This window comes from Mesorhizobium sp. B2-4-13 (assembly GCF_006658535.1).
GTDB lineage: Bacteria > Pseudomonadota > Alphaproteobacteria > Rhizobiales > Rhizobiaceae > Mesorhizobium > Mesorhizobium australicum.
On record NZ_VFVB01000005.1, the window covers coordinates 168074 to 224394 of the forward strand.

At 63.9% G+C, this 56321-nt stretch carries 53 protein-coding genes and 1 tRNA gene (2 of these 54 running past the window's edge); 27 read left to right on the forward strand and 27 right to left on the reverse strand.

Features of this window, described 5'->3' with window-relative positions:
* On the forward strand, window positions 1-321 hold the 3' end of the coding sequence (locus FJ936_RS15960) for an aldo/keto reductase (protein ID WP_140790071.1). The gene continues 714 nt to the left of window position 1, outside the view; 321 of the gene's 1035 nt are visible here — the last part of the coding sequence; the start codon falls outside the window, past its left edge; it ends in the stop codon at window positions 319-321.
* 62 nt (window positions 322-383) lie between these two features.
* On the opposite strand, the gene FJ936_RS15965 is transcribed toward FJ936_RS15960, so the two are convergent.
* Window positions 384-656: an usg protein gene (locus tag FJ936_RS15965; protein ID WP_023784217.1), complete on the reverse strand. Its 273-nt coding sequence runs from the start codon at window positions 654-656 to the stop codon at window positions 384-386.
* A gap of 318 nt (window positions 657-974) precedes the next feature.
* On the opposite strand from FJ936_RS15965, the gene acs reads away from it, so the two are divergent.
* Window positions 975-2930 carry an acetate--CoA ligase gene (gene acs / locus FJ936_RS15970; protein ID WP_140712403.1) on the forward strand — a complete coding sequence of 652 codons (1956 nt, stop codon included), beginning with the start codon at window positions 975-977 and terminating at the stop codon, window positions 2928-2930.
* The gene (locus tag FJ936_RS15975) at window positions 2930-3676 is read left to right on the forward strand and encodes an MOSC domain-containing protein (RefSeq protein ID WP_140790073.1); all 747 of its coding nucleotides are present in this window, start codon (window positions 2930-2932) and stop codon (window positions 3674-3676) included. The genes acs and FJ936_RS15975 overlap by 1 nt, the downstream gene beginning before the upstream one ends.
* A gap of 15 nt (window positions 3677-3691) precedes the next feature.
* Here FJ936_RS15975 and FJ936_RS15980 read toward each other — a convergent pair whose 3' ends face one another.
* From FJ936_RS15980 to FJ936_RS15990, 3 genes are all read right to left on the reverse strand, one after another.
* Window positions 3692-4960 (reverse strand): cyclopropane-fatty-acyl-phospholipid synthase family protein, encoded by a 1269-nt coding sequence (locus FJ936_RS15980; RefSeq protein ID WP_140790075.1) that lies wholly within the window; start codon window positions 4958-4960, stop codon window positions 3692-3694.
* A gap of 334 nt (window positions 4961-5294) precedes the next feature.
* Window positions 5295-6773, reverse strand: coding sequence for a TadE/TadG family type IV pilus assembly protein (locus tag FJ936_RS15985; protein ID WP_141906762.1), 1479 nt, complete (start codon window positions 6771-6773; stop codon window positions 5295-5297).
* A gap of 384 nt (window positions 6774-7157) precedes the next feature.
* Window positions 7158-8027, reverse strand: a complete 870-nt coding sequence (locus FJ936_RS15990; protein WP_015315150.1) for a transglutaminase family protein — start codon at window positions 8025-8027, stop codon at window positions 7158-7160.
* 194 nt (window positions 8028-8221) lie between these two features.
* Here FJ936_RS15990 and FJ936_RS15995 point away from each other — a divergent pair, with 194 nt between their 5' ends.
* Window positions 8222-8887: an HAD-IA family hydrolase gene (locus FJ936_RS15995; RefSeq protein ID WP_140790079.1), complete on the forward strand. Its 666-nt coding sequence runs from the start codon at window positions 8222-8224 to the stop codon at window positions 8885-8887.
* Window positions 8888-8896: 9 nt separating this feature from the next.
* Here the strand turns inward: FJ936_RS15995 and FJ936_RS16000 are convergent, their stop codons facing one another.
* The gene (locus FJ936_RS16000; protein ID WP_015315148.1) at window positions 8897-9118 is read right to left on the reverse strand and encodes a DUF1674 domain-containing protein; all 222 of its coding nucleotides are present in this window, start codon (window positions 9116-9118) and stop codon (window positions 8897-8899) included.
* 105 nt (window positions 9119-9223) lie between these two features.
* Here FJ936_RS16000 and htpX point away from each other — a divergent pair, with 105 nt between their 5' ends.
* The gene (gene htpX / locus FJ936_RS16005; RefSeq protein WP_141906763.1) at window positions 9224-10246 is read left to right on the forward strand and encodes a zinc metalloprotease HtpX; all 1023 of its coding nucleotides are present in this window, start codon (window positions 9224-9226) and stop codon (window positions 10244-10246) included.
* Window positions 10243-11631, forward strand: coding sequence for an RsmB/NOP family class I SAM-dependent RNA methyltransferase (locus FJ936_RS16010; RefSeq protein WP_181763143.1), 1389 nt, complete (start codon window positions 10243-10245; stop codon window positions 11629-11631). Before htpX ends, FJ936_RS16010 begins: the two co-directional genes overlap by 4 nt.
* A 96-nt stretch (window positions 11632-11727) precedes the next feature.
* Here the strand turns inward: FJ936_RS16010 and FJ936_RS16015 are convergent, their stop codons facing one another.
* A complete protein-coding gene (locus tag FJ936_RS16015) occupies window positions 11728-12660 on the reverse strand; it encodes a phytanoyl-CoA dioxygenase family protein (RefSeq protein ID WP_141906814.1) in 933 nt (310 codons plus the stop codon).
* Window positions 12661-13085: 425 nt separating this feature from the next.
* Between FJ936_RS16015 and FJ936_RS16020 the strand changes: the two genes are divergently transcribed.
* Both FJ936_RS16020 and purH read left to right on the forward strand, forming a co-directional pair.
* Window positions 13086-14810 carry a heparinase II/III family protein gene (locus FJ936_RS16020; RefSeq protein ID WP_140719860.1) on the forward strand — a complete coding sequence of 575 codons (1725 nt, stop codon included), beginning with the start codon at window positions 13086-13088 and terminating at the stop codon, window positions 14808-14810.
* Between the two features lie 103 nt (window positions 14811-14913).
* The gene (gene purH / locus FJ936_RS16025; protein WP_141906765.1) at window positions 14914-16530 is read left to right on the forward strand and encodes a bifunctional phosphoribosylaminoimidazolecarboxamide formyltransferase/IMP cyclohydrolase; all 1617 of its coding nucleotides are present in this window, start codon (window positions 14914-14916) and stop codon (window positions 16528-16530) included.
* A 40-nt stretch (window positions 16531-16570) separates the two neighbouring features.
* Here the strand turns inward: purH and FJ936_RS16030 are convergent, their stop codons facing one another.
* A complete protein-coding gene (locus tag FJ936_RS16030) occupies window positions 16571-17944 on the reverse strand; it encodes an MFS transporter (protein ID WP_141906766.1) in 1374 nt (457 codons plus the stop codon).
* 85 nt (window positions 17945-18029) lie between these two features.
* Window positions 18030-22817, reverse strand: coding sequence for an NAD-glutamate dehydrogenase (locus FJ936_RS16035; RefSeq protein ID WP_141906767.1), 4788 nt, complete (start codon window positions 22815-22817; stop codon window positions 18030-18032).
* 138 nt (window positions 22818-22955) lie between these two features.
* Between FJ936_RS16035 and FJ936_RS16040 the strand changes: the two genes are divergently transcribed.
* Window positions 22956-23519 (forward strand): peroxidase-related enzyme, encoded by a 564-nt coding sequence (locus FJ936_RS16040; RefSeq protein WP_140822709.1) that lies wholly within the window; start codon window positions 22956-22958, stop codon window positions 23517-23519.
* Window positions 23520-23660: 141 nt separating this feature from the next.
* Entirely contained in the window at window positions 23661-25481 is a 1821-nt protein-coding gene (locus FJ936_RS16045) for an aromatic amino acid ammonia-lyase (RefSeq protein WP_141906768.1), read from the forward strand.
* A 2-nt stretch (window positions 25482-25483) separates the two neighbouring features.
* On the opposite strand, the gene FJ936_RS16050 is transcribed toward FJ936_RS16045, so the two are convergent.
* The gene (locus FJ936_RS16050) at window positions 25484-26095 is read right to left on the reverse strand and encodes a LysE family translocator (RefSeq protein WP_140616554.1); all 612 of its coding nucleotides are present in this window, start codon (window positions 26093-26095) and stop codon (window positions 25484-25486) included.
* Between the two features lie 432 nt (window positions 26096-26527).
* Here FJ936_RS16050 and FJ936_RS16055 point away from each other — a divergent pair, with 432 nt between their 5' ends.
* On the forward strand, window positions 26528-27154 hold the full coding sequence (locus tag FJ936_RS16055) for a DUF1062 domain-containing protein (protein ID WP_141906769.1): 627 nt from the start codon (window positions 26528-26530) through the stop codon (window positions 27152-27154).
* A 58-nt stretch (window positions 27155-27212) separates the two neighbouring features.
* Here the strand turns inward: FJ936_RS16055 and typA are convergent, their stop codons facing one another.
* Window positions 27213-29042: a translational GTPase TypA gene (typA, locus tag FJ936_RS16060; protein WP_140790097.1), complete on the reverse strand. Its 1830-nt coding sequence runs from the start codon at window positions 29040-29042 to the stop codon at window positions 27213-27215.
* A gap of 198 nt (window positions 29043-29240) precedes the next feature.
* Between typA and FJ936_RS16065 the strand changes: the two genes are divergently transcribed.
* On the forward strand, window positions 29241-29522 hold the full coding sequence (locus tag FJ936_RS16065) for a hypothetical protein (protein WP_141906770.1): 282 nt from the start codon (window positions 29241-29243) through the stop codon (window positions 29520-29522).
* A gap of 193 nt (window positions 29523-29715) precedes the next feature.
* Here the strand turns inward: FJ936_RS16065 and FJ936_RS16070 are convergent, their stop codons facing one another.
* Entirely contained in the window at window positions 29716-30999 is a 1284-nt protein-coding gene (locus FJ936_RS16070; protein ID WP_181171253.1) for an MFS transporter, read from the reverse strand.
* Window positions 31000-31073: 74 nt separating this feature from the next.
* On the opposite strand from FJ936_RS16070, the gene FJ936_RS16075 reads away from it, so the two are divergent.
* Together FJ936_RS16075 and FJ936_RS16080 are read left to right on the forward strand one after the other, a co-directional pair.
* The gene (locus FJ936_RS16075) at window positions 31074-31691 is read left to right on the forward strand and encodes a TetR/AcrR family transcriptional regulator (protein ID WP_140616550.1); all 618 of its coding nucleotides are present in this window, start codon (window positions 31074-31076) and stop codon (window positions 31689-31691) included.
* Window positions 31692-31735: 44 nt separating this feature from the next.
* Window positions 31736-32329 (forward strand): hypothetical protein, encoded by a 594-nt coding sequence (locus FJ936_RS16080; RefSeq protein WP_140790105.1) that lies wholly within the window; start codon window positions 31736-31738, stop codon window positions 32327-32329.
* 9 nt (window positions 32330-32338) lie between these two features.
* Here the strand turns inward: FJ936_RS16080 and ppa are convergent, their stop codons facing one another.
* The 6 genes from ppa to FJ936_RS16110 form a co-directional block, all read right to left on the reverse strand.
* On the reverse strand, window positions 32339-32872 hold the full coding sequence (ppa, locus tag FJ936_RS16085; protein WP_140616548.1) for an inorganic diphosphatase: 534 nt from the start codon (window positions 32870-32872) through the stop codon (window positions 32339-32341).
* Between the two features lie 190 nt (window positions 32873-33062).
* Window positions 33063-33569, reverse strand: a complete 507-nt coding sequence (locus FJ936_RS16090; protein ID WP_015315131.1) for a GNAT family N-acetyltransferase — start codon at window positions 33567-33569, stop codon at window positions 33063-33065.
* A gap of 244 nt (window positions 33570-33813) precedes the next feature.
* Window positions 33814-34452, reverse strand: a complete 639-nt coding sequence (locus tag FJ936_RS16095; protein WP_140790107.1) for a TPM domain-containing protein — start codon at window positions 34450-34452, stop codon at window positions 33814-33816.
* Window positions 34453-34461: 9 nt separating this feature from the next.
* The gene (locus FJ936_RS16100; RefSeq protein WP_140790109.1) at window positions 34462-35328 is read right to left on the reverse strand and encodes a YgcG family protein; all 867 of its coding nucleotides are present in this window, start codon (window positions 35326-35328) and stop codon (window positions 34462-34464) included.
* Window positions 35329-35356: 28 nt separating this feature from the next.
* Window positions 35357-36169: a YgcG family protein gene (locus FJ936_RS16105; RefSeq protein WP_181763145.1), complete on the reverse strand. Its 813-nt coding sequence runs from the start codon at window positions 36167-36169 to the stop codon at window positions 35357-35359.
* A 98-nt stretch (window positions 36170-36267) separates the two neighbouring features.
* Complete coding sequence (locus FJ936_RS16110) at window positions 36268-36906, reverse strand: LemA family protein (protein ID WP_015315127.1); 639 nt, start codon at window positions 36904-36906, stop codon at window positions 36268-36270.
* 163 nt (window positions 36907-37069) lie between these two features.
* Between FJ936_RS16110 and FJ936_RS16115 the strand changes: the two genes are divergently transcribed.
* The 6 genes from FJ936_RS16115 to FJ936_RS16140 all read left to right on the forward strand — a co-directional run bounded on the left by FJ936_RS16115 (window position 37070) and on the right by FJ936_RS16140 (window position 42374).
* Window positions 37070-37321, forward strand: coding sequence for a hypothetical protein (locus FJ936_RS16115; RefSeq protein ID WP_140794006.1), 252 nt, complete (start codon window positions 37070-37072; stop codon window positions 37319-37321).
* Window positions 37322-37333: 12 nt separating this feature from the next.
* Entirely contained in the window at window positions 37334-38218 is an 885-nt protein-coding gene (gene pdxY, locus FJ936_RS16120) for a pyridoxal kinase PdxY (protein ID WP_015315125.1), read from the forward strand.
* Entirely contained in the window at window positions 38215-39006 is a 792-nt protein-coding gene (locus FJ936_RS16125; protein ID WP_140794008.1) for a DUF429 domain-containing protein, read from the forward strand. Before pdxY ends, FJ936_RS16125 begins: the two co-directional genes overlap by 4 nt.
* Before the next feature lie 147 nt (window positions 39007-39153).
* Entirely contained in the window at window positions 39154-39798 is a 645-nt protein-coding gene (locus FJ936_RS16130; protein WP_140616544.1) for a carbonic anhydrase, read from the forward strand.
* Window positions 39795-40229: a nuclear transport factor 2 family protein gene (locus FJ936_RS16135; protein ID WP_140712363.1), complete on the forward strand. Its 435-nt coding sequence runs from the start codon at window positions 39795-39797 to the stop codon at window positions 40227-40229. Before FJ936_RS16130 ends, FJ936_RS16135 begins: the two co-directional genes overlap by 4 nt.
* A 90-nt stretch (window positions 40230-40319) precedes the next feature.
* Window positions 40320-42374: a M3 family metallopeptidase gene (locus tag FJ936_RS16140; RefSeq protein ID WP_140794010.1), complete on the forward strand. Its 2055-nt coding sequence runs from the start codon at window positions 40320-40322 to the stop codon at window positions 42372-42374.
* A gap of 25 nt (window positions 42375-42399) precedes the next feature.
* Here the strand turns inward: FJ936_RS16140 and FJ936_RS16145 are convergent, their stop codons facing one another.
* The 4 genes from FJ936_RS16145 to FJ936_RS16165 all read right to left on the reverse strand — a co-directional run bounded on the left by FJ936_RS16145 (window position 42400) and on the right by FJ936_RS16165 (window position 47321).
* Window positions 42400-43893, reverse strand: coding sequence for a M81 family metallopeptidase (locus FJ936_RS16145; protein ID WP_140794012.1), 1494 nt, complete (start codon window positions 43891-43893; stop codon window positions 42400-42402).
* Between the two features lie 78 nt (window positions 43894-43971).
* The gene (locus FJ936_RS16150; protein WP_015315119.1) at window positions 43972-44796 is read right to left on the reverse strand and encodes a carbohydrate ABC transporter permease; all 825 of its coding nucleotides are present in this window, start codon (window positions 44794-44796) and stop codon (window positions 43972-43974) included.
* Complete coding sequence (locus FJ936_RS16155) at window positions 44793-45662, reverse strand: sugar ABC transporter permease (protein ID WP_015315118.1); 870 nt, start codon at window positions 45660-45662, stop codon at window positions 44793-44795. Before FJ936_RS16155 ends, FJ936_RS16150 begins: the two co-directional genes overlap by 4 nt.
* A 432-nt stretch (window positions 45663-46094) precedes the next feature.
* Window positions 46095-47321, reverse strand: a complete 1227-nt coding sequence (locus FJ936_RS16165) for a sugar ABC transporter substrate-binding protein (protein WP_140662496.1) — start codon at window positions 47319-47321, stop codon at window positions 46095-46097.
* 182 nt (window positions 47322-47503) lie between these two features.
* On the opposite strand from FJ936_RS16165, the gene FJ936_RS16170 reads away from it, so the two are divergent.
* From FJ936_RS16170 to FJ936_RS16180, 3 genes are read left to right on the forward strand one after another with little or no spacing between them, the layout of a single operon-like run.
* Window positions 47504-48274: an SDR family oxidoreductase gene (locus FJ936_RS16170; protein WP_140791456.1), complete on the forward strand. Its 771-nt coding sequence runs from the start codon at window positions 47504-47506 to the stop codon at window positions 48272-48274.
* Between the two features lie 2 nt (window positions 48275-48276).
* Complete coding sequence (locus tag FJ936_RS16175) at window positions 48277-49347, forward strand: ABC transporter ATP-binding protein (protein WP_140616538.1); 1071 nt, start codon at window positions 48277-48279, stop codon at window positions 49345-49347.
* A 16-nt stretch (window positions 49348-49363) separates the two neighbouring features.
* Window positions 49364-50245: a MurR/RpiR family transcriptional regulator gene (locus tag FJ936_RS16180; RefSeq protein WP_015315114.1), complete on the forward strand. Its 882-nt coding sequence runs from the start codon at window positions 49364-49366 to the stop codon at window positions 50243-50245.
* A gap of 163 nt (window positions 50246-50408) precedes the next feature.
* Here the strand turns inward: FJ936_RS16180 and FJ936_RS16185 are convergent, their stop codons facing one another.
* Window positions 50409-50723 (reverse strand): DUF167 domain-containing protein, encoded by a 315-nt coding sequence (locus tag FJ936_RS16185; RefSeq protein ID WP_015315113.1) that lies wholly within the window; start codon window positions 50721-50723, stop codon window positions 50409-50411.
* A gap of 7 nt (window positions 50724-50730) precedes the next feature.
* The gene (locus tag FJ936_RS16190; RefSeq protein ID WP_015315112.1) at window positions 50731-51024 is read right to left on the reverse strand and encodes a YggT family protein; all 294 of its coding nucleotides are present in this window, start codon (window positions 51022-51024) and stop codon (window positions 50731-50733) included.
* A 148-nt stretch (window positions 51025-51172) separates the two neighbouring features.
* Between FJ936_RS16190 and FJ936_RS16195 the strand changes: the two genes are divergently transcribed.
* The 4 genes from FJ936_RS16195 (at window position 51173) to FJ936_RS16210 (ending at window position 53085) form a co-directional block, all read left to right on the forward strand.
* Window positions 51173-51248: transfer RNA gene (locus FJ936_RS16195), tRNA-Ala, on the forward strand.
* 322 nt (window positions 51249-51570) lie between these two features.
* The gene (locus FJ936_RS16200; RefSeq protein ID WP_140791454.1) at window positions 51571-52320 is read left to right on the forward strand and encodes a helix-turn-helix transcriptional regulator; all 750 of its coding nucleotides are present in this window, start codon (window positions 51571-51573) and stop codon (window positions 52318-52320) included.
* A gap of 242 nt (window positions 52321-52562) precedes the next feature.
* A complete protein-coding gene (locus FJ936_RS16205) occupies window positions 52563-52766 on the forward strand; it encodes a nitroreductase family protein (RefSeq protein ID WP_224529567.1) in 204 nt (67 codons plus the stop codon).
* Window positions 52767-52833: 67 nt separating this feature from the next.
* Window positions 52834-53085, forward strand: coding sequence for a hypothetical protein (locus FJ936_RS16210; RefSeq protein WP_015315110.1), 252 nt, complete (start codon window positions 52834-52836; stop codon window positions 53083-53085).
* A gap of 51 nt (window positions 53086-53136) precedes the next feature.
* Here the strand turns inward: FJ936_RS16210 and FJ936_RS16215 are convergent, their stop codons facing one another.
* The 4 genes from FJ936_RS16215 to FJ936_RS16230 form a co-directional block, all read right to left on the reverse strand.
* Window positions 53137-54081 (reverse strand): energy transducer TonB, encoded by a 945-nt coding sequence (locus FJ936_RS16215; RefSeq protein WP_140791452.1) that lies wholly within the window; start codon window positions 54079-54081, stop codon window positions 53137-53139.
* On the reverse strand, window positions 54078-54545 hold the full coding sequence (gene exbD / locus FJ936_RS16220) for a TonB system transport protein ExbD (protein WP_140616534.1): 468 nt from the start codon (window positions 54543-54545) through the stop codon (window positions 54078-54080). The genes FJ936_RS16215 and exbD overlap by 4 nt, the downstream gene beginning before the upstream one ends.
* Before the next feature lie 13 nt (window positions 54546-54558).
* Entirely contained in the window at window positions 54559-55485 is a 927-nt protein-coding gene (exbB, locus tag FJ936_RS16225; protein WP_140791450.1) for a tonB-system energizer ExbB, read from the reverse strand.
* 65 nt (window positions 55486-55550) lie between these two features.
* Window positions 55551-56321, reverse strand: the 3' portion of a protein-coding gene (locus FJ936_RS16230; RefSeq protein WP_181171359.1) for an ATP-binding cassette domain-containing protein. The gene runs 21 nt beyond the window's last position; 771 of the gene's 792 nt are visible here — the last part of the coding sequence; the start codon falls outside the window, past its right edge — the gene reads right to left on this strand; the stop codon is at window positions 55551-55553.

The following is a 56321-nucleotide window of genomic DNA, read 5'->3' on the forward strand; positions in this document are numbered from 1 at the left end:
ACGGCTGATTTCGGGCCGCCGGTCGGGGACGAGCACCTCTATCGGGTCATGGATGAGCTCGACGCGGTGGCGCAGGAAACCGGCAAGACCGTGCCGCAGATCGCCATCAACTGGCTGCTGCGGCGCCCGACCGTTTCCTCCGTTATCATCGGCGCCCGCAACGAGGAGCAGCTGCGCCAAAACCTTGGCGCCGTCGGCTGGGCGCTGACACCGGAGCAGGTGAAGAAGCTCGATGCCGCAAGCGAAGTCACCGCGCCCTACCCGTACTTCCCCTACCGGCGTCAGGAAGGCTTCGCCCGGCTGAACCCGCCGGCGGTGTGAGCCGCGCTGGCGTTGAAGCTGCCAATCTCCCCCCTGGCGGGGGAGATCAGCTGTATCACCGCTCAATGCAGCACGAACTCCCCATCCACCTTGCGCCATTCATTCGGCGCGATCAGCTTCTGGTGCGTGTAGACCACCGAATGCAGTGGCCCGTCGAGCTTGGCTTTCCAGAATTCGATGAACCGGATCAGCACCGGAAACTTCGGAGCGATGTCGTAGTCCTGCCAGACGAAGCTCTGCAAGAGATGCGGGTGGTCGGGAAAATGATAAAGAATCTTGGCCGTGGTCAGACCGTAGCCTTTGAGCATCAGGTCCATTTCAAGATGGTCGCGCATTATGGTCCCCTTGGGTGGTCCCCTGGTTGATTCTCCTTTCCTCCCAGCTGCCAATTGTGCGCGCCGGTACTTAACTGTCTATTGATTTTTGTTGGTCTCAAAGGGAACTTCTCGGGTAAAAACATGCGGTTAGCAGCGAACCACGTCGAGTGCTGACAGTTCCGGAAAGCGCCCCTGCGGCATCCCGCCGCGCGAATCCAACGTCTAATGTTGCCGTCGCGACGGAACTGGTAATAATGCCGCCGAATTCGCGGCTGCGTCGCCGCGATCCCGCGGGCGTTTCAAGCCGGCGGACTGGTTCGGGAGGAAAGCCAAGAAATGTCCGAGGTTCATGTCCATCGCGTCCAGCCGGCGTGGAAGAAGAACGCCCTGATCGACAATGACACCTACCTCAAATGGTATGCCGACAGCGTGAAGAACCCGGACAAGTTCTGGGGCAAGCACGGCAAGCGCATCGATTGGTTCAAGCCCTTCTCCAAGGTCAAGAACACCTCCTTCGACGGCAAGGTCTCGATCAAGTGGTTCGAGGATGGCCAGACCAATGTCTCGTACAATTGCATCGACCGCCACCTGAAGAAGCGCGGCGACCAGACCGCCATCATCTGGGAAGGCGACAACCCCTACGACGACAAGAAAATCACCTACAACGAACTCTACGGGCACGTCTGCCGGCTCGCCAATGTGATGAAGAAGCACGGCGTCAAGAAAGGCGACCGCGTCACCATCTACATGCCGATGATCCCGGAGGCGGCCTACGCGATGCTGGCCTGCACGCGTATCGGCGCTATCCATTCGGTCGTCTTCGGCGGCTTTTCGCCGGACGCCTTGGCCGGTCGCATCGTCGATTGCGAATCGACCTTCGTCATCACCGCCGATGAGGGTCTGCGCGGCGGCAAACCCATTCAGCTCAAGGAAAACACCGACAAGGCGATCGACATCGCCGCCAAGCACCATGTCAAGGTCAAGACCGTTGTGGTCGTGCGCCGCACCGGCGGCAAGATCGGCTGGGCGCCGGGACGCGATGTCTGGTATCACGACGAAGTCGCGACGGTTAAGTCTGATTGCAAGCCGGAGAAGATGAAGGCGGAGGATCCGCTGTTCATCCTCTACACGTCGGGCTCGACCGGCAAGCCGAAAGGCGTGCTGCATACCACCGCCGGCTACCTCGTCTATGTCTCGATGACGCACCAATATGTCTTCGACTATCATGACGGCGACATCTACTGGTGCACCGCAGATGTCGGCTGGGTAACCGGCCACAGCTACATCGTCTACGGGCCGCTCGCCAACGGCGCCACCACGCTGATGTTCGAAGGCGTGCCGAACTACCCCTCTCAGTCGCGCTTCTGGGAAGTCATCGACAAGCACAAGGTCAACATCTTCTACACCGCGCCGACGGCGCTGCGCGCGCTAATGGGTGCCGGCGACGCGCATGTGAAGAAGACCTCTCGCAAGTCGCTGCGCGTGCTGGGCTCGGTCGGCGAGCCGATCAACCCGGAAGCATGGGAGTGGTATTTCAACGTCGTCGGCGACGGCAGGGTCCCGATCGTCGATACATGGTGGCAGACCGAGACCGGCGGCATCCTGATCACGCCGCTGCCTGGCGCCACCGACCTCAAGGCGGGTTCGGCGACACGGCCCTTCTTCGGCATCAAGCCGCAGCTGGTCGATAGCGAGGGCAAGGTGGTGGACGGTGCGGCCGACGGCAACCTCTGCATCACCGATTCCTGGCCCGGCCAGATGCGCACCGTCTATGGCGATCACGACCGTTTCGTGCAGACCTATTTCTCCGCCTACAAAGGAAAATACTTCACCGGTGACGGCTGCCGCCGCGACGCCGATGGCTACTACTGGATCACCGGCCGCGTCGACGACGTCATCAACGTCTCCGGCCACCGCATGGGCACGGCCGAGGTCGAATCGGCCCTGGTCAGCCATGACAAGGTTTCCGAGGCCGCCGTCGTCGGCTATCCCCATGATATCAAGGGCCAAGGCATCTATTGCTACGTCACCCTGATGGCCGGCGGGCAGCCGAGCGAGGATCTGCGCAAGGAGCTTGTCGCCCATGTCCGCAAGGAGATTGGCGCCATCGCCACGCCGGACAAGATCCAGTTCGCGCCCGGCCTGCCCAAGACGCGTTCGGGCAAGATCATGCGCCGCATCCTGCGCAAGATCGCCGAGGATGATTTTTCCGCACTCGGCGACACCTCGACGCTTGCCGATCCGGCCGTGGTCGACGACCTCGTTGCCAACAGGCAGAACAAGAAGGGCTGATGCGGGAAGATGCGGTATTGGGCACCGTCACTCAGTTGTGGCGCTATCCGGCAAGTTCGCTCGCCGGCGAGCGCCGGGACACCATCCTGGTTGGACCGGCTGGGATCGAGGGCGACCGCCTGTTCGGCCTTGTCGATGCTTCGGACAATGAGATCGCCCGGCCGGATCGCGACGTGAAATGGCACAAGGTGCCGCGCATCCGCACCCGGCTGAGCCGCGACAGCGAACTGGAAATCGCCGTCCCCGATGGCGACTGGCTCGCCGCCCCCGGCCCCGAATGCGACCGCGCCGTGTCGGCCTATCTCGGCTTCGGCGCGTCGATCCGACCGTTCCACGGGGAGAGCGCGGCCGGCTACGCCGGGCCGCTGACCGCGGAGCGCTACCGCAAGGCGCCGATCCATCTCCTGACCACGGCCTCGCTGGCACGGCTGAAGGCGCTCCATCCGGAGGGGGCCGCCGATCCGCGCCGTTTCCGTCCCAACATCGTCGTCGACATGGCCTCGGTCGACGGCTCGTTTCCCGAAACCGAATGGATCGGCAAGAAGCTCGCCATCGGCGACCTCGTCCTGACCGTCTCCGAGCCGTGCCGGCGCTGCGGCTTCACCATCATCGCCCAGGATGGTTTCGACGATGATCCGGGCATCCTGCGCAATCTGGTCCGCCACAACGCCCACAATCTCGGCGTCTACTGCACCGTCGACCGGCCCGGCCGGGTCGGGATCGGCGCGCCGATGCGGTTCGTCTGACCTTCCGGCCCAAGCCTATCGATAGAGATCCGCCCGCGTCGGTGGCAGGCCGCTCGGGCCTCGCGCGCGTTTGGTGGCGACAGTCTGGAATATCTGCGCCGAGGCGCGTTCGAAGGTGATGGAGCAGCCGCTCAGATAAAGCAGCCACAGCCGCGCCTTGGCTTCGCCGACCTCGGCGATCGCCTCGTCGAACCGCGCCTGCAGACGCTCGGCCCACAGCCTGCAGGTGCGGGCATAGTGCTCGCGCAAATTCTCGACATCATAGACGAGGAAGCCGTGTGCTTCGAGATTGCTTGATGTCATGCCGATCGTGTCGAGTTCGCCACCCGGGAAGATGTATTTGATCAGCGCCTTGTATTCCGGCCCCTTGCGCAGGGTCTTCTTGACGTCGCCCTTGCTGCGCCTGGTGATGGCGTGATGCAGATAGATGCCGCCCGGTTTCAGCAGCCGGTGGACAGCGGAGAAATAAGCGGCATGGTTTGCCAGGCCCAGATGCTCGAACATGCCGATGGACGATATCTTGTCGAAGGTGCCGGTGAGCTCCGCATAGGACTTTATCTCGATGGTGATCTTGTCCTCCAGACCCTCGGCGCGAATGCGCTCGCGCGCTAGTGAGGTCTGGGCTTGCGACAGCGAGACGCCGTGTCCGACGACACCATAGTTTTTCGCGGCGTGGATCAGCATCGCGCCCCAGCCGCAGCCGATATCGAGCAATCTTTCGCCGGGCTTCAGCCGAAGCTTGCGGCAGATATGGTCGAGCTTGTCGACCTGCGCCTCGTCGATGCCGTTTGCGAAATCCTGGAAATACCCGCAGCTATAGACCATGCGCTCGTCGAGAAAGAGCCCGTAAAAGGCATTCGAGATGTCATAGTGATGCTGGATCGCCTCCTTGCTGGAGCCGCTGACGAACGGGTTGCGCCCCGCGAGATCGACCCGCGACGCCATCTGCTTTCTCGAAAACAGCACCGCCGGCAAGTCACGCAGAAGCGCCCGTTTGGGCAACGCCTTCAGCTTCGACCGCAGCTTGCCCGTCGAAGGCAGGGCATAGAAATCGAACAGCGATCCGTCCTCGATGTCGACTGCCTTGGAAATCCACATCTCGATAAGGGTCGACAGGGACGGTCGGCGAACGATCTGCCAGACAATATCGTGGTCGTTGATGATCAGCACGGGGCCGGTGGCGGGGCCGATCCGCTCGCCGGTCCACAGCCTGACCGCGAAGCCGGGCTTGACCGCCTCGACTACCGTTCGAACGATGCGCGCAGCTCTTTCGGTGGCGTCCATGCTCTTCCTCGCGGTCGATGACGCGATGTTGTCCTTTTGGGCCGCGGATCGCAAGCACGTCACGCTTTTTCCACCCGGCATCTTGTCATTTGCTGCAACGCACCCCATCATGAGTGTGTGTTCAACAAATCGAAAGGAGGTGATCCGATGTCGAGTGATTTCGTTTTCCAGAACGTGGGCTCAGCGGATTGCACTTTCGGGAAGCAGTCTTCCCGTTAAGGCGCGAGATGCGCGGTCGGTGACGTAAGCGTCACCACCATTGAGCCGCGCCATGGACGGAAACACGGAAGGCCGCCGGCTTCGAAAGAAGCGGCGGCCTTTTCCTTTTTACGGTCTATTGGGTCAGTACGACCTTTTCGGTGTTGCGGATGATTTCCTGAAAGGCATTATCCAATTCCAGCCCGGTGGACACCTCGAAATAATGTCTCTCGGCGGCGGAGGCGTCTTTCGAAGAACAATCCTTTAGCACCGCCTTTGCCTGATCCCTCTCGGTTGCCGACATATCCTTATCGTTGAGGTCGAAGCCGATGGTGAAAATCTCGATGTCGTCATTTTTCATATTGTCGCACAGCGTTTCAGCATTGCCGCGCGCAAGATTGCCCTGGCTGTTGTATCTCCCAGCAACACCCGCGAAGGCGGTATTGAACTGGCCATCGGTCATCAGGATCGCAACCTTGGCGACCTTCTTCGCATCGGCGTTCGAAGCGCCGTTGCCGAGACCGGCATTCTCGATCGCAGCGCGCCATTGCGGCGACAGCATATAATAGGTCCACTGAATGGCGATCGCGCCGGCCGTATAACCATCGGCCTGGAAGTCGTCGATCGAATCAAGCAATGCCTCCGAATCCGCGGTCAGCGGGATCACTTGCGCGTCAGGACACTTGTTCATTCCCTGGTCGCTGAGATGATCGTCCCGATTTACCAGGGCATAATATTTCTTGCCGTTCCTGTCTGTGCGAACCGTGTCTGGGCCATCGGCGCTCAAGTCGGCATCGCCGTTCTTATTCTTGCGCTCGGTAGCGCAATTATCCGGGTGTGGCATGGCCGCCCCAACAATGGAGACGTAGTCGCTGAAGGACGGCAGCAGATTTTTGCCCGTCTTGGCAACGAGAAGCGAACTGCCGGCGACGGGTGGTAGTTCAGAACTCCCTTGCTTCTCGGCATAGACGTTTTCGGCCAGTTTTCCAGCGTTCACGCCAGATGCATAGGGCACAATCGCGACACGGACGCGGGGGTTCTTCGGGTCTTGGTTCTCGAGCATCGTCTTGACGGCGTTCGTCGCGGCGACTTTCAGATCGCCGATCTTGTTGACGTTGCCCCGCCTGGCCATCGATCCCGTTATGTCGAGCATCATGGCTACCTCTATCTGCTTGTCGGAATAGAGCGCTGTGGTGGAAGCGCCGACGCGCTGCATGTCACCGGTGCTGAACAACGGGAAATAGAGGCCGACATCGACGTGGGCATCCGCCCGGACCGTGTTGGCGGTCCTGTCGACGATCAGCTTGTCGAGCACGATCTGGCCAGCGTGCAGAATGCCCGCCGCGCCGTTGGCGTCGAGAAAGGCCTGCACGGATTTGTTTGCGTCGGCCTCCTTGCTGGCGCCGGTGGTCAGGTCACGTGCCGTCGATGTCACGGCCGCGTCGAGCACGCCCTGCAGGCTCGATCTGGCGTTGTAGAGTTGCGTGATATTGACCGAGAAGCCTGCGGCCAGCGCCAAGACCGAGGCAGCAAAGCCGAACAGGACCGCGAAATTTCCACTGCGGTCCCTGGCGAAGCCGCCGACCGCGTGAACAAGACCCCCGTAATTCCGCATCCAACAGCCTCCACTTGCCTCGGCCTCGTCGCCGCATCGGGGGCAATGCAGGATTCCAGCCGGAACGGGAGGCTACCCGATCCGCGATCGGGAATTCACCAGCAGAACATTGCTTTTATTGGATTTTCACGGGGTAAGAAGGTGAACGGTCGGTAAACGTCAGCGTGTATCCGCGCGCACCTTTACCGGACGCTTACCATGCCCATAGCGAAGTGCTGGTCCGGTGTCCGGCGACGTCTTGTTGCGGCACAGCATCTCTGTCCCGAAGCGGGCCAACTGTCCCAGGATTGCGAAGCATGTCGAGGCACAAACCCGGCCAGGTGTGTTGAGATTCAGGTCAGGCCAAGCCATTTGCAGCCCGGCCTCACCTGAATATCAACGCAGCTAGGCCAGCATCCGCGCGCTGACCGTCCTGTCGATGCCGTGATAGGGTGGATTGAACAGCCTGCCTTCCTGTTCGTAGGTCCATACCTTGAACAAGCTCAGCCGGTGCGGGCCGAAACTGTGCAGCAAGGGAACGTCGGTGGCGTCGCGGCCGCGCGCAATGACGACGCGACCGGTCCTCGGCCGGTTGTGGCGCGGGTCGAATGTATACCACTTGCCGTCCAGGAAGGCTTCCATCCAGGCCGAGAAATCCATCGGCGCGGGATCCGCCGGCACGCCGATATCGCCGAGGTAGCCGTTCACGTAGCGCGCCGGAATGTTCATGCAGCGGCAGAGCGTGATCGCCAGATGGGCAAAGTCTCGGCACACCCCGACACGTTCCTCGTGCGCTTGCGCGGCGGTGCGGGTCGAACGGGCATAGCCGTAGCCGAAGGACAGGCGGTTATGGACATAGTCGACGATCGCCTGCACCCGCGCCCAGCCGGAAGGAAGATGGCCGAAGAGCTGCCAGGCAAGGTTACTCAGATGATCCGTCTCGCAATAGCGGCTGCCCAGGAGATAGAACAGCACCTCGTCGGGCAGCTCGGCGACGGGCATTTCCCGGGCCAGCGTATTGACCTCATCCGTCTCGCCGCTGTCCTCCACGACCGCGTCATAAAGGATGCGAAAGCCGCCGGCCGGCGCCGTGAAGCGGCGGCAGGCATTGCCGTGCAGGTCATGATAGAGTCTGGTCGGCACCGAAGGCGAGGTCAGGACACGCGTCTGCCGCTTGATGTCGGCCTGCCTGTCCTTGTGAATCTCGAGCAGCGAAATCACCGGAGTGGCCTCGGCGCATTCGATGGCAATCTCATAGCCGAGGCGTATCAGCATGGGCATCGTCCCTTGGTTCGCGGGGTGGGAATTGTACGTTTGAAACGTTGCAAGGTGACGGTGGTTCCCTGGATCGCGTCCCAAATGCGCTCCCGCGCCCTTCCCCAAATGCGCTCGCGCGCCTTTCCATGTCAGCGCCTTGGCGTTACGGTTGCGTCCTCCCTCGACCCCTCCCCCACACTTCAAGGAAAATCATGTTTGCTGGCAGAAAATTCGCCGCCTTCCTCTTCGATATGGACGGCACGCTCATCAATTCCATCGCCTCGGCGGAGCGGGTCTGGGGCGATTGGGCGCGGCGCCACGACCTCGATGTCGCGGCCTTCCTGCCGACGATCCACGGCGTACGGGCGATCGAGACCATCACCGCCCTGGCGCTTCCGGGCGTCGACCCGGGACACGAAGCGGATCTGCTGCTGAAGGCCGAGGCCGACGATCTCGACGGCATCGTCCAGATCGCCGGCGCCGTGGCATTCCTCAATTCCCTGCCGCCGGAGCGCTGGGCGATCGTAACCTCGGCGCCACGCTCGTTGGCGCTTGCACGCATGAAGGTCGCCGGCATTCCCGTCCCCGCGGTCCTCGTCGCGGCGGAGGACGTTTCCCGCGGCAAGCCGGCGCCAGATTGCTTCCAGCTCGGCGCAAGACGCCTTGGCTTCGACGCGCGCGATTGCCTGGTGTTCGAGGACGCCCCGGCCGGCATCGCGGCGGCGGAGGCGGCGGGCGCTTCGGTCATGGTGATCAACGCCACGCACCAGCACCCCCTGGCAACACAGCACGCCGCGATATCAGGTTATGACGCAATCGGCATCACCGTCGACGAGCGAGGCTGGGTTGCGCTCGAGCCGCAGCGCAACGCTGCTTGAGATCAGTCGCTAGAAATCACTGGTCAGGCCTTTGACCTCCCAGTCACCATAGCGGCCGGGCTCCTTGCCGCCACGGCCGCCGATCTCCCGCGGAAGTGCTGCTTCCTTGCGGCGGTAGTCCTGCCGCCTTGCCTCGGCTTCCTGCAGCGCGCGGCGGGCGGCGGGCGTCAGCTCCCGTGGCGGCGTGCCATCGTCCGGGCCGGGCGGCGTTTTACTGGTTTCGTCGTTCATGCGATATTTCCAGTGGATTGAAACGGGAACGGGCGTTTCCCATCATATAGCGATGACCTCACGAGGATCGAGCCTTTTTCACCACCATCCGGACAGGAGCAGACGATGAACACCATTCGCACCGCCATGCTTCTCGCCGCCATGACGGCGCTGTTCATGGGCGTCGGTTTTTTGATCGGCGGTTCGGGCGGCATGATGATCGCGTTGGTCATTGCCGCCGGCACCAATTTGTTCAGCTACTGGAACGCCGACAAGATGGTGCTGTCGATGAATCGCGCCGTCGAGGTCGACGAGAAAAACGCGCCGGAATATTACGCCATCGTCCAGGCGCTGGCCAAACAGGCCGGCCTGCCGATGCCCAGGACCTATCTGATCGACAATCCGCAACCGAATGCCTTTGCCACCGGCCGCAATCCGCAGAACGCGGCGGTCGCCGCCTCCACCGGCCTGCTGCAGCGGCTGACCCATGAGGAGGTCGCCGCCGTGATGGCGCATGAGCTCGCCCACGTCCAGCACCGCGACACGCTGACCATGACCATCGTCGCCACCTTTGCCGGCGCCATCTCGATGCTCGGCAATTTCGCCTTTTTCCTCGGCGGCAGCCGCGAAAACAACAATCCGTTCGGCTTTGTCGGCGTGCTGGCGGCGATGATCGTGGCGCCCTTCGCCGCCATGATCGTGCAGATGGCGGTCAGCCGTACTCGCGAGTACGAGGCCGACCGGCGCGGCGCCGAAATCTGTGGACACCCGCTGTGGCTGGCCTCCGCGCTTGACAAGATCGCCCGCGGGGCCGAACGCATTCCCAATCCCGATGCCGAGCGCAATCCGGCGATGGCGCATCTCTTCATCATCAACCCCCTGCATGGCGAGCGCATGGACAGTCTGTTCTCCACCCATCCGAGCACCGACAACCGCATCGCCGCGCTGCAGGCGATGGCACAGCGGATGGGCGAAGGCACTCCGCCAGCCACGCAGCGCCAAGCGCCGATGTCAACGCAGGCTGACGAGCCGGAGATGACCGGACCGTGGGGCAAGCCAACCGCGCCGGAACGGGCGGCCGAGCCGGCCAGCCCAAAATCCAATCCGTGGGGTCGCAATCCGACCGGGCCCAAGGGCCGGTGGTCGTGAGCGTCGCGGGCAGGGCACCTCGACGCACGGTTCCAGGCGATCAGGATCACAATGCCGGCAGCGAATTCGTTGCCGGCCTCGCCGCGCGCAAGGCGGCGGCGCGGCTGATGGCCGCCGTCATCGACGCCCGCACGCCGCTCGACGGCCTGACCGATCACGAGAACGGCCATCCGCAATACAAGGCGCTCGATCTGCGCGACCGTGGCCTGGTACGCGCCATACTGGTCACCGCGCTGCGCTACCGCATGACCATAGCGGGACTCCTGGCGCGGCGCCTGGAAAAGCCGCTGCCGCCCAACGCGACCGCCTTGTCGCATATCCTGCATGTGGCGGCGGCGCAGATCCTGTTCCTCGATATTCCCGACAGCGCCGCCGTCGACCTCGCGGTGACCCACGCCAAGTCCGATCCCCGCACGCAGCGCTTTTCCGGCCTGGTCAACGGTGTGCTGCGCACGCTCGCGCGGGCCAAGGAGTCCGAGCTTCCGGCCGCGCTTGCCGCCACCGACGAAGCGCCGAAATGGTTTTCCGACCGGCTGAAGGCCGCCTACGGCGCCGAGAAGGCCCGGCAGATCCTGGCTGCCCACCGCCACGAGGCGCCGGTCGATTTCTCGGTCAAGGCCGATCCCGAACCCTGGGCCGAAAAGCTTGGCGGCATTGTCCTGCCGACGGGAACGGTTCGGGTGGAGAAGCTTGCCGGCGCCGTCACCGAATTGCCGGGCTTCGCGGAGGGTGCATGGTGGGTCCAGGACGCGGCGGCCAGCTTGCCGGCAAGACTGTTCGGCGATGTCAGCGGATTGCGCGTCGCCGATCTCTGCGCCGCGCCCGGCGGCAAGACCGCGCAGCTCATTCTCGCCGGTGCCAAGGTCACCGCCGTCGACACTTCGAAGAACCGGCTGGCGCGGTTGACGCAGAACCTTGCCCGCCTCGGCCTCCCCGCCGAAATCGTCCAGGCCGACCTGCTCAAATACGAGCCGGCGGAGTTGTTCGACGCCGTGCTTCTCGACGCGCCATGTTCCTCGACCGGCACCGTTCGGCGACATCCCGACGTGCCCTGGACCAAGACGGCGGCGGACGTCGAAAAACTCGCCGACCTGCAACGCAGGTTGCTCGCCCGCGCCGTGATGCTGGTCAGGCCCGGCGGCCGGATCGTCTTTTCCAATTGTTCGCTCGATCCGCGGGAAGGCGAGGAACTCTACCGCGCCTTCCTGGTCGACAATCCGGGGGTGACCACCGATCCGATCCGGCCGGGTGAATTTGCCTGTCTCGACCCGTTCCTCACATCGGATGGCGCGCTGCGCACCACGCCCGCCGACATGGTGCTGGGCGCACCCGCGATTTCCGGCCTCGACGGCTTCTACGCGGCCCGCATGCGGCGTGCCGGCTAAAGCAATCCCAGGAAAAGCGTGTAACGGTTTCCGTCCGGAATTGCGTGAAGACAAAGAGTTAGAGCGGGCGGCGATCCCATCAAACGCTGTACCACTCTAAAGCATGTCATCAAGGCTCCAATGATTGCCCCAGCGGGCATCGATTTCGTCGTCGACATTCTGGTAGCGGATATCCGTCGACAGCCGGATCAGCCCATCGAGGCTCTGGTTGGTCGTCGAGGCATGGATCATGTAGGGCGAGTGAAGGACGATGTCGCCCGCTTCGAAATCCGCCATCAGCCAGCGCGTGTCGAACCGCTCCGCCATATCGGGCAGGTCCTTCGACACCCAGCCGCCCTCACTCATGTTGCGATTATAGGCACTGATGCGCTCCTGCGGACTGAGAGCGGAATTGTCCTTGTTGAACTGTCTCTCCAGGGCGGCGCCGACGGCGTGTGATCCCTCCAGGTAGACCAGGCCGCCCATGTCGATGGTCGCGTCGCCGATCGGTATCCAGGTCGTCACCACCCGGTTGGTGCCTCCGCGCAGATAAACGAGATCGTAATGCGCCGGCGTCGCGGTGGCCGTTCCAGGCAAGGTGAAGCGCATGATCTTGCGTTTGTGCAGATAGGATAGGCCGCCCACGAAACCATCCATCAAGCGCGACAGGCGCGGCTGCGCGCAAAAGCCTTCATAACCGGTTGACCGGACCACCGACATCAGCCGGCGCTCGGCGAGCTGACGGTCGATGGCACGATCCGAAGCGATGCCGAGCGAGGGATCCGTCCCGGGTTCCAAAAGCCCGCTCTCGGCAAGATGGGAAAGCACCCAGCCACGAAAATCGATCACTTCCCTGCGGGGCAAAAGGCCCTTCAGCCAGACATAGCCTTGGGTCGCATAAAGATGCCGGATGGCTTCAATGCCGACGGACGGGTCGGTCGCGGAAAGGTATCCGAGCCTGTTCGGCATTGTCGACAGCAGCTTGCCGTCAGCAGTGAGGGCAACCGGTGGGGTGTCCGGAAATGCCTGCTCATCCGTTGATACCGACATTTCAATCACCTGGATCGTTTCGACCTTGGCCGGAGAGTACCTTATCATTCGGAGCGCTCCTATGGATAGGAAACCGACCTCCATTTGCTCATGCCGTTTCAGCCGCGCATCCTGTTCGCCAGGCAATTGCTGGCGGCGACCGATTCGATCGAACGGTCGCGACGAGGGTCGGTATCGGCGATGCCCTCCGCGTCCCGCGGCCCTTTCTGGACCACGAAAACTGCTGGCCCAGCGCGTTTGGCCGCCACCGCAAGAAGACATAAGTCGCAGGAAAACCGGCTGTATGGCCCGGAAAAGACGTGACTTTTTTTAGGGCGACCCGGCCACGGCCCCGTTGCGCGCCTTACCGAGGCGAAATCCGCCTTCGCATAAGTTCTTGAATCATATAAGCTTGTGCTTGGGATAGAGGACGACCAGGAGGGGTTTTGGCACTTGCTGCCGGCAACACGACGCGTCTGTGGACGCTGGTCGCGAAGGAGTTCTGGCGCAAGACGCGCCGGCGCCTGCGCGCCGGGCCGATCTATCGCTGGCGCTATTCGGGCCGCACGCCCGAACGTGTCCTGATCGCACCGCCGGACCTGCGCCTCGCCGATCCGCAGATCGCGCTCGAGATCTACTACGGCCGTTATCCCCTGTCCGGCCACCTGGTCGAGACCGGCGGCAAATCCCCTTTCCAGATCAATGTCCCCAATCACGGTTGGCAGAAAACGCTGCATGGCTTCCGCTGGCTGCGCCATATGCGCGCCGCCGGCACCGAGCTTGCCGCCGCCAACGCCCGTGCCCTGGTTTCGGACTGGATCGCCATGCATGGCAATCATATTTCGGGCGTTGCCTGGGAGCCAGGCACGACCGCCAAACGCATCATTGCCTGGCTGCAGCACTCCTCCATCGTGCTGCAGGGTGCCGAGTTCCCCTTCTACCGCGCTTTCCTGAAATCGCTGGCCATGCAAATCCGCTATCTCAGGTCGATGGCGCGCGAAATGCCCGACGGCAAGGACCGGCTGCGCGCCCGCATCGCGCTGGCCTTCGCGGCGCTGTCCCTCCCGGCGCCGGCCTCGGCGCTGCGCGGCGCCACCCGCAACCTCGCCGGGGAACTCAATCGCCAGATCCTTGCCGACGGCGGTCACATCTCGCGCAATCCAATGGCGGTGCTGGAAATCCTCGCCGACCTCCTGCCGCTGCGCCAGACCTATGCCAACCAGGCCGAAGCGCCGCCGCAGGCGCTGATCGGTGCCATAGACCGCATGTTGCCGGCACTGCGTTTCTTCCGCCACCAGGACGGCAGCCTCGCCCGCTTCAACGGCATGGGCGCCACCATCCATGACCGCATCGCCACCATCCTGCGCCATGACGACACCGCCGGCGCACCGCTGCTGCATGCGCCGCATTCGGGCTATGAGCGGCTGGCGATGGGCGGCACCACCGTCATAGCCGATACCGGCCTGCCGCCACCGGTCGACGTGTCCAATGCAGCGCATGCCGGCTGCCTTGCCTTTGAACTGTCGTCGGGCCGCCAGCACTACATCGTCAATGCCGGCATCGACACCTACGGCGCCGCCGAGTTCCGGCCGCTGGCCCGCGCCACCGCCGCGCATTCGACGGCCACCATCAACGACACGTCTTCGGCGCGTTTCACCCACGCGCTGCGGGTAAACGATCAGTTGGGTTCACCGTTGATCGGCGGCCCGCAGCAAGTGCAGTGCAAGCGCATCGACCAGAAAGGCGTCCACGGCTTCGTTGCCCGCCATGACGGCTATCTCCAGCGTTTCGGCTTCCTGCATGAGCGCGAGTTGAAACTCTCCTCGGACGGCAATGTGCTGGCGGGCCGGGACCGGTTCCAGCGGCCGGGCAGCACAGCGATCCGCAACAATGGCCGCGATTTCATCACCGTGCGCTTTCACATCCACCCCGACATCAATCTGCTGCAGGACGAGCAGGAGCGGCTGGTCCTGACCGGCGATCAGGCCGATACCTGGGTGTTCACCTCCAGCGAAGTGGTGCCCGAAGTTGAGGAATCGATCTATTTCGCCGGTCTTGGCGGTCCGCGCCGCAGCCGCCAGATCGTGCTCGCCTTCAAGGCGTCCGAAATTGCCGACGTCCACTGGCAGCTGACCCGCACAAAGATCGCCGGTTATTCCGAAAACAATTGAGCTTGCGGCGGCAATGGCATGCCGCGAAAAGCCAACGCTTGATTTCCGAGCCTCATGTGCTACGGCGCGGGCACGCTCCTCCAGACAAGAAAGGCCGCCAGCCATGGCCGTTCCTGCCAAGAACATTCCTGCCCCGGACCTCGTTCCGGTCCGCCGTGCGCTGCTCTCCGTCTTCGACAAGACGGGCTTGATCGACTTTGCCAGGGCACTGGCCGCGGCCGGCGTCGAGCTGGTCTCCACCGGCGGCACGGCAAAAGCGATCGCCGAGGCCGGCATGGCGGTGCGCGACGTCTCCGAGCTCACCGGCTTCCCCGAGATCATGGATGGCCGCGTCAAGACGCTGCACCCGTCCGTGCATGGCGCGCTGCTTGGTGTGCGCGACGACCCCGAGCACGCATTGGCGATGCGCAAATACGGCATCGAGCCGATCGATCTCGTCGTCTCCAATCTTTACCCGTTCGAGGAAGTTCGCCGCTCCGGCGCCGACTACGCGGCGATCGTCGAGAACATCGACATTGGCGGCCCGGCGATGATCCGCGCGTCGGCCAAGAACCACGCCTATGTCGCCATCGTCACCGACCCCGGCGATTACGCCGCTGTGCTCAACGCGCTGGAGATGAACATCGGCTCTCTGTCGTTGGATTTCCGCAAGAAGCTGGCGGCGAAGGCCTTCGCCCGCACCGCCACCTACGATGCGGCGATCTCGGGCTGGTTCGCCGAGGCGCTGGAGATCGAGCATCCAACCTGGCGCGCTTTTGGCGGCAGGCTGGCCGAGGTGATGCGCTACGGCGAGAACCCGCACCAGGGCGCCGGCTTCTACGTCAATGGCGACAAACGGCCGGGCGTCGCCACGGCGCGGCAGCTGCAGGGCAAGCAGCTATCCTACAACAACATCAACGATACCGACGCCGCTTTCGAATTGGCCGGCGAATTCGATCCCAATCGCTCGGCCGCCGTCGCCATCATCAAGCACGCCAATCCGTGCGGCGTGGCCGAAGGCACATCGCTGAAAGCGGCCTACGCCAAGGCGCTCGCCTGCGACCCGGTCTCGGCCTTCGGCGGCATCGTCGCCTTGAACCGCACCCTTGACGCCGAGGCGGCCGAGGAAATCGTGAAAACCTTCACCGAGGTGATCATCGCGCCGGAAGCTACCGACGAGGCCGCTGCAATCATAGCTGCCAAGAAGAATTTGCGCCTGCTGGTCACCAGCGGCCTGCCGGACCCGCGCACGGCCGGCACGACGGTCAAGTCGGTTTCAGGCGGCCTGCTGGTCCAAGGCCGCGACAATGCCGTGGTCGACGACCTCGACCTGAAGGTGGTGACGAAGCGCGCACCGACGCTAGCTGAAATGGCCGATCTTAAATTCGCCTTCCGCGTCGCCAAGCACGTCAAGTCGAACGCCATCGTCTACGCCAAGGACGGCGCCACGGTCGGCATCGGCGCCGGCCAGATGAGCCGGGTCGATTCCTCGCGCATCGCCGTGCGCAAGGCGATCGACGCGGCGGAGGCGGCGGGCATGGCCGAGCCGTTGACCAAGGGCTCGGTGGTCGCTTCGGACGCCTTCTTCCCCTTCGCCGACGGCCTGCTGTCGGCCATCGAAGCCGGTGCCACCGCCGTGATCCAGCCGGGCGGTTCGATGCGCGACGACGATGTCATCGCCGCCGCCGACGAACATGGCATCGCCATGGTGTTCACCGGCGTACGGCATTTCCGGCACTAACCTGCCGCTCGGCGGCCAGTGGGGTGAATTATCGAAGCATCTACTCCGGCCGATCCGCCGGATATGGCGTGCGAACCAGGATCGCCATGCCGATGGCCAGGAACAAAATAATCGCCGCCATGCCAAGCCGGGCCGAGCCGCTGGTGGCGGTAATCGTCGCCACCATGAACGGCGCCAGGAAACTGGTCGCCCGACCGGCCAGCGCATAGATGCCGAAATAGCGACCGGATTCGGCTGCGGTCACGCTGCGCGCCATGTAGGAGCGCGACGAGGCCTGCACCGGCCCGAAAGCCAGGCCGATCAGCAGGCCGTACATGATGTAGGCCTTTTCGGCCGCCGTACCGAACAGGCCGCCTGAGTCGGCGGTCGAAAGCTGGATCAGGCCGAGCAGCGTGAATCCAGGCCCGGTCGAGACCACGCCGATAGTGGCGATGGACAGCATGACCAGCGAAATCATCACCACCGCCTTGGAGCCCAGCGCGGTGTCCAGGCGGGCGGCGACCCAGCAGCCGAAGATGGCGACGATATTGAGGATGATGCCGAACATCCCGATCTCGGTGATCGACCAGTGGAACATGCCCGCCGCGAAGGTGCCGCCCAGCGCCAGCAAGGCATTGACGCCATCCTGGTAGATCATGCGGGCGACGAGAAAGCGGAAGATGCCGCCGCGCTTGCGCACCTCGGCCAGCGTCGATTTCAGCTCCGACAGGCCCTCGCGCACCGCCGGCCCGATCGGGATGCCCTTGATGGCGTCGGGCGTAAAGAAAAACATCGGCAGGATGAACAGGAAATACCAGCCGGCCGACAGCGGCCCTGTGGCGCGAGCATCCTCGCCCAGCTGCGGATCGAGCCCGAACAGCGGGGTGATGCCGATGATCGTCTTGCCGGTCTCCGGCGAGCCGGCCAGGCAGGTGACGACGAAGATCAGTGCGATCATGCCGCCGAGATAACCGAGGCCCCAGGCCACGTTGGAGATGCGGCCGATCTCGCTCTTCGGGACCAGCCGCGGCATCATGGAATCGTTGAAGACAGTGGAGAACTCCGCTGCCACCGAGGCCAGCGAGAACAGCGCCACGACCAGGAACAGGTTGGAACCCGGCGCGGCGAACCAGAGCAAGGTGAGACTGGTGATCTTGATCGCCGCGAAAAACGCGATCCACGGCTTGCGCGGCCCGGTCTGGTCGGCGATCGATCCGAGGATCGGCGATAGCACCGCGATGACCAGCCCGGCTGCGGCGATGCCATAACCCCAGACGGCCTGGCCAGTGGTTGGATCGCCCGCCATGCGCGAAACGAAATAGGGGCCGAAGATGAAGGTGGTGACGACCGTGAAGAACGGCTGCGCCGCCCAGTCGAAGAACATCCAACCCCAGATGCCGCGCCCGGATGCCCGCTGCACTGTCTCTACCGCCATAGTGATTCCCCCGGCGTCCGCTCCGCCCATTTCGGGCGCCATGTCTGCATGTTTCGAATGATCATGCAAACGGACAACCGCTGGCTCACATGCCCGTCAGATCGCTCATCAGCCCCGACGCAACCGACAGCCGCGACACGGTGATGTCGCCGCCCTCCGTCAACGCCTGCAGCCGTTCGCGGATGCGCGCCACCCGCTCGCCACCAGCTTCGAGCCAGGCCGCCACCGGATCGGCCGCCTCGGCATGGCCGGTAAGCGCGGCGATAGCGATGCCGCGCCGCGCCGCGCCGATCGTGTCGGTGGCGCGGGACAGAGCGAGCTGGTCATAATAGTCCGATGGCGTGATCGAGCGCGCCGCATCCTCGACGCGCGGGATGCGGAAGGCATCGCTGACGGCGAAGAACGCCTTGGCCGCCGCGACGATATCGGCACCGGCGGTGCGGGCCGTCAGCGCGACGTCGGGGATGAGCTCCGCCGCCTCGCTCATCGCCAGCTGCTCGGCCAGCTTTTCCGGTGCGCCCGCCTTGAACAGCGCGTGCCGCTTCTCCTCGATCCGCTCGCGCGAAAAAGCCGGCAGCAGCGAAACGAGCTTGGGCTCCAGCGCCTTGCGCGCATCCTGCAGTTCGGCGATGCGCTGGCCGAGCGGTGCCGTGCCGGCATCGTTCTTCAGGTACCAGCCGCTGCTCATGTAGATAAGCCGGCTCACCATCTGATAGAGATCGAGTTGCACCTGGCCGTCGACCTGGTTGTCGAGCGCGTCGATCTCGCGATAGAGCGCAGGCAGCGCAAAGCCATCGCGCACCACGGCGAAGGTGCGCACTACATCTGCTGCGGTGCGCCCCGTCGCCTCCTGAAGCCGGTTGACGAAGGATGGCCCACCGCGATTGACCAGATCGTTGGTCACGACACGCGCGATGATCTCGCGGCGCAGCCGGTGGCCATGGATCTCGGAAGCGTATTTCTTCGCCATCCGGTCCGGGAAATAGCCCATCAGGTCGCGGTCGAAATGCGCATCGTCAGGCACGTCGCTGGCGACGATGTCGGAAAACAGCACGATTTTGGCATAGGCGAGCAGCACGCCGAGCTCGGCCCGGGTCAACGGCTCGCCGCGCGCCTCGCGCTCGGCAAGCGCTGCCGGCGACGGCAGTGTTTCCACGACACGATCGAGCAGGCCGCGTGCCTCCAGCGCCGTCATGAAGCGGCTCTGATGCGCGATGTCGGCGAGGCCGCGCTTGCGGGCAATCGAAAGCGCCAGCGTCTGCTGGTAGTTGTTGGACAGCACCAGCCCGCCGACCTCGTCGGTCATCTCGGCCAGCAGCTTGTTGCGCGCCGGCCGCGTCAGCGATCCCTTGCGCATTGCCGACGCCAGAGCGATCTTGATGTTGACCTCGACGTCGGAGCAGTTGACGCCGCCCGAATTGTCGATCGCGTCGGAGTTGCAGCGGCCGCCATTCATGCCGAACTCGATGCGCGCCCGCTGCGTCACACCCAGGTTGGCGCCCTCGCCGATCACCTTGGCGCGCACGTCGAGCGCCGTGATGCGGATGGCGTCGTTGGCACGGTCGCCGACCTCGGCATTGGTCTCGGTCGATGCCCTGAGATACGTGCCGATGCCGCCGAACCACAAGAGGTCGACCGGCGCCTTGAGAATGGCGGTCATGATCTCGACCGGCGCGGCGGTCGTCTTGGCAAGTCCGATCGCCGCCGCCGCGGCAGCCGGCAAGGTGATCGATTTCTGGCTGCGCGAAACGATGACGCCGCCATCCGACAGCTTGGTCTTGTCATAGTCCTGCCAGCTCGAACGCGGCAGCGCGAACATGCGCTCGCGCTCTGCCATCGAGGCCGCCATGTCGGGATCGGGATCGATGAAGATGTCGCGATGGTCGAAAGCGGCGATCAGCCGCGTTTTCGGCGACAACAGCATGCCATTGCCGAACACGTCGCCCGACATGTCGCCGACGCCCACGACAGAGAAGGGCGAGGTCTGGATGTCGCGGTTCATCTCGCGGAAATGCCGCTTGACCGCTTCCCAGGCGCCCTTGGCGGTGATGCCCATCTTCTTGTGGTCGTAGCCGGCCGAACCGCCGCTGGCGAAGGCATCGTCGAGCCAGAAGCCGTGCTTTTTGGAGATGGCGTTGGCGGTGTCGGAGAAGGTTGCCGTGCCCTTGTCGGCGGCGACGACGAAATAAGGATCGTCCTGGTCGCGGCGCACGACACCTGCCGGTGGAATGACGCCGTCCAGGCCGATATTGTCCGTGATCGAGAGCAGGCTGGAAACGAAGTTCTTGTAAGCCGATGTGCCGGCCTCGAAGATCGCGTCGCGTCCGGCGCTCATCGGCAGTTTCTTGGGATAGAAGCCACCCTTGGCGCCGACCGGCACGATGACGGCGTTCTTGACCTGTTGCGCCTTGACCAGGCCGAGCACCTCGGTGCGATAGTCCTGGGCGCGGTCGGACCAGCGCAAGCCGCCACGCGCAACCGGGCCGAAGCGCAGGTGCAGGCCTTCGACCTCCGAGCCGTAGACGAAAATTTCGCGCCATGGCCGCGGCGCCGGCAATCCCTCGACCGCCTGCGACTCGAGCTTGATCGCCAGCGACTGGCCTTTCTCTTTCGTATCGGCAACGAAATGATTGGTGCGCAGCGAGGCTTCGATCAAATTGAGGTAGCGGCGGATGATGGTGTCGTCGTCAATGTTAGGCACATCCTCCAGCGCATCCTTGATCTTGGCCTTGAGGTGCTTTGCCGCCACCACGCCTTCGGTTTCGGCCGTCGGGCCGAGCCGGGCGATGAACAGCGCGTGCAGGCCGCGCGCGATCTCGGGATAGCGGTTGAGTGCGGCGGCGATGAAATCCTGGCTCTGCGGGATGCCGACCTGCTGCAGGTAACGGCCATAGGCACGCAGGATGGTGATCTCGCCCGACCACAGGCCGGCGGTCTGGGCGAGGCCGTTATAGCCGTCATTGTCGACGTCGCCCCGCCACACCGACAGGAAAGCGTCCTCGAACAGCGCGCCGCCGTCGGCGAGGTCGATCGGCTTGCCGTAGCTGTTCTCCAGTTCCATGTCGTGGATGAAGACTAGGCCCGACTGGTCGTCGCCGACTTCGAAAGTCCGCTCGCTGATGACCCGGAAGCCGATGTTCTCCAGCACCGGAACGCGCCGCGACAGTGCCACCGGGCTGCCATGGTGATAGATCTTCAGCGCCGCCTGGTGCGGCTTCTGCTCGGCATGGCGGTAATAATCGATGGCGATCGGATTGCCTGCGCTGATCTTGGCGATTCGTCCGGCATCGGCCAGCGCCACGCCAGCGCTGAACGTATCCCGGTAGCTCTCTGGCAGCCGCGCGGCGATGGCTTTCAACGCCGGGTCGCTGCCGCTGGCTTCGGCCGCATCGGCAAGCGCATCTTCCCAGGTGCGCACGATGTCGCGGATCGCCGCCTCTATCGTCGCCTGCTCGACCTTCGGCGTCTTGCCGCCGGAGCGGCCGATGATGAAGTGCACGCGCGCCAGCCCGCCTTCCGGGAAAGCCGGGTAATAGGCCGACAGCCGGCCCTCGAACGCGGTTTTCAGATAGGTGCCGATCTTCTCGCGCACGACGCTGTCGTAGCGGTCGCGCGGCACGAAGACGAGGATCGAGACGAAACGGTCGAACTGGTCGACGCGCACCAGCGCCCGCACGCGCGGCCGCTCGACCAGGCCCAGAATGGCAGCGGCATGCTTGCGCAGGATCGGCACCGGAACCTGGAACAGCTCGTCGCGCGGATAGCTTTCCAGCACGTTGATCAGCGCCTTGCCGGAGTGGTCGTGGCGGTCGAACCCCGACTTGGCGATGATGGTTTCGGCCTTGGACCTGAGATACGGGATCTTCATCACCGAGCGCGTGTATGCGGTCGAGGTGAACAGGCCGACGATGCGCAGTTCGCCCGCCAACGTGCCTTTGGCGCTGTAGGTCTTGACGCCGATGTAATCGAGATAGATGCGCCGGTGCACCAGCGACTTGGCATTGGCCTTGGTGACGATCAGCGGCTCCGGTCCGTGCAGGAAAGCGCGGATTTCCGGCGTCGTCGTCACCGCTTCGGTGCCGCGTCTCAGCACCAGCACGTCCGGGTCGGTCAGGATGCCGAGGCCGGGTTTTTCGGCCCGCTCCAGATTGCCGCTTTCCTCGCCGCCGGTGTACTTGAATTCACGCATGCCAAGGAAAGTGAAATTGTCGTCGCGCAGCCACTCCAGGAAGGCGATCGCCTCGGCGACGCTCTTCTTGTCGAGCGGCACCGCCGAATAGCGGAATTCGGAGATGGCCTGATCGAGCCGGGCCAGCATCGGCCGCCAGTCGTTGACGGCGGCATGGACCTGGCCGAGCATCTTGCGCAGCCGCTCGGCCAGGCCATTTGCTTGTTCGGGCGTCAGCCGGGGAATATGGACATGGATCACGCTGAGCCGGTCGTGGCTGCCGTCATCCCTGGCGAAATTGCCATCGCCGAGGATTTCGTCGACACCCGTCTTGCCATGGCGGACCGTAATCACCGGATGGGTGACCAGGGTCGGTTCGCCGGCGGTTTCTGTAACCTCGCCGAGGATGGAATCGAACAGGAATGGCATGTTGTCGTTGACCACCGTGATGACGGTCACCGGACGGCCTTCGCGAACCACGCCCGAATCGGCGTCGACGGCGACGACGCACTCACCCTTTTTGTGGGCGGCGACCGCCTGGCCGGCGAGATCGGCGGCACGCTCGAGGTCGGCCACGTCATAGGCGGCGATATCCTCCGCCGGCGCGCGGGCGAGCAGGTAATCGGCGAGCCTGGCCGGTCTGTCATCGGCCTTTGCCGCAGGTGCCTTCTTCTTCGACTTAGCTGCGGATTTTACGCTGGCCATGACGCTTCTTCCCTCCCGTCGCATGCTTTTGCGACTATGGTAGCAGATGACCGCTGTTTGGCGACAAAGGTTTGACGGCTTGCCAAGAATTCTCGGAATTCGGCGGCAAGGCTTCGCATGACGAGGAGAAATGACACGATGAACGGCAAAATCACCGCGCTAGACCTGGCCGCCGGAGAGCTGAGCGAGCCGACAAAAGCCTATTTCGCCAAATGCGAGGAAAAGCTCGGCCTCGTCCCCAACGTGCTCAAGGCCTATGCCTTCGACGACAAGAAGCTGCGCGCCTTCACCGACATGTACAATGATTTGATGCTGGGCGAGTCCGGCCTGTCGAAGCTGGAACGCGAGATGATCGCGGTCGCCGTCTCCTCCGTCAACCACTGCTACTATTGCCTGACCGCGCATGGCGCGGCGGTGCGCCAGCTCTCGGGCGATCCTTTGCTTGGTGAGATGATGGTGATGAATTTCCGTGTCGCCGATCTTTCGCCGAAGCAAACGGCAATGCTCGACTTCGCCGTCAAGCTGACCGAGGAGCCGGCCAGGATCGTCGAGGCCGATCGCGCGGCCCTGCGCCAGGCCGGCTTCAGCGATCGCGACATCTGGGATATCGCCTCGACCGCGGCCTTCTTCAACATGTCGAACCGTGTCGCGGCCGCGATCGACATGCGGCCGAACGACGAATACCATGCCATGGCGCGATAGGGCCACGCGCGTTCCACCATCGGTCCTACTTCGCATCAAGCGTTGACAGGCGAATGCCGCCGGCTAGTTTTCCGGGAAACAAAATTTCCGAGGGGTGAACTTGATGCCCGAGGCCAACGCTTCGTGAATGGGAGTCCCCCTATGCTTGATGCAATTGCCAAACCCGGGGTTTTTCTCCGCGCCCTGACCATGACGCTGGCGCTTGCCACTCCACCCGCCCACGCCTTCGAGGCGGTGACAGCCTACCAGCCCATTTTCGAGACAGCCGCGGCCAAGACGATAACGCTGACTGGCCATGACCTGACCGTCGAACAGGTCATCGACATCGCTCGCAACGGCGCCAAGGTCGAGCTCAGCCCCGAGGCGCTGCAACGTTCGGCGGACGCTTATGGCCTGCTGCTCGAAGGTGCTGCCGAAGGTGTCACCATCTACTGGTTCAACCGTGGCGCCGGCGACCAGCGCGAGACGGTGATCTTCTCGGGCGATCCGACGACACCGGAAAACAGCAAGCTGCTCAAGGATCAGCAGCTCGCCCGCTTCAAGGGCGGCGTCAACAGAGGCTACGGGCCGGAGCTGCAGGAAGAAGCGCTGGTACGCGCCATCATGGCGATCCGCGCCAACACCATGTCCTACGAGGCTGCCAGCCCGCAGCTGACGCATATGCTGGTCGACATGCTGAACAAGCGGATGACGCCGGTCGTGCAATCGCGCGGCACGCTAGGCGAAGGCGACCTCGCGACGCTGGGCAATATCGGCGCGGCCATGGTCGGCGAAGGCGAAGCCTATCTCGATGGCGTCCGCATGCCGGCCACACAGGCCCTTTCGCAGGCCGGTCTGAAGCCTCTCGAGCCTTTCGCCGCCGACCAGGCCGCGCTGATCAGCACCAACGCCTACGCACAGGCACAGGCCGTGCTTTTGCTGGAGGACGCGCGAAAACTGCTGGAGTGGACCGACCTCAGCTACGCCATGGGGCTGAACGGCATGAATTCCAGCGTGACGCCGATTTCCGCACCCGTGCAATCCATGCGGCCTTACCCATGGCTGACATGGGATGCCGCGCGGGTCATGGACATGATCAAGGGCAGCTATCTCTTCGACGAGGATCAGGCCCGCATCATCCAGGATCCGGAAAGCATGCGCGCCTCCAGCCAGCGTCAGGGCTCGGCCTGGCAGGCCTGGGCGGATCTGCGCCAATCCGTGCTGCTCTCCATCAATTCGTCGGATCACAATCCGGCCGTGCTGCCGGGCCTGACGCCGCAGAGCTCGCCTGAGCTGAGCACGCCGCAATTCATGAAATATTATATCAAGGGCGGGCCGCTGAGCGGCGGCAAGTCCGGCTATATCTTCTCCAACGCCAACTGGGATCCCTATCCCATGGCCAATCAGGTCGAGGCTTTCACCATCTCTCTCACCAATCTCGGTGTCGCGGTGGCGCAGCGCATCGAGCGCTTCCGCAATCCCTTCTTTACCGTGATCAAGCCGATCGATGTGCTGAAGCCCGACGAGCGCAAGGACATCCCGACCTTCGATGGCTATCTGCCGACCGATCTCTGGCAGGAACTGGCCGACCTCGGCACGCCGGTGACGCCGAATGGCCAGGCGATCGTCGCCACCGTCGAGGATCTGGAAGGGCAGACCCGCATCAAGACGCAACGCGCCCGCGAGGCGGTCGACATATCCTTCCATCTCTTGGCGCAGGACCTGTTGACGGCAAGCTATTGGATGGAAATCCGCAAGGCGCAGAACCCGCAGCGGAAATTCGGCGAGGCGCCAACCGCGGCGCTCGAGGCGCTGCGCCAGGTGATCCCCTGGCACCAGGCGGCATCGGAACGGCAAAAACGGCCGCTCGGCATGGTCGCCTACGATTTCATGCAGGAGAACCCGGCCTCGAAATTCTATTCCGGCGGACCGCAGGCGCCGAAGGCGGCCGCCATGCCTGCGGCCGGCGTCTTGCCCAGATAGCCTTACCGCGCCGCGATGGCCGCCGCCGCACCGGCCATCGTCGTGGCGCTGACGCGGTTGGCGATCTTCATGGCGCGCTTGCTCCTGAGGAGCTTACGCGCCTGCGAGGCGGCGAGCACCCAGGCGAGATCGATGGCGATCAGCACCACCGCCATGGTCGCCGTCAGTTCGACCCAGCCGACGAGACTGACCGAAGCGAGGTCGATGATGGTCGGCAACAGCGCCAGGTAAAACATCATGATCTTGGGATTGCCGAGCGTGACGGCCATGCCGGCGAAAAAAAGCTTGCCGGCCGAATCCTCACGCGGCATCTCGCCCTCCTTGGCGTCGACAGGCGCCGTCCACATCTTCCAGGCGAGATAGGCCAGGTAGAGAACGCCGATCCATTTCACAACGACGAAAGCGAAATGGAAGGTCTGCGCCACCACGGCCAGCCCAAACACCGCCAGCGACAGCCAGATGCCTTCGCCGATCCACATGGCAAGCAGGAACGGAAACACATCGCGAAACCCCTTCGAGATAACGCGCGCGACAAGCGCCGCGATCGATGGGCCAGGCGAACCGGCGGCCACGAACAAGGCGGCGGCGAAAATCAGCAGCGAGGCGAGGTGCATGGCGAGGGTCTCCGCGTCAGGGCTTCACCAACCACAATAACCCGACAGCTGCGTCTCTGGCAAAGGCAAGACAATATGGGCCATGGGCGCTGACTCCTACGGCGTGACTTGCGGAGCCCCTTGCAGCCCCAGCGTCACGCCGCTAGAAGGGCCGCCGCGACACAATTTCGAGCTTCACTTTGCCCCAGTAACCAGCGGTCTCGTCAACTCCCCCGGCACACTTGCACCGCATCAGCGGTGCCTGTTTGTATTTCATGTGTTCCTTTGGGCGGCGGTTCGAGACCGGTTTGGCACTGCTGAACCGCTGTCGCTCGGCTTCCCGCCAGCGACACCTGACGTCACAATCTCCGCAGCCGCCCGCCACGCCGCGCCCGCATGGGCATCTCGATAGCGCCGACCGGATGAACTTCCCAACGGGAAGGACTTACCGGCATGTCTTGCGCCCTGCGCGTCCACTGGGCGATCGCGCCAGAAATCGCACCACGACCCCTGATCAACTGCAATCACTGTGGCTTCGTGAAAGCCTACCGCTGCAGCGAGAAATTCCGCGTCAACGCCAACGGCAAGCGCATCGACGTGTGGCTGATCTATCGCTGCGTCGACTGCGACAATTCCTGGAATTTCGGCATTTTCGAGCGCTGCAACCGGCGCGATATCGCGCCGGCACTGCTGGCGGCGCTCGAAAGCAATGATCCGGCACTGGTCCGGAGCCATGCCTTCGACATCGTCGCCCTGCGCAACCAGGTGGGACGCGTCGAAGAGTTCCCTGACGCCATCGTGCGCAAGCAGGTGATCGGCGGGATTAAGCAAGGCGCGACGGTGCTGGAGCTCCGACTTGGTCTGGAAATACCGGTATCGTTGAGGCTTGACCGGCTGCTCGCCAACGAACTCGGCATCTCGCGGTCGCGCCTTCACGCACTGGACGAGCGGAGGCTGCTGACCATCGAGCCGGATGGAGCAAAGGCCCTGCGCAAACCGGTCCGAGAGGGAGCGACAATCCGCATCGATCTCGCCAGCGAGCCCGACCGGCGGACCATCATCTCGGCCGCTGGTGGATGAACGAAAGAGGGCGGAGAACAAGTGCTCCGCCCCCTCAAACTCTCGGAAAAGGGAAACTTTACGCCGCGCCGACCGCCTTCGACGACTTCTCGAAACGCTTGCGCTCGTTCGGGTCGAGATAGAGTTTGCGCAGGCGAATGGTCTTCGGCGTCACCTCGACCAGTTCGTCGTCCTGGATCCAGGCCAGCGCGCGCTCCAGCGTCATGCGGATCGGCGGGGTGAGCTTGACCGCCTCGTCCTTGCCGGCGGCGCGGATGTTGGTCAGCTTCTTGCCCTTCAGCACGTTCACTTCGAGATCGTTGTCCCGGCTGTGGATGCCGATGATCATCCCCTGATAGACCTTGACGCCGGGATCGATGACCATCGGACCGCGATCTTCAAGGTTCCACATGGCGTAAGCCACCGACTCGCCCTGTTCGTTGGAGATCAGCACGCCGTTGGTGCGGCCAGGCAACTCGCCCTTGTAGGGCTCGTAGGCATGGAACAGCCGGTTCATCACGGCGGTGCCGCGCGTATCGGTCAACAGTTCCGACTGGTAGCCGATCAGGCCGCGCGTCGGCGCGCGGAAGACGATGCGCTGGCGGTTGCCGCCCGAGGGACGCAGCTCGACCATTTCGGCCTTGCGCTCCGACATCTTCTGCACGACGACGCCGGCATGCTCCTCGTCGACGTCGATGACGACTTCCTCGACCGGCTCCAGCAATTCGCCATTCTCGCCCTTCTGCATGACGACGCGCGGACGCGAGACGGCGATCTCGAAACCTTCGCGGCGCATGGTCTCGATCAGGACGGCGAGCTGCAATTCGCCGCGGCCGGAAACGAAGAACGAATCCTTGTCGGGCGATTCCTCGATTTTCAGCGCGACATTGCCTTCGGCCTCGCGCAGCAGACGGTCACGGATGACGCGACTGGTCACCTTGTCGCCTTCGGTGCCAGCCAACGGGCTGTCGTTGACGAGGAAGGACATGGTCACGGTCGGCGGATCGATCGGCTGTGCATGCAGCGCCTCGGTCACCGCCAGGTCGCAGAACGTGTCGGCGACGGTGCCCTTGGACAGGCCGGCGATGGCGACGATGTCACCCGCCTGCGCTTCTTCGATCGGCTGACGCTCAAGGCCGCGGAAAGCGAGAATCTTTGAAATGCGGCCGGTCTCGATCTGGGTGCCGTCATTGTGCAGCACCTTGACCGCCTGGTTGGACTTCAGCGTGCCGCTCTCGATGCGGCCGGTGATGATGCGGCCGAGGAACGGGTTTGCTTCCAGGATGGTGCCGATCATGCGGAACGGGCCGGGATGAACGGTTGGCGCCGGCACATGCTTGATGACGAGGTCGAACAGCGGCGCAAGCTGCTGGTCCTTCGGGCCTTCCGGATTTTCCGACACCCAGCCGTCGCGGCCCGAACCATAGAGGATCGGGAAGTCGAGCTGCTCGTCGGTGGCGTCGAGCGCGGCGAACAGGTCGAACACCTCGTTGACCACCTCGACATGGCGCGCGTCCGGCCGGTCGATCTTGTTGATGACGACGATCGGCCTCAAGCCGACCTTGAGCGCCTTGCCGACGACGAACTTGGTCTGCGGCATCGGCCCTTCGGCGGCGTCGACCAGCACGATGGCGGAATCCACCATCGACAGGATGCGCTCGACCTCACCACCGAAATCGGCGTGGCCGGGCGTGTCGACGATGTTGATGCGCGTGTCCTTCCAGTCGACCGAGGTCGCCTTGGCCAGGATGGTGATGCCGCGTTCCTTTTCGAGATCGTTGGAATCCATGGCGCGCTCGGCGACGCGCTGGTTGTCGCGGAAGGAGCCGGACTGTTTCAAAAGCTGGTCGACCAGGGTGGTCTTTCCATGGTCGACGTGCGCGATGATCGCGATATTACGGAGGTTCATGATTCTGGTCTCGGAAGCGTTGCAGGCAGCAGGCCAAAGGCGCTGCCTCTTTCGGTTGCGCGGCTCATACAGGGTTTTTCGCAGTTGCGAAAGGGGACGCGCGATACCAAATACTCATCAAATCTTAAGCATCTGCGTGTGAAATGATTTTGTTAACCAAGGCGGGAACCTTTTCAGGGCCCGGACAGTTCGAACGTCATGACCGATAGACTCAACCGATTTTGGCCGCTTATCGCGTCCGCCGCCTTTGCGATGCTGCTGGCGGCCAACGCCGCGCAGTCGGCGGCGACGCTGAAGGAAACGCGGCCGGCCATGCCGGCCGATGCGCCTTCCGCGCAGCAGGCCTTTGCCGACGCGCCCGACGGCGTCGACCCCGTGGTGACCGGGCCGGTCAGTGCCGCCTTCAAGCAGAGACAGGCGAGCGCCAACTGCGACACGGCGGTCTGGCCCAACATTCCAATGGTCTGCTACCCCGACTGATCGTTCGCGCCCGTTCTTACACGCTGAGGTGTGTTGAGATTCAGGTCAGGCCGGGCCGAAAATAGTGGCTTTCGAGAATCCGAGCGGAGCGTACATTTTGTACGTGAGCTCAATTCTACTGCGACGCAGTAGAACTGAGAAGCGCAGGAATCCGCCGTTTGCAGGCCGGCCTCACCTGAATTATCGACGCGCCTCAAGCCGCCTGCGGTTCGGGATCGAAGGCCGGCCGGCTGGTGTTGATCAGGAGCGAAATACAAGCCGCCGCGATCGCCGTCATGCCGGCAATCAGGAACGCCAGTTCGTAGTTGCCCTGCAGTTCGCGCATGGTGCCGCCGAAGGCAGCGGCGGTGGCGGCACCCACCTGATGGCCGGCCACGATCCAGCCGAACACGATCGGCCCGCTGCGGTCGCCGAAGGCTTCGTTGGCGAGCCTTAAAGTCGGCGGCACGGTGGCGATCCAGTCGAGGCCATAGAGCACCGCGAAGATGATCAGGCTGGTTGCCGAGAAGCCGGAATAGGGCAAATAGATCAGCGACAGGCCACGGATGGCATAGTAGACGCCGAGCAGCTTGCGCGGATCGTAGCGGTCGGTGAGCCAGCCGGACAGCGTGGTGCCGATCAGGTCGAAAATGCCCATCATCGACAACAGGCCGGCGGCCTGCACCTCGCCGATGCCCATGTCGCCGCAGAAGGCGATCAGATGGGTGCCGACCAGCCCGTTGGTGGTGAAGCCACAGACGAAGAAAGTGGCGAACAGGTACCAGAAAACCCGCGTGCCGGCGGCGCGGCGCAGCGTGCTGAGCGTATGCGCCAGGAAATTGCCTTGTGATGCGGGCGAAGTCGGCGGCACTTCATCCGCCTGGGCGCCATAACGCACCATTCCGATCGAGGCAGGGCGCTCCGGCACCAGCAACCAGACCAGAGGGATCAACGCCGCGGTGGCGATCGCGACAGCGATGACGACAGGCTGCCAGCCGCCTGACTGGGCGAGCGAGGCGATGAGCGGCAGGAAAATCAGCATGCCGGTGGCGCTGGAGGCCGACATCAGCCCCATGACAAGACCGCGATTGGTCTTGAACCAGCGGTTGACGATGGTGGCGCCAAGGACGCTGGCGACAGCGCCGGATCCGATGCCGGAAAAAACGCCCCAGGTGATGAACAGATGCCATGGCTTGGTCATCAGCAGGCTGAGCGTGGTCGAAGCCGACATCACCACCAGCGACGCCAGCAGCGTGCGGCGCAGCCCGATGCGCTCCATGAGCGCGGCGGCGAACGGACCGGTCAGCCCATAGAGCAGGATGCCGACGCCCGCGGCCAGCGAAATGACGTCGCGCCGCCAGCCGAAGCTGTTTTCGAGCGGCAGCATCATGACGGAAGGCGCCGAGCGCAGGCCGGCCGCGATCAGCAGGCAGAGGAAGATGACGCCCACCACCACGAAAGCGTAGCGCTGGCCAAAGGGACGGGATTGAGCTATCATGTTACTGACCGGTACGTTGCAAGATGGGAGCATGTATACGTACCGATCGGTAACATTGTCAATCGAGTCCCATGATGCCAAGCGACAAAAATATTGAACTGACCATCAGCGACGGTCATGCGTCGGCGCCACCGAAGGCCGCCAAGAAGATCCTCGACGTGGCCTATGACCTGTTCTACCGGCGCGGTATCCGGGCGATCGGCGTCGACGAAATCGTCAAGCGTGCCGGCGTCACCAAGCCCAGCCTCTATCGCAGCTTTCCCTCCAAGGACGAGCTGGCCGCCTCCTACCTCAGGCAATACGATCTTGAATATTGGGAGCGTTTCGACGAGGCCGTCGCCGCCAACCCCGGCGACCCGCGCGCTCAGATCAAGGCTTTCCTGACCCGCATCGGCAAGCGAACGCAAGTGGCGGGCTATCGCGGCTGCGGCATGACCAATGCGGCGGTCGAATATCCCGATCACAGCCATCCGGCTCGCGTCGTCAGCGAGGCCAACAAGCAGGAATTGCGCCGCCGCTTGCGCGCCATGGCGGCTGCGATGGGCGCGCAAGACCCCGACACGCTGGGCGACGGGTTGCTGCTGCTTATCGAAGGCGCCTATATCAGCGGCCAACTGTTCGGCCTCGGCGGACCCGCGCAGTCGGTTGCCCGCAACGCCGACCTGCTGATCGAAGCCAGCTTGAAGAAATAGCGATTGGCGATACGCTGGGACGACCTCCAACTGAGATCTCCGCCATGCGCAGCCTGTTGATCCCGCTCACCTTCGCCGGCCTTTGCCAGGCGGCACAGGCCGGCGACATATCCAGCACCTACACCGACCTCGACTGGAAGAAGGACTGCGTGACCTATGCGCAGGCCGGGCAGGGCGACGGCGACTGGGCCGACCTCGCCTGCTCCGGCTATCGCGGCTATCCCGTGCTGGTCGGATATGACGACGCCCGCGAATCGCTGTTCTATGGTTTTCCGCCCGGCGGCGACATGACGTCCAGCTGGGAAAGTTTTTCCGCCTTGAATTCGTCCGGAGCCAAGGTCGAGTGGCGCGTCGAAACCAATGGCGACAAAGCCGTGCCGTTCGCGGTCATCCACCGCCGCTCGATCAGCAATGGCGAGGACGAGACCAAGAAGACCGAGGTGCTGCTCGTCGCCAAGGTCGCCCAGATGGACGCCCGGGACGGCTGCACCGTCGGCCTGGTGTTGGCCACCGGTAACCCCGCCGCCAACGACCAGGCGCGCAAGATCGCCGACGAGAAGGCGAAAGGCTTCGCCTGCGGCAAGGACAAGCGCGTGGTGATTGGCGACGTGCCGGCTTTCGGCCGGGTCGATAACTGACCGCTCGAGCTACTTGCTCGCCTTCGCCCGGTCGATCGCGTCCATGATCATCTTCTTGGCGTATTTGGAATCATGCCAGCCCTCGATCTTGACCCATTTGCCGGGTTCCAGATCCTTGTAGTGCTCGAAGAAGTGCTGCACCTGCTGGCGCGTGATGTCGGGCAGCTGCGTGTATTCGGTGACGTTCTCGTAGCGCAGTGTCAGCTTCGGTGACGGCACCGCGATGATCTTTTCGTCCTGGCCGGCATTGTCTTCCATGATCAGCACGCCGATCGGCCGCACGTTGATCACGCAGCCCGGCACCAAAGCGCGGGTGTTGCAGATCAGCACGTCAATCGGGTCGCCGTCGCCCGACAGCGTGTGCGGCACGAAACCGTAATTGCCGGGGTAGCGCATCGAGGTGTGCAGGAAGCGGTCGACGAACAGCGTGCCGGCCTCCTTGTCCATCTCGTACTTGATCGGCTCGCCGCCGATCGGCACCTCGATGATGACATTGACGTCCTCAGGCGGATTCTTTCCGGTGGCTATGGCTTCGATGCGCATGTCTTTTGTCCCTCTCTCGGTCGGCAGGAGATAGCGGGCGGCGCAAAATGGTGCAATGCGGCGAATGGTGCTTACAGGCGTCCGGCGAGACGCGATGGCGGTCGACCCGTTCAATCATCGGCACAAGATGTTTCAAGGTCGTGATGTGCGTGAGCCCGGGACCACGCGTTCCGCGATTATCCCCAGGCGGTCACTCCCAGACGAAGGCGACCTTCTTCAGCGCCTTCTGCTCGAAAATCTCGACCCCTTCGGCGATGTCGCGGCCGCCGGCCCCGGCATAGAAGGCAAGTGCGTTCTGATTGTCTTCCAGCGCCCACACCACCATGCCTTTCAGCCCATGGTCGGCGAGACGTGCCCTGGCCGCCGAAAACAGCCGCCTGCCGAGCCCGATGCCCTGATATTCCGGGCGCAGGTACAATTCGTAGATCTCGCCCTGCTGCTTGAGTTCCTTGGCGCGGTTCTTGCCGATCGTCGCGTAGCCGGCGATCGTGCCGCCGATCTCGACGACCAGGACGGTGGCGGCGCGGCGGATAGCGTTGGCCCACCAGTCGCTTCCGCGACGGTTGATCATAGATGTCAGCGTGCGGTGCGGAATGATTCCGCTATACGCGCCGCGCCAAGCCTCGAGGTGCACTTCGGCGATGGCGCCGGCATCGCGCGGGTCTGCCTTCCGAATGTCGATCGTCAGCGTATTCATGATTTGTTAACCATAAACCCGCATCGCCCGATTGCAAGAGTCCCGGCGGCCGATGGTCCGCTTTCGCACAGACGATCATGACACTGCCGACATTGGCCAAAGCCTGCCTGAAAACGCGCTCAGCCGAGGCGGATGGCGCGGCTTTCGAGTACCGAAGCGCAGCGGACTTTTAGGTCCGTAGGCATCGGAAGCGCAGAAAGCCGCGTCAGGCGTCCGGCTGAGTAGCGTTTGCAGGTAGGGCTTTTCAGATTTCGACCAGATGGTCGTCGAGCTCGTTGATATCGCCCGAAGTGACCGGGAAGTGCTCGGCCAGCACGGCCCCGACCCCCTCGATCGCCTTGACGAAACCGTCGGCAAGCCGATCGTGGCCGGCATGCGCGGTCAGATCGCGCACCACGCCGTCCCAGACATGCTGGCCGACCTTGGCAGCGATGCCCGAATCGGCGAGCACTTCGGCGTAGCGCTCGGCGATCGAGACGAAGATCAGCACGCCGGTGCGCGCCGTGGTGCGGTGGACGTTGCGGGCGAGGAACTGCTTGAGCGCATTGGCGTGCGCAGCCTGATAGCGCAGCCGACGCGGCACCATATGGATGCGCAGGCCGGGCAGCGTCCACAACAGGGCCAGCACGCAGGCCATGGCCAGCAACTGAGCGATGACGAAATGTGGCAGGCGGATGGTGAGCCACCAGGCCTCCAGCCCATAGGCGACCGCGAGGCTGACGACCAGCATGCCGAGGGTCGCCATCAAGGCTGCGGGAGCTAAGTAGCCATCGCTGGCATGCGCCACGACGCAGTAGATCTCGCCGTCGGTTTGCGCTTCGGCGGCGCGGATCGCAGCGGCGATGCGCTCATGATCCTGCGGGCTGATCGGTCGTGTCGCCATGATCTTGTCTCACCAGCTTCCTGAAGAACCGCCACCGCCGGACGAGCCGCCGCCACCGGAAAACCCGCCGCCACTGCTTGATCCCGACGACCAGCCACTGCCGGAACCACCCGAGGACCAGCCGCCGCCCGACGACCTTGTCGTCCAGCCGCTGGTTCCGGATGATCCGCCCGCACCCTGGCCATAACGAAACGTCATGCCCAGCCATCGATACACGCCCGGCGACAGCTTTGTGCCGAACATCGGCGGCAGGAAGGCCATTGCCAGGCCACCGAAGAACATCGTCGCCCACAGGATCAGGAACACCGCGACGACCGGATCCATGGGGGTGCTGCTGTCGGCGGGATTGCGCCGGCCGCGCGCCTCCAACTCCTCCGGATTGCCGTTCAGCACCATGATCATGTCGTCGACGGCCTTGGAGATGCCACCCGGGAAATCGCCGGCGCGGAAGGCCGGCACCATGTCGTTCTCGATGATCAACTTGGTGTGCAGGTCGGTCAGCGTGCCTTCCAACCCGTACCCGACCTCGATGCGCATCTTGCGGTCGTTTGGCGCGACCAAAAGCAGGACGCCGTTGTTCTCCTTGGCCTGGCCGAGCTTCCAGAAGCGGAACAGCCGGTTGGCGTAGGGCTCGATCTCCTCGCCGCCGAGGCTGGGAATGGTGGCGACGACGATCTGGTCCGAGCCCTTGGTTTCGAAGTCGGCGAGTTTTTGGGTCAGCGCCGCACGTGTGCCGGCATCGATGATGCCGGCATTGTCGACCACGCGGCCGGTGAGAGCCGGAAGGTCGGCGGCCACGGCGGTGACCGAGGCAAGCAGCAGAGACGCCAGGATGATCAAGGCCAGGCGCAGCCGCGCCGCGCATTGGCCAGGCATTGAAGGGACGGCAGCCCTTACCATGGCCTTACCAGCTTCCCGAGGAGCCGCCGCCGCCGGACGAACCGCCGCCGCCGGAAAAACCGCCACCGGAGGACCAACCGCCGGAGGACCAACCGCCGCCGCCGGACGACCAGCCGCCGGACGATGATCGCCGGTGCGGCTCGAAGGTCATGCCGAGCCAGCGATAGCGTCCGGGCCCGAGTTTCTGGCCGAAGATCGGCGGCAGGACCGAGGCCGCGATGCTGCCGAAGAAAATGATCGCCCAGATGCCGATAAAAATGGCGAAGAACAGGTCGTCGGAATTGAATGGTGCCTGCTCGTTGCGCTTGCCGCGCGCTTCCAGTTCTTCCGGATTGCCCTCCAGCACCATGATCATGTCGTCGACGGCCTTGGAGATGCCGCCCGGGAAATCGCCGGCGCGGAAGGCCGGCACCATGTCGTTCTCGATGATCAGTTTGGTGTGCAGGTCGGTCAGCGTGCCTTCCAACCCGTACCCGACCTCGATGCGCATCTTGCGGTCGTTTGGCGCGACCAAAAGCAGGACGCCGTTGTTCTCCTTGGCCTGGCCGAGCTTCCAGAAGCGGAACAGCCGGTTGGCGTAGGGCTCGATCTCCTCGCCGCCGAGGCTGGGAACGGTGGCGACGACGATCTGGTCCGAGCCCTTGGTTTCGAAGTCGGCGAGTTTTTGGGTCAGCGCCGCACGTGTGCCGGCATCGATGATGCCGGCATTGTCGACGACGCGGCCGGTCAGCGCCGGAAGATCGGCGGCGAAGGCGGCGAACGGGAGGAAGAGGATGCCGGCAAGAAGGCCAAGAAAGGAAAGGTGGGCGTTCCGCAGCGCCCCCCTTGAGGAGGAGATGTCCGGCAGGACAGAGGGGGGTGTTTGCACGCCGGCGGTCCGTCTTTTCGGGAATTCGTTCCGAGGACAGTCGCCGTTCACCCGCCCTGCTTCGTGCCGAAATCGACCTTCGGCGGCTGCATCTTGTCTTCGTCGACGGTGAAGTTGGCGAAGGGCTCGTTGCCGCGGAACCAGAATGTCGCCCACAGTACCGACGGGAAGGTCTTCAGCGTCAAATTGTAGTCCCTGACCGCCTGGATGTAGTCGCGCCGCGCCACCGCGATGCGGTTCTCCGTGCCTTCGAGCTGCGCCTGCAGCGCCAGGAAATTCTGGTTGGCCTTGAGGTCGGGATAGGCTTCCGACACCGCGATCAGCCGCGACAGCGCGCTGGTCAGCCCGGCCTGGGCATCCTGAAACTTCTTGAGGGCTTCCGGATCCTTCAGCGTTTCGGGCGTCACCGTGATCTGCGTCGCCTTGGCGCGCGCTTGGACAACCGCGTCGAGCGTGTCCTTTTCATGCGAGGCATAGCCCTTGACCGTCTCGACCAGATTGGGAATGAGGTCGGCGCGGCGCTGATACTGGTTCAACACCTCGCTCCATGCCGCCCTGGCGTTTTCTTCCGCCGTCGGGATCGTGTTGTAGCCGCAGCCGGCAAGCAGCGGCAGCACGATTGCCATCATCAGGAAGGCGGGCAACGTGCGAAATGTCGATGGTCGAGCAAGGCGCTGGGCAAGCATGAAGGGATCCCTCGATAGAAGTTGCATCCGAAGCATTACCACAATCGGCGCGCAAGAAAACGGCCTCGGCCTCTGAAGCAGGCTCGGCATGAATTGTGCCCGCCCAAGGCCCTGTGATTGGCCTGGTGAACGCGATAAGGTTCGATCAGAACGGGATATCATCATGGCGAAACGCCAGGACAGCGACAGCGAATCGCGCCGTATCCTCCAGCGCGTCGCGCAGGAGACCGATCCGGGCGGCAATTCTTTCGTGGCACGGACGACGAAAGGCATGCGCGACCACGTCTCCGCGGCCGATGCCGATCGCACGGATCCGATCGAAGTCTGGGGCACGCGTGTTGGCAGGATACTCGGCCTGCTTCTGGCGCTGGGCCTGATGGTCTGGCTCGTGCTTTTCCTCACCCGGGGCAGCTAGGAATAAAAAACAATGAGCGCCGAAAAAGCCGACGCGCCGCGCGCGGTCATCGTCATATCCAGCCATGTCGCCCGCGGCTCCGTCGGCAACCGCGCGGCCGTCTTCGCGCTGGAGACACTGGGCTTTCCGGTCTGGGCCGTACCTACGGTCACCCTGCCCTGGCATCCCGGCCATGGCCGCGCGACCCGCATCGTGCCGCCGCTCGACCAGTTCAAGGCTCTGATGGCCGATCTGGAGCGCGCGCCGTGGCTGGGTGAGGTCGGGGCCGTGCTGTCGGGCTATCTCGGCGAGGCCGGCCAGGCCGAGGCGGTCGCCTCGCTGGTCGCCGCGGTCAAGGCGAGGACGCCCGATGCCGTCTATATCTGCGATCCGGTGATGGGTGATTCCGGCGGCCTCTACGTGCCCGAGCCCACCGCCGCCGCCATGCGCGACCGGCTGATGCCGATCGCCGACATCGCCACCCCCAACCGCTATGAGCTGGAATGGATGGCCGGCGCGCCGCTGCCCGATCTGAAATCGGTGATCTCGGCCGCACTCCACGCCGGACCATCGACCATGCTGGTCACCTCGGCACCGTCGATGATGTCAGGCGGAACAGGCAATCTGCTGCTCGACGGCACCCAGGCGCTGCTGGCCGAACACCGCCTGATCGACAAGCCGCCGAACGGCCTTGGCGACTTGACGGCAGCGGTCTACCTGGCGCGCATCCTGTCCGGCCAGCCGGCGATCAAGGCGCTGCAGTCGACGACGGCGGCGGTCTACGAAATCCTGGCGCGCACCGCAAAACGCGGCGGCGACGAGTTGCAGCTCGAAACCGACGCGCAGAGCCTGTCGCACCCGATGGCCATGGTCCAGCTTCGCCACCTCACGCATCCGGGGCGGGATCGCCGGGCGTGACCCCGGCCAAGGTCGTGCTCGTCGGCGCCGATGGCTGCAAGGCCGGCTGGATCGCCGTGCGGAGCGAACCCGGTTCGACACGTCGTGACCCGGATACGGCGCCTTCGGTCGATGTCTTCCCTTCGTTCGCCGCCCTGCTGGCGGCGATCCCCGATGACGCGATCGTCGCCGTCGACATGCCGATCGGTCTACCGGAATTTTCGCAAAAGGGCGGACGCGGGCCGGAAGCGCTGGTGCGGCCGCTGCTTGGCGCTCGCCAGTCCAGCGTCTTCTCGATTCCGTCCCGTGCCGCGCTCTATGCCGACACCAGCGACTTCACCACGATCGAAGCCTGGTACGCGGCGCATATCAGGGCAAGCGAAGCGGCCAAGGCCACATCCAACCCGCCGCGCGGCGTTTCCATCCAGGCCTTCGGCATCTTTTCGAAAATCCGCGAGATCGACACATTGCTGATCGCGCGGCCCGAACTGCGCGGCCGCATCTTCGAATCGCATCCGGAAGTCGCCTTCTGTCGCCTGAACGGCGATCAGGCCATGCGGTTGCCGAAGAAGATCAAGGGCAGCGTCAATCTGGCCGGCATGGCGGAGCGCAAGGCGCTGCTTTGCCGGCACGGCTATGACATGGATTTCCTCGACCAGCTGCCGCCACGTGGTGCGGCCGCCGACGATTTCCTCGATGCGGCGGCCATGATGCTGATTGCCGGCCGCATCGCCAGCGGCGACGCGAAGCCGTTTCCCGACCCGCCTCGCGCTGACGGTTTTGGCATACCGGTCGCCATTTGGGCGTGACAATGTCGGCGGGCGTCCCGCTCTGGCGCATGGCATTTATAGCTAGCCCCTACAATTCTGCATTGCTCGTAACGGGTTTTTGCCGTTAGAGGCTTTCCTCGACCGCAACGAGCTGCCGCCTCCAACCCGGAAAGGCCTTAGCCGCCCATGCCTCATCTTCCCGAACACCTCCTCGCCGGCTACCGCAATTTCATGAACGGCCGCTACCTCACCGAGAGCGGCCGCTATCGCGAGCTCGCCCGCGAAGGCCAGGCGCCCGAGACCATGATCGTCGCCTGTTGCGACTCGCGATCCGCGCCCGAGGCGATCTTCGACGCCGGCCCCGGCGAACTCTTCGTGCTGCGCAATGTCGGCAATCTGGTGCCGCCTTACGAGCCGGACGGCGAGTTCCATTCGACCTCGGCCGCGCTCGAATTCGCGGTGCAGAGCCTCAAGGTCAAGAACATCGTGGTCATGGGCCACGGCCGCTGCGGCGGCATCCGGGCCGCGCTCGACACCAACTCCGCGCCGCTATCTCCCGGCGACTTCATCGGCAAGTGGATGAGCCTGATCGCGCCGGCCGCCGAGACGGTGTCGGCCAGCACCTTCATGACGGCGACGGAACGCCAGACGGCCCTGGAGCGCATCTCGATCCGCTACTCCCTCGCCAATCTCAGGACCTTTCCCTGCGTCTCGATCCTCGAGGGCAAGGGGCGGCTGTCATTGCACGGAGCCTGGTTCGACATTTCGACCGGCGAGCTCTGGGTGATGAACAAGGAGACCGGCGATTTCGAGCGGCCGGTGCTGGAATGAAGGGTAGGGCGCGCCAGGCGATGAGCGTCCGGCCGGTCGTTTTCTCGGCGGCCGCGCTGATGATAGCGATCGTTGCCGCTCGCGCCGATGACCGCGCCATCATAAGCCGCTGGTATTCGGCGCTGCTGGTCGCCGATCGCACCGAGCTGGCGGACCTGCTCGCCGACGACGTCCGCATCAAGCTCGACGACCTCGGCGTTGTCCAGAGCAAGCAGGAATTCATCGCCTCGCTCGACGAATGGAAAGGTGCGGTTGCGGGAGCTGCGATCCGCCACCGCATCGAGAAGACCGAAGGTGGGGTCACCACCGTGATCGCCTGCTACGACTTCCCCGACAATGATATGTTGATGCAGGAGACCTTCGCGGTGAGCGACAACCGCATCACCGCCAGTTCGCAGGCGGCAATCGCTGAAAACTGCGAGGGCTACTGAGGCGGAGCGGCCAACTGGCATATTGCGGGCCCGCGGACCGCGCCCTACATCGGTGACACCCTCCTTCCTGACGCCAGCGAAAGACCCTCCATGCCCTCTCCGAAAGCCGTCGATCTCGCCGCCCATCCGTTGACCGCGTGGCGAGGGCCGCTCGGCCTGCCCGATTTCGCCCATATTGGCGACGGTGATTTTTCTCCCGTCTTCGACGCCGCGCTGAAGGCGCATGAGGCCGAGATCGATGCGATATCAAGCAACAAGGATACGCCGAGCGTCGAGAACACGCTTGCCGCGCTTGAACTCGGCGGCGAGGCGCTGGATCATGTCTCGTCGATCTTCTGGTGCCGCGCCGGCGCCCACACCAACGAGACCATCCAGGCCCTGGAGCGTGATATTTCGCCGAAGATGTCGCGGCACTTCTCGGCCATCTCGATGAACGAGAAGCTGTTTGCCCGCATCGACGATCTCTACCGGCGCCGCGAGAGCCTTGACCTCGATCCCGAGACGCTGCGCGTCCTGGAGAAGACCTGGAAAGGCTTCGTCCGTTCCGGCGCCAAGCTCGACGCGGACGGCAAGACGCGGCTGGCCAAAATCAACGAGGAGCTGTCGTCGCTCGGCACGACTTTCGGTCAGAACGTGCTGGCCGACGAGCGCGACTGGGCGCTGTTCCTCGACGAGGCCGATCTCGCCGGCCTGCCGGATTTCGTGAAAAGCTCGATGGCCGAGGCCGCCGAGATGCGCGGCCAGAAGGGCCGCTACGCCGTCACCCTGTCGCGCTCGATCTATGAGCCGTTCACAACCTTCTCCGAACGCCGCGACCTGCGCGAGATCGCCTATCGCGCCTTCACCATGCGCGGCCAGAACGGCGGTGCGTCCGACAACACGTCCGTGGTGCGCGACATGCTGAAGCTGCGCGCCGAAAAGGCGAAGCTGCTCGGCTACGCCTCCTTCGCCGCGCTCAAGCTCGACGACACCATGGCCAAGACACCGAAGGCGGTGCACGCACTGCTCGACCCGGTTTGGGAAAAGGCATTGGAAAAAGCCGCCGCCGACCAGAAGGAGCTGGAGCGTCTGGCAGCCGAGGCCGGCAGCAACGAAAAATTCGCCGCCTGGGACTGGCGCTTCTACCAGGAGAAGCTGCGCGCCGAGAAGTTCGCTTTCGACGAAGCGGAGCTGAAACCCTATCTGCAGCTCGACCGCGTCATTGACGCCTGCTTCGACGTCGCGACACGGTTGTTCGGCGTCACGTTCGAGGAGAAGAAAGGCATCGCCGCCTGGCATCCGGACGCGCGCGTCTTCGTGGTCAAAAATGCCGACGGCAGTGAGCGCGGCCTGTTCCTCGCCGACTATTTCGCGCGGCCGTCAAAACGCTCCGGCGCCTGGATGAGCGCGCTGAAGTCCGGTTACAAGCTTGGCCATGGCTCGAAGCCGGTGATCTACAACATCATGAACTTCGCCAAGCCGCCAGCGGGCGAACCGGCTTTGCTGTCGGTCGACGAAGCGAAGACCTTATTCCACGAATTCGGCCATGCGCTGCATGGCATGCTGACCGACGTCACCTGGCCGTCGGTGTCAGGCACCTCGGTCAGCCGCGACTTTGTCGAACTGCCCTCGCAGCTCTACGAGCACTGGCTGACGGTGCCGGCGGTTCTGGAAAAGCACGCGCTGCATGTCAAGACCGGCAAGCCGATGCCGAAGGCGCTGCTCGACAAGATGCTGGCCACGCGCACCTTCGGCGCCGGCTTCGCCACCGTCGAGTTCACCGCCTCTGCCTTGATGGACATGGCCTACCATGCACGGCCCGACGCGCCGGAAGAGCCGCTTCGTTTCGAAGCCGAAACGCTTGCGACGCTGCATATGCCGGATACGATCGCCATGCGCCATCGCACCCCGCATTTTGGCCATGTCTTCGCCGGCGAGGGCTATTCGGCCGGCTACTATTCCTACATGTGGTCGGAGGTGCTGGACGCCGATGCTTTCGCCGCCTTCGAGGAAACCGGAGACCCCTTCAACCCGGCGCTGGCCGAGCGGCTGAGGAAGAACATCTACGCCGCCGGCGGCTCGAAGGATCCGGAAGAGCTCTACACGGCGTTTCGCGGCAAAATGCCGTCGCCGGAAGCGATGATGGTCAAGCGCGGATTGGTGTAGGCAATCGCCGAAGTCGGCGCCGACGTTAACCTCGTTGTCCTTGGCTGCCGACCCAAGGATCCTTTACCCTTGGCCACACCGGCCGCGTCAGCTTCGTGTAATTCGTCGCCGCCGGATTGCTGGGATAGGAACTCGGCGCCGCGACATAGATGATCTCGGCGGCGATCGGCTCGAAGCCGGCGTAGAAATGGTTTGTCGACTTGATCAGCAAAATGTCTTTCGACAGCGGATCGACGCCGATGTTGGAGAAGACATCCGGCTCGAAGGTCTGGGTGCGGTTGGTGTTCAGGATCACATCGACTTCGGTGCCCTCGATGCGCACCACCGCTGATGGTCCCAATGTCACCCGGCTCGGGCCAAAACTCTGCCAGCCCTCGGCAACCGCTTTCAGTACCTTGACGCGTGCATCGATCGGTTCGCCCGCCTGCGGGCCGGCTTTGCCGCCGAAACGCAGGTCGATGACGGCACCCTCGCCGGCAGCCTGGCAGAAAGTCACCGCGATCGGATCCCAGATCGTCGCCACGCCGAACTTGTCCAGGCCCCGCGCCAGCATCTGGCGCAGCACGAAGGTGCCGTCGCCGGGAACGCCGCCGCCGGGATTGTCCCAGATATCGGCAATGACCACCGGCTTGCCCGGTCTTTCCTTGCGCACGGCCAGCGCCCGATCGATGCCGTCGGCCGTACTCAGCATCGTCATCGCGGTCGTTTCGCGCATGGCATAGAGCTCGCGTCCAAGCCGCTCCGCCAGCGCATCGCCCTTGGCCTTGTCATTGTCGGTAACGACAAGGATGCGCGTGCCCATTTCGGGCACGTCGGCGGCCATGAAGCCGTGGATGACCGAGACCGACAGCACGCCGTCCTTGCCGTGCAGCGCCTTGATGCGGTCAACGAAGGAGCGCATCGGTTCGCGGCTGGTCGGCAGCACCTGGATCATGCGGCAGTCGAAGGTTGAGATGACCGGCTTGATCTCGCCGCGCGCCGCGGCCAGGCCAAGCGCGACCACATGCTCGCCGCGCTCGTAGAAATCGGTGTGCGGGAATTCGAGGAAATAGGCCATGATGTCGGACGCCGCCACGCGCTTCGGCGTCAGATGGCTGTGCGGATCGAACTCGCAGGCAATCACCACCTCAGGCCCGACAATGCCACGCACGCGCTCCAGCAGGTCGCCCTCGCAGTCGTCATAGCCTTGCGCCACCATGGCACCGTGCAGGCCCAGAATGACGGCATCGACCGGCAAGGCGGCCTTGAGCTGGCCGAGGATTTCGTCGCGGAGCGCCTCATAGGTCTGCCGCTGCACGAGGCCGCCGGGCTCTGCCCAGGTGGCGGTGCCTTCGATCACGGTCAGGCCTTCGGCGGCCGCGCGGCGGCGCAGCGCCACGATCGGCGAGGAGCACAGGGTCGGCGTTTCCGGATGCTTGCCCGGCCCGGCATAGAACGCCATCTCGAAAGAGGCCCGGTCGGTTGGCACCGGCGAGAAGGTGTTGGTTTCCGTCGCCAGCGAGGCGGTGAAGATACGCATGAAAACTCCGTGGACTTCTTGTTTTCGCAATTCCGGACGGATAACCGCTGGGCACTTTTCCTGGAACTGCTGGGATTGCTATTTGACAGCCCCGAGCGCCAAGCCCCGGACAAGATAGCGCTGCAGCCAGATGAACAGGATCGCCACCGGCAGCGTCGCCAGCAGCGTCGCCGCCATCACATGGTGCCATTCGATCGTGTAGCGCCCGGCAACCAGCGAGAACACCTGGATCGGCAGCGTATAGCTCTCCTGGCTGCGCAGCATGGTGAGCGCCACGACGAATTCGTTCCAGGCGTTGATGAAGGTGAAGATCGCCGTCACCGCGATCGCCGGCAGGCAGAGCGGCAGGAACACTTTTCGCAGCGTCAGCCAGCGGCCGGCGCCTTCCATCCAGGCCGCCTCCTCGAGGTCGCGCGGAATGGTGTCGAAATAGCTCTGCAGCATCCACACGGTGAAGGCGACGTTGAAGGCCATGTAGATGAAGCCGAGCGCGGTGGTCGATTCGACCAGTCCCCAGGCAGCCATCAGCCGGAACAGGCCGAGCACCAGCACGATCGGCGAGATCATCTGTGAGATCAGCAGGAACTGGCGGAACGCTCCATAGCCGGCAAAGCGGAAGCGCGACATGGCATAGGCCGCCGGGACGGATATGAGGATGGCGCCAACGGTGGCGATGACAGACACATAGAGCGAATTGGCCAGCGCCCGGCCGAAGCCTGTCGCCACCCACATGTCGGCAAAATTCGACCACCGGAACTCGCTCGGCCACCAGGTCGGCGTCAGCACTTCGGTACGCGGCTTGACCGCTGTCAGGAACATCACCGCGAAGGGAAAGATCGTCACCACGATCAAGGGCGCCAGCAGCAGCCAGGCGATGATGGTGCGCTTCAGCTTGGCCTTCATGCGCGCTGCTCCCGCATCGCAAGGCGCACATAGATCATGGTGAAGATCAGCAATATGGCGAACATCACCAGCGAGACCGCCGACGCCTCGCCGAGTTTGCCGATACGGAATGCCAGCTTGTAGAGGTGGGTGACCAGTATGTCGGTCGAGTTGGCCGGCCCGCCCTGCGTCATCACCCAGATGATCGGGAACGAGTTGAAGACGTAGATGGTGTTGAGCACAATGGCGATGTTGATGAAGGGTTTCAGGAGCGGAAAGGTGATCTCGCGGAACTGCTGCAGCGGCGTTGCCCCTTCGAGCGCCGCCGCCTCGTAGAGATCGTCCGGGATCGACGACAGGCCGCCGAGAAAGATCGTCGTGGTGAACGGCACCGTCACCAATATGCCGATCAGCACCTGCATCGGAAACGCCGTCTCGGCGCTCGCAAGCCACTGGATGTTGTGGTCGATCAGGCCAAGTCCGATCAGCGCCGAATTCAGCATGCCGCTTTCACCGCTCAGCGCCCAGCGCCAGACCACGGCCGTCATGGTCAGCGACACTGCCCAGGGCAGCATGATGATGACGCGGGCAAGGCCACGCCCATAGAAATCGGTGTTGAGGATCATCGCCACCGGGACCGAGAGCAGCAGCGCGCCGCCGACCACCAGCACCGTCCACAGCCCCGTGCGCCAGAGCGCGGCGACGAAGTCGGGATCCGCGGCCAGCGCGGCGAAATTGGCCAGACCGCTGAACTCGCGCAGCTGACCAAAGCGATTGACGTCATGCGTGGCGATCTGGATCAGGTCCCAGACCGGCCAGAAGATGACCACCGCCGCCAGGAACAGACTGGGCAAGGTCAGGAGGTAGGGCAGGAAGCGATTTTGCATCGGCTGATTTTACACCGCGTTGCGAGGCATCAGTAGCGCTGGTTGGCCAGTTGACCTGTTCTTCCCAGGCGCTCGGTTTCGAACTCTTCCCCGGCGTCGGCGCCGCCCTCACCTGCCTGCCGGCATCCTCTCCCCGTATAGAGACGGAGAGAGGGGAGCTTTCATCACCGCTTTCGCCAGTCACCAGCGTCCAGAAAGGGCTCCGAGATGCCGGCCGCCCTTTCTCCCCGTCTCTATACGGGGAGAAATGCCCGGCAGGGCAATGAGGGGCGGCGCTGACGTCGACAATTCGTCCAAAGTGGTTGCTTGTCAGTCTTCGTTATTTACGTGGAGCGCAGCCAAATGTCTGTTTTGGAAATGTGGCGCGCCCCACCTGAGTCGGGGGCGCGCCACGGGCGCAGGGAGATACGCCCTATTTGTGGGGCGCGGCCCCTACTTCTTCAGCACTGCGTTGGCCTTCGCCGCCGCTTCCTTCAAGCCTGCCTCGGGATCGCCGCCGAGATAGATCTTTTGCATGGCATCCGACGTGATCTGGGCAACTTCTTCCCAGCCTGGGATGACCGGCGCGAAACGGGCATCCGGCAGCAGGGCGGTAAAGGCGGCCAGGTCGGCGTTGTTGACGTAATAGTCCATCTTGGCCTCTTCCTTGTTCACCGGCAGGAAGCCTTCGCCCTGCGTGAACTTGGCGCGCTGTTCCGTGGTGAACAGGAAGTCCATCAGCTTCCAGGCCTCGTCCTTGTTCTTGGAGTTCTTGAACATGATCATGGAGTCTGTGACGCCATAGGTGCCGCGCGCACCGGTCGGACCGGCCGGAATGGCGGCAACGCCATATTTGAGGCTCGGCGCCTCGTCCTTGATCTGGTTGGACAGGAAGGGCGCCGTGATCATCATGCCGACCTTGCCCTGCTTGAACAGGTTCTGCACGTCCTCGCGATTGTTGGAGGTGACGCCGGGCTCCGTCAGCCCCTCGTCGATCATCGACTTGTAGAGCTTGGCCGCTTCGAGCGCGCCCGGCGTGCTCAGGCCCGACGTGCCGTCCTTGTTGAGGATCTCGGTGCCCTGCGACCACATCGCGTAGTAGTAATAGACGTCGGTCTCGATCTCCTTGCCCTGAAGGCCGAAACCGAAGGCACCCTGCGCCTTGATCTTGCGAGCATCCTCCTGCAATTCGGTCCAGGTTGCCGGTGGCTTGGCGATGCCGGCCTTCTCGAACAGCTCCTTGTTGTAATACATGGCGCGCGCCGAGGCGGCGATCGGCAGGCCGTAGGTCTTGCCGCCCATGATCGAGGGCGACAGGAAGGTGTCGATGAAGCGACCCTTGAATTCGGGCGTGATGTAGCTGTCGAGCGGCTCGGCGACGTCCTGCTGGACGAAGTCGATCAGCCAGCGCGTGCCTATGATGGAGAGATCGGCGTTGGTGCCGGCGGTGATGTCGGTGGTCAGCTTCTGCAAGAGCACATCCCACGGCACCACCTCGAACTTGACCGTGATGCCAGGGTTCTTCGCCTCGAACTCCTTCTTGACCTGCTCGAAATACGGACCGGTCTTGGCGCTGTATTCGGCGACGGTAACCCGCACTTCGCCGGCCTCTGCCTGCGCCGCGAAGGCCAGAATGCCCATTCCGGCCATTAGGCCGGCAGTCCATTTCGCAAGGTTCATCCGATCTCTCCCATTTGTTTCGCGCATTCGCGCTCCTTGTGCCGGTGCCGGCACAAGATTTATGTGACTTTCCTACATTATCGATGAATTCGCCGCACGCAAGCGGATTAATATGTTGCTTAATTACATCCTGTTCTTTAGCCTCTCCGGCATCTGCCTGACCTGCGGGAGGAGCAAACGCCGTGGTTTCGAGAGCCGAATTCGAAGGCAGGACCGCCGTCGTCACCGGCGCCGGTGGCGGCCTTGGCTCGGCGATCGTCGCACTGCTGGCCGCCAGGGGCGCGCGGGTGGTCGGCTGCGACCAATCAGAGGAGGCGCTGGCGAGCCCGCACCTTGCCTCGCGGCATGTCTTCGACCTTCTCGACCGGGCTTCCATCGAGGCGGGGGTCGCCGCCGTTCTCGACCGGGACGGCGTGCCAGATATCCTGGTCAACAATGCCGGCTGGACGCGCGCCGAAACGCTCGATGCGCTGACGGCGGACACGATCGAACATGAGCTCGACCTCAACCTGACCGGTGTGATGACTTTCGCCGACCCGCTGGTTAAGGCGATGGCTGCACGCGGTTCGGGCAGCGTCGTCTTCATTTCTTCCGTCAACGCCATCGCGCATTTCGGCAATCCGGCCTACGCCGCCGCCAAGGCCGGCATCAACGCCTATGCCAAGTCGATCGCCGTCGAGCTCGGCCGTAGCGGCGTGCGCGCCAATGTCGTCTGCCCCGGATCGATTCGCACCGCCGCCTGGGACCATCGCCTTGCCAAGAACCCTGACATAATCGGCAAGCTGCAGCGGCTCTATCCGCTCGGCCGCATCGTCAACGCCTCGGAAGTCGCCGAAGCGGTGGCTTTCCTTGCCTCGGACCGCGCCTCGGGCGTAACAGGCGTGGTGATGCCCGTGGATGCGGGACTGACCGCCGGCTGCCTGCCGTTCATCGACGACATACTGGGAGCGTGACCATGACCGACGTCGAGTTTCGCAACCTCTCGAAATCCTTCGGCCAGCACAAGATCCTCGAGGAGATCAGCCTCGACATCAAGAGCGGCGAGTTCGTCGTGCTCGTCGGTCCGTCCGGCTGCGGCAAGTCGACCTTGCTGCGCATGCTGGCGGGCCTGGAGACCATCAGTTCCGGCGACCTCCTGATCGGTGGCACGCGCGCCAACGACCTGCCGCCACAGCAGCGCAACATCGCCATGGTGTTCCAATCCTACGCGCTGTTCCCGCACCTGAAGGCTTCCGACAATATCGGCTTCGGTCCGAAAATCCGGGGCGAGAGCCGCGCCGCCATCGACCAGAAGGTCAAGAAGGCGTCCGGCGTCCTCAACCTGTTCTCCTATCTCGACCGGTATCCCCGCCAACTCTCGGGCGGCCAGCGCCAGCGTGTCGCCATGGGCCGCGCCATCGTTCGCGAACCCTCGGTGTTCCTGTTCGACGAGCCGCTCAGCAATCTCGACGCGCAGTTGCGCGTGCAGATGCGCACCGAGATCAAGGCGCTGCACCAGCGGCTGAAATCCACCATAGTCTACGTCACCCACGACCAGATCGAGGCCATGACCATGGCCGACCGCATCGTCGTGATGGACCGCGGCAGGATCCAGCAGGTCGGGCCGCCGCTGGAGCTCTATGACAGGCCGGCCAACAAGTTCGTCGCCGGCTTCCTCGGCTCGCCGTCCATGAGTTTTGTATCCGGGGCACTGAAGACGACGCCCGGGACGACCTGGTTCGAGTCGGTCGGCGGCGGCCGGCTTGCGCTTGCCGGCGACCCGGTGCCGGCAGGCAGTGCCGTTGAGGCGGGGATCCGGCCGGAGCATTTCATCGTCGGTGAAGCCACCGACGCCATGACGCTCAAGGTTGATGTGGTCGAGCCGACCGGCTCCGAAACCCATGTCTACGGCGCCATTGGCACCGATACGGTGCGCGCCGTGTTCCGCGACCGGGTGCCGGTGCGGCCGGGCGACCTGCTGCCGGTCTCGGTCGACCCCGGCAACATCCATCTGTTCGACACGGCGACGGGCCTGCCGCTGAGATGACGACGGAAACGCGGATATGAAGACGCCGGCCGATATCATCACGCGGCTGCAGCTGATGTCGCAGGACGGCACCAAGTCGGATCGCCGGCTGGCGAGCCTCGTCCTGTCCGACCTCGACTTCGCCTCCAAGGCCGCGATCTCCGAGATCGCCGCGCGGGTCGGCGTCAGCGAACCGACGGTCACCCGCTTCTGCCGCAATCTCGGCTGCGAGGGGTTGCGCGACTTCAAGTTCTACCTGGCCCAGGCCATCGCCATCGGCGGCCAGTATCTGTCGCCGGAGCCACTGAGCCGCGACGCCCGCGAACAGCGCATTGCCTCGGCCATCACCGAAGCGGCTGTTACAGCCATCCAGCGCGCCAGCGAGAACCTCGACATGACGACGCTGGTCGACGTCGCCGCGCGGCTTGCGGCATCAGGCAATGTGCTGTGCATAGGTTCGGGTGGCATTTCCTCGATGATGGCGACCGAAATGCAGAACCGGCTGTTCAGGCTCGGCCTGCCGGTTCTGGCACAGATCGACGGACAGTTGCAGCGCATGTATGCCGCCGTTGCCACGCCAGACACCACGGTGGTCGCCTTCTCGGTCTCCGGCTATGCGCGCTCGGTCATCGAGGCGGTGCAGGTCGCCCAACAATATGGCGCCGCCACGGTGGCGGTCACCGCGCCCGACTCCGCACTGGCCAAGGTCGCCGACACTGTCATCCACCTGCAGCCGTTCGAGGACGGCAACATCTACAAGCCGACATCGTCACGTTACGCGTTGCTGGCGATCGTCGACATGATCGTGACCTCGGTCGCCGAGACACGCGGACCGAAGGTGCTGGAGAACCTGCGCCGCATCAAGCAGAGCGTGAACACGCTGAAGGTCGACGACCCCCGTTTGCCGCTGGGCGATTGACGAGCCGGCGCCGAAACCGCCAATTTCTCCCCAAGCGGGGATAAGGAGTGGTCCGCGCAGCGGACGGAAAGCCAACTGATTGGCTTCCGAACGACCAATGCCCGGAGCGACGGCGCAGGACCGGGTCCGGCAGGACAGAGGGGAGCGCTGTCCTGCCTGCATCTCAATTTTGGAAAAGCGCTTCGACACCTGTTACCAGCGCCTCCGGATCACCCAATATTCGCAACGTCTTGAGGCGGGCTGTACCGCCGGCGACGACCGAAACGGCCGATGCCGGAACACCCAGCGCCTTGGCGACCAGCCTCTCCAGCGCTTGATTGGCGGCGCCATTTTCCGGCACGGCGCGGACCCGCGCCTTCACGTGACTGCGTCCGTCCGCCAATGTTTCGACAACGTCGAGCCGGTCCACGGAAGACTTCGGCGTCAGCCGCACGAACAGATCGACGCCGTTCTCGCGCATGCGGAACGGCGCGCTCATGCGATCGTCAGGCCAGCAGCAGCGGTGCGACCGTGGTGAGAATGAACTGCCTGAGGAAGAACAGGATCAGCAACAGGATGATCGGCGAGATGTCGATACCGCCAAGATCGGGCATGAAGCGGCGGATCGGCCGCAGCGCCGGCTCGGTCAGGCGGTAGAGCATGTTCCCGATGCTGCCGACGAACTGGTTGCGCGAGTTGACGACATTGAAGGCATAGAGCCAGGAAAAGATCGCCGAGGCGATGATCACCCACCAATAGAGGTCGAGCGCCATGACGATGGTTTGTATGAGGGCGAGCATGCCGGACTCCAATTGTTGCCGACATGTAGCCATTACGCGCCAAACCGGCAAGGGCAGGGTTCCGCCACGCGACCGGCAGCCGGTTTTTCGGTGAAGCGCCGCCTTGACAGGAAACCGCGGCGCCCGATAAATGCGCCATCCGCTGGACGGGGCTGTAGCTCAGCTGGGAGAGCGCGTCGTTCGCAATGACGAGGTCAGGAGTTCGATCCTCCTCAGCTCCACCAGCGGAATAATCGTCCGGCTTTTGACCGTCCCGGCAAGGCGCGGCCGGCATCCGCCACGGCGCGATGCAAGGCGTAGCCCCGATCCCCCCAAAAATGGCCAAATGGCATTTCGCCGTTTCCGAGGCGAAATGGTTGTCAATTGGACTTATGGCGATGGCCGGTGTCCGGTTGGCGCTATTTTTTTTGGAAGCCGTCCCATTAGACTGGCGTTCTCAAATCAGTTTTTTTTTGTGTGTTGTGACAGGGCGTTTCGGCGGGGGTGACCGAAAGCGCTATACGGATTCCGAGTCGAAATGAAGTATCCGCCTGCGAAAGCAAACTAGTGTCCATTCGCCAGAATCTTGCTGCAAATCTCAGGCGGCTCTGCAAGGACCATGCTTCTGTCAGCGCGGTATGCCGCGAGCTTGGCATCAACCGCACACAATTCGAGCGTTACCTGCAAGGGCAGACCGTGCCCAACAAGGCCACCGCCAAGCTGATCTGCGATTATTTCCGCGTCGACGAAGCCGAGCTGTACCGGGACCCCGGCACCCCCTCGCCCACGGCTCCCGGTCTGCCGCCGATCTCCGAAAGCCTGTTCACCCAGATGATCCGGCCGCCCGCTCCGTCGATTGCGGGCGGCACCTATTTCACCTATTTTTCGATCCCCGGCAGATCCGATCTGCTGGTGCGGGCGATCACCTTCGTGCGTCGCGAAGCCGAGCTGGTCACGTTCCGCAGGGTCACCGGATGGTCGGAGCATCATCGCTCGACATGGGCGCGGGCACGCGGCAATCATTATGGCGTGGCGATCTCGCGCCTTAACTGGATCTATTTCAGCGGCGTCAACCGCCGCCAGACAGGCGAGCCGTCGCTGATCTCGGTGCAATGGGCGCCTATCTCCGAACCGGTGCTGACAGGCAAGGCCATGCTTCTGACCGAAGCCGGGCCGGCATTCGTGTCGGTCATCATGCGGCAGGATAGGTCCAATATCCGGCCCAGGCATGCGATCCGCATGGCGCATGTCGTCAGGCTCGATGATCCCAGCCTCGACCAGCTCGTCGTCAGCCTCGCTCGCGACGGGCTGGGTTAGCCGCTTGCTTACGCTGAATAAGAACAAGAATATCCCGAAAAAGCGTATGCCAGCGATTGCCTACTCCATAACCGAGTAAAATCGATTTTTTTAGACTTTCTAGCCAAGAAAGATATTTTAGCTCATGGCTGATTTACTACAGTTTTAACAAACCAGTAACTCTTCCGACCTTACCTTTCTTCCCGCGGATCCCTTTCCGGGATCTTTCAACAGATCCCTGGGGGTCGGGGAAAGGGACGAAAATGACCAAGAAAGTGAACATTGGCCAGAACATGATGTTGGCGGCAACCAGGCACGGCTTGTCGGCCTGCCCCACGGCGGCGCTGAGCCATTCGGCGATCAAGCGCCTTCTGGGCCTCGACCGCCTCACCGACGCGCCCATCTATGCGTTGACCCTCTCAATCCCGGAACTTGATCCGCATTCGGCCGGTCGATCGATCAATTAGCCGGCGTAGTACATCTAGTGCAGCCAGTACGCATTCCCTAAAGTTCATTCGATGACAGGAGCAGAACATGTCAAATCAGGCCTTACGTCAGTCAGAGCTCGACAGTCTCCAATATATCGCGACGATGACCAATGAGCTGGTGCAGATGGCCGAAGCGAGCCGCTTCCCCATGATCTCCTATCTGCTCGGTATGGCCTATGCCGAAGCCTTCGACGTCTTGCGCGGCGCACGGCCGGCACGACACGCGCAGCTCAGCGGCAATCCGATGCACCCCAAGGCACACCCGAAAGACAACCACGCTCAGCCAAGAACAGCGTAGCGCGATGCAATTGTCGGGCTTGCGGGACGGCTGGCACGGATTTGAGGGGCATTAGTCCCGCAAACTGAACACGAATGGCGCTGTACGGCTGACGCGCGGGCCGAGTTCCGCCGGTGGCGCCGGCACGGTCGCGCCCTGCAGCACCGCAAGTGCTGCTCGGTCGAGTTCGGCATCGCCGGACGAACGGGCGACCCGGGCCGACAGGACCCGGCCGGATGGGTCCATTGTAAAAGTCACGTTCACATTGCCCTGCGCGCGCCGGGATTTCGCGGCGCTCGGATAGCGCTTGTGGCGATTGATCCACGCCGTCAGCCGCGATTCCCATTTGGCCGGGCTGACACCCGAGAACCCGGCCGCCGATCTCGGCGCCGCCGCCTTGGCGGCAGGCTTGGCCTCGGCTCTCGCGGCACTTGCCGTCTTCGGTGGCTCGGCCTTTTCCTTCTTCGGCCTTGGCTTGGGCTTGTCGACCGGCTTTTTAAGCTTGGCTTCGGCCGGTTTCTTTTCCTTGCGCCGTTCCGTCGGCTTTGCCCGCGGCAGCGGAACGACAGCCTCCGGCGCGACGGTCTCGACAATATCGGGGACGACCTGTTCCAGCGGCGGCTGTTCGACCGGTTCGGCCTTCGTCATCTCCGTAGGCTCGTTCGGCGGCACCATCACGGCCTCGGTAACAGGCTCCGCTTGCTCGACCATCTTGTCAGGCTCGGCCTCGGCGGCCTTCTCGGTCTGTTCGACTGGCTCGGCCCGGTCGGGAATGGCCGCGTCGGGCATCGCGGCCTGTTCGGGCACCGACGGCGTCACCATCATCGGCGCCATCTCGACCACTAGGGCCGGCGGCGGTCCGCCATCCGACAGGTCGACTGGATTGAAATTCTGCACGGCATACGCGACCGCGACATGAGCCCCAAGCATCAGCACCGCCGCGCATGCCCATAGGCCAAGGTCGCGCCAGTCGAAGCGCGACAGCACCACCGTGGGCGAGGCGGCGGATGGCGTCATGGAGCGGCCGCTTTGCCTGGCGCCGGTGCGGCGATATCACCTGCCGGCGCGGCCTCCAGGCCGACCAGCGCGATCTTCAGATAGCCGGCGGCCCGCAGCAGGTTCATCGCCTCCATCAGCTCGCCATAGGCGACCGCCTTGTCGGCTCGCAGGAATATCCGCGTCTGCTTGTCGCCCTTGGTGCGGCTGTCGAGCGTGGCGGCAAAAGCCGGGCGCGGCACCGTGTCGTTGCCGATCGCCAGGCTGAGATCGTTCTTCAGCGTCAGGAACAGCGGCGTCTCCGGTCGCGGCGCCGGCGTCGCGGTCGAACCGGGCAGGTCGACATTGACATCCACCGTCGCCAGCGGTGCGGCGACCATGAAGATGATCAGGAGCACAAGGATGACATCGATGAAGGGCGTGACGTTGATCTCGTGGCTTTCCTCGAGGTCGTCGTCCAGGGTCTGTCGAATTCTGCTCCCCATGGCGTCGCTCCCGCTACTCCGCCGCCAAGGCTGTCGCCGGCGCTATCGTGCGGAAATCGAGGTCGCGGCTGACCAGCCGTTCGACGCCGGCCGAGGCGTCGGCGAGGATCTGCCGGTAGCCGGCTATCGAGCGGGCGAAAACGTTGTAGATCACCACCGCTGGGATTGCCGCGACCAGACCCATCGCGGTGGCCAGCAGCGCTTCGGCGATGCCCGGCGCGACCACGGCGAGATTGGTGGTCTGAGCCTGCGAGATGCCGATGAAGGCGTTCATGATGCCCCAGACGGTGCCGAACAGGCCGACGAAAGGCGCGGTGGAACCAATCGTCGCCAGCAGGCCGGTGCCGCGCGACATGCGCCGCGACGCAGCCGCCTCGATGCGCGACAGGCGCGAGCTGACCCGTTCCTTCAGTCCGTCGCCGCCGACGTGGTCGAGCGCATTGGCCGAAAGCGCGGCCTCTTCTTCCGCTGCCCGCACCAGGAGCGCGCCGGGATCGCCACCGCGGTCGAGCGCGCGGCTCGCCTGCTTCAGCGTGGCGGCATCGCCGATCGCGCGGACGGCACGGCGGAGGCGCAGCTTGCCGCCGAAAATCTCCAGCGATTTGGCCAGCCATATCGTCCAGGTAACGAGCGACGCGAAAGCCAATCCAGTCATCACCGCCTTCACGATGATGTCGGCGGCCTTGAACATGCCCCATGGCGACAGGTCATGCGGCAGGTTCAGGTCCATCGCCCCGGCAGGCGCGACCTCGGCCGGCGTTGTCGCGCTCGGCTGGCCGGCTGGTTGCGCGGGCGCCATGACAGCCGGTGCAGCTTGTGCCGGCGCGGCAGGGGCCTCAACCGCTGGAGAAGAGCCGGCCGGTTGCTCCTGGGCCGTGGCGCCGGTTGCCCCCAGAACCAGCGATGCGACCAACGCCGCCAACAAACCATGTCTCGACATGAGCTTCTTCCTTGTTCTCACGGCGGCCAGCCGCTTGCCGGTTCCTGCAACCGCCGGCGACGACTTCACTGCACATAGCCGACGGGTTGGCCGGTGACGGGATGCGCGAACACACCCATCTCGACGCCGAAAATGTCCTTGAGCACATCGCTCCGCATGATCTCGCCCGGTGTGCCGCGCGTCAGCAGCCTGCCGTCCTTCAGCGCGATCAGCTCATCGCAGTAGCGCGCCGCCATGTTGGGGTCGTGCAGCACCACGACGACGCACAGGTCGCGCTTGCGGCTGAGCTCGCTGACCAGGCCCAGCACCTCGACCTGATGCGCGATGTCGAGCGCCGAGATCGGCTCGTCGAGCAGCATGACGCCGGCATTCTGCGCCACCAGCATGGCCAGCCAGGCGCGCTGGCGCTCGCCGCCGGATAATTCATCCACCAGCCGCTCAGTGAACCCTTCCATGTCGGTCAGCATAAGGGCCTGCTCGACATGGCGCCTGTCCTCGGCGCCGATACGGCCAAGCGCGCCATGCCATGGATAGCGTCCGAGCGTTGCCAGCTCGCGCACGGTCAAGCCCGTCGCCGCCGGCGTCGTCTGCGGCAGATAGGCAAGAGCCCGCGCCAGCTCGCGCGCGCGCCATTGCGATAGCGGCCGTGCGGCGAAAGTGATGGCGCCGGAGCTTGCCGGCTGCTGGCGCGCCAAAAGCTTGATCAGCGTCGATTTGCCCGAACCGTTATGGCCGATCAGCCCGTAGACGCGCGCGCGCCGCAATTCGAGCGAGACCGGACCGAGCAGCGTCCGTTCGCCGACGGCGAAACGCACGGCATCGATATCGAATGCGGT

Bases quoted from the DNA above. Each gene is read 5' to 3' on its own strand.
- exbB (WP_140791450.1), bottom strand. From the start codon at position 55,485: ATGTCGAGACATGGTTTGTTGGCGGCGTTGGTCGCATCGCTGGTTCTG.
- purH (WP_141906765.1), top strand. From the start codon at position 14,914: ATGGCCGTTCCTGCCAAGAACATTCCTGCCCCGGACCTCGTTCCGGTC.
- FJ936_RS16215 (WP_140791452.1), bottom strand. From the start codon at position 54,081: ATGACGCCATCCGCCGCCTCGCCCACGGTGGTGCTGTCGCGCTTCGAC.
- FJ936_RS16150 (WP_015315119.1), bottom strand. From the start codon at position 44,796: ATGAAGGCCAAGCTGAAGCGCACCATCATCGCCTGGCTGCTGCTGGCG.
- FJ936_RS16165 (WP_140662496.1), bottom strand. From the start codon at position 47,321: ATGAACCTTGCGAAATGGACTGCCGGCCTAATGGCCGGAATGGGCATT.
- FJ936_RS16135 (WP_140712363.1), top strand. From the start codon at position 39,795: ATGAAGGGTAGGGCGCGCCAGGCGATGAGCGTCCGGCCGGTCGTTTTC.
- FJ936_RS16065 (WP_141906770.1), top strand. From the start codon at position 29,241: ATGACCGATAGACTCAACCGATTTTGGCCGCTTATCGCGTCCGCCGCC.
- FJ936_RS15985 (WP_141906762.1), bottom strand. From the start codon at position 6,773: ATGCGGAATTACGGGGGTCTTGTTCACGCGGTCGGCGGCTTCGCCAGG.
- FJ936_RS15965 (WP_023784217.1), bottom strand. From the start codon at position 656: ATGCGCGACCATCTTGAAATGGACCTGATGCTCAAAGGCTACGGTCTG.
- htpX (WP_141906763.1), top strand. From the start codon at position 9,224: ATGAACACCATTCGCACCGCCATGCTTCTCGCCGCCATGACGGCGCTG.
- FJ936_RS16000 (WP_015315148.1), bottom strand. From the start codon at position 9,118: ATGAACGACGAAACCAGTAAAACGCCGCCCGGCCCGGACGATGGCACG.
- FJ936_RS16130 (WP_140616544.1), top strand. From the start codon at position 39,154: ATGCCTCATCTTCCCGAACACCTCCTCGCCGGCTACCGCAATTTCATG.
- FJ936_RS16100 (WP_140790109.1), bottom strand. From the start codon at position 35,328: ATGCCTGGCCAATGCGCGGCGCGGCTGCGCCTGGCCTTGATCATCCTG.
- FJ936_RS16115 (WP_140794006.1), top strand. From the start codon at position 37,070: ATGGCGAAACGCCAGGACAGCGACAGCGAATCGCGCCGTATCCTCCAG.
- FJ936_RS16140 (WP_140794010.1), top strand. From the start codon at position 40,320: ATGCCCTCTCCGAAAGCCGTCGATCTCGCCGCCCATCCGTTGACCGCG.
- FJ936_RS16095 (WP_140790107.1), bottom strand. From the start codon at position 34,452: ATGGCGACACGACCGATCAGCCCGCAGGATCATGAGCGCATCGCCGCT.
- FJ936_RS16055 (WP_141906769.1), top strand. From the start codon at position 26,528: ATGTCTTGCGCCCTGCGCGTCCACTGGGCGATCGCGCCAGAAATCGCA.
- FJ936_RS16030 (WP_141906766.1), bottom strand. From the start codon at position 17,944: ATGGCGGTAGAGACAGTGCAGCGGGCATCCGGGCGCGGCATCTGGGGT.
- exbD (WP_140616534.1), bottom strand. From the start codon at position 54,545: ATGGGGAGCAGAATTCGACAGACCCTGGACGACGACCTCGAGGAAAGC.
- FJ936_RS16080 (WP_140790105.1), top strand. From the start codon at position 31,736: ATGCGCAGCCTGTTGATCCCGCTCACCTTCGCCGGCCTTTGCCAGGCG.
- FJ936_RS15975 (WP_140790073.1), top strand. From the start codon at position 2,930: ATGCGGGAAGATGCGGTATTGGGCACCGTCACTCAGTTGTGGCGCTAT.
- FJ936_RS16175 (WP_140616538.1), top strand. From the start codon at position 48,277: ATGACCGACGTCGAGTTTCGCAACCTCTCGAAATCCTTCGGCCAGCAC.
- FJ936_RS15990 (WP_015315150.1), bottom strand. From the start codon at position 8,027: ATGCTGATACGCCTCGGCTATGAGATTGCCATCGAATGCGCCGAGGCC.
- FJ936_RS16015 (WP_141906814.1), bottom strand. From the start codon at position 12,660: ATGTCGGTATCAACGGATGAGCAGGCATTTCCGGACACCCCACCGGTT.
- FJ936_RS16155 (WP_015315118.1), bottom strand. From the start codon at position 45,662: ATGCAAAATCGCTTCCTGCCCTACCTCCTGACCTTGCCCAGTCTGTTC.
- FJ936_RS16090 (WP_015315131.1), bottom strand. From the start codon at position 33,569: ATGAATACGCTGACGATCGACATTCGGAAGGCAGACCCGCGCGATGCC.
- ppa (WP_140616548.1), bottom strand. From the start codon at position 32,872: ATGCGCATCGAAGCCATAGCCACCGGAAAGAATCCGCCTGAGGACGTC.
- FJ936_RS16205 (WP_224529567.1), top strand. From the start codon at position 52,563: ATGACCAAGAAAGTGAACATTGGCCAGAACATGATGTTGGCGGCAACC.
- FJ936_RS16190 (WP_015315112.1), bottom strand. From the start codon at position 51,024: ATGCTCGCCCTCATACAAACCATCGTCATGGCGCTCGACCTCTATTGG.
- FJ936_RS16070 (WP_181171253.1), bottom strand. From the start codon at position 30,999: ATGATAGCTCAATCCCGTCCCTTTGGCCAGCGCTACGCTTTCGTGGTG.
- pdxY (WP_015315125.1), top strand. From the start codon at position 37,334: ATGAGCGCCGAAAAAGCCGACGCGCCGCGCGCGGTCATCGTCATATCC.
- FJ936_RS16035 (WP_141906767.1), bottom strand. From the start codon at position 22,817: ATGGCCAGCGTAAAATCCGCAGCTAAGTCGAAGAAGAAGGCACCTGCG.
- FJ936_RS16040 (WP_140822709.1), top strand. From the start codon at position 22,956: ATGAACGGCAAAATCACCGCGCTAGACCTGGCCGCCGGAGAGCTGAGC.
- FJ936_RS15980 (WP_140790075.1), bottom strand. From the start codon at position 4,960: ATGGACGCCACCGAAAGAGCTGCGCGCATCGTTCGAACGGTAGTCGAG.
- FJ936_RS16180 (WP_015315114.1), top strand. From the start codon at position 49,364: ATGAAGACGCCGGCCGATATCATCACGCGGCTGCAGCTGATGTCGCAG.
- acs (WP_140712403.1), top strand. From the start codon at position 975: ATGTCCGAGGTTCATGTCCATCGCGTCCAGCCGGCGTGGAAGAAGAAC.
- FJ936_RS16045 (WP_141906768.1), top strand. From the start codon at position 23,661: ATGCTTGATGCAATTGCCAAACCCGGGGTTTTTCTCCGCGCCCTGACC.
- FJ936_RS16110 (WP_015315127.1), bottom strand. From the start codon at position 36,906: ATGCTTGCCCAGCGCCTTGCTCGACCATCGACATTTCGCACGTTGCCC.
- FJ936_RS16145 (WP_140794012.1), bottom strand. From the start codon at position 43,893: ATGCGTATCTTCACCGCCTCGCTGGCGACGGAAACCAACACCTTCTCG.
- FJ936_RS16075 (WP_140616550.1), top strand. From the start codon at position 31,074: ATGCCAAGCGACAAAAATATTGAACTGACCATCAGCGACGGTCATGCG.
- FJ936_RS16210 (WP_015315110.1), top strand. From the start codon at position 52,834: ATGTCAAATCAGGCCTTACGTCAGTCAGAGCTCGACAGTCTCCAATAT.
- FJ936_RS15995 (WP_140790079.1), top strand. From the start codon at position 8,222: ATGTTTGCTGGCAGAAAATTCGCCGCCTTCCTCTTCGATATGGACGGC.
- FJ936_RS16050 (WP_140616554.1), bottom strand. From the start codon at position 26,095: ATGCACCTCGCCTCGCTGCTGATTTTCGCCGCCGCCTTGTTCGTGGCC.
- typA (WP_140790097.1), bottom strand. From the start codon at position 29,042: ATGAACCTCCGTAATATCGCGATCATCGCGCACGTCGACCATGGAAAG.
- FJ936_RS16185 (WP_015315113.1), bottom strand. From the start codon at position 50,723: ATGAGCGCGCCGTTCCGCATGCGCGAGAACGGCGTCGATCTGTTCGTG.